The organism is Curtobacterium sp. MCBD17_026, from assembly GCF_003234895.2.
GTDB classification, from domain to species: domain Bacteria; phylum Actinomycetota; class Actinomycetes; order Actinomycetales; family Microbacteriaceae; genus Curtobacterium; species Curtobacterium flaccumfaciens.
The window spans coordinates 508,552-566,222 of the sequence record NZ_CP126281.1 but is presented as its reverse complement, the minus strand read 5'-3'; the positions used below and the strand labels follow the sequence as shown (position 1 = coordinate 566,222).

48 protein-coding genes (1 of these 48 running past the window's edge) are annotated in these 57,671 nt (G+C 70.3%); 18 read left to right on the top strand and 30 right to left on the bottom strand.

The features are described 5' to 3' along the window. Positions 1 to 361 precede the first annotated feature (361 nt). The 4 genes from DEI85_RS02715 to DEI85_RS02700 are packed head-to-tail and all read right to left on the bottom strand — an operon-like array spanning position 362 to position 5,485. Entirely contained in the window at positions 362 to 2,182 is a 1,821-nt protein-coding gene (locus DEI85_RS02715) for a DUF4012 domain-containing protein (RefSeq protein WP_111123703.1), read from the bottom strand. Between the two features lie 35 nt (positions 2,183 to 2,217). Further along, positions 2,218 to 3,189: a GDP-L-fucose synthase family protein gene (locus DEI85_RS02710; RefSeq protein WP_111123704.1), complete on the bottom strand. Its 972-nt coding sequence runs from the start codon at positions 3,187 to 3,189 to the stop codon at positions 2,218 to 2,220. Further along, on the bottom strand, positions 3,189 to 4,217 hold the full coding sequence (gmd, locus tag DEI85_RS02705) for a GDP-mannose 4,6-dehydratase (RefSeq protein WP_111123705.1): 1,029 nt from the start codon (positions 4,215 to 4,217) through the stop codon (positions 3,189 to 3,191). Before gmd ends, DEI85_RS02710 begins: the two co-directional genes overlap by 1 nt. Next, positions 4,214 to 5,485, bottom strand: a complete 1,272-nt coding sequence (locus DEI85_RS02700; RefSeq protein WP_111123706.1) for a glycosyltransferase family 4 protein — start codon at positions 5,483 to 5,485, stop codon at positions 4,214 to 4,216. The genes gmd and DEI85_RS02700 overlap by 4 nt, the downstream gene beginning before the upstream one ends. 163 nt (positions 5,486 to 5,648) lie before the next feature. Between DEI85_RS02700 and DEI85_RS02695 the strand changes: the two genes are divergently transcribed. The 3 genes from DEI85_RS02695 (at position 5,649) to DEI85_RS02685 (ending at position 8,423) form a co-directional block, all read left to right on the top strand. Further along, positions 5,649 to 6,200 (top strand): LbetaH domain-containing protein, encoded by a 552-nt coding sequence (locus DEI85_RS02695; RefSeq protein WP_349815120.1) that lies wholly within the window; start codon positions 5,649 to 5,651, stop codon positions 6,198 to 6,200. A gap of 67 nt (positions 6,201 to 6,267) precedes the next feature. Beyond that, on the top strand, positions 6,268 to 7,104 hold the full coding sequence (locus DEI85_RS02690) for an alpha-1,2-fucosyltransferase (protein WP_111123708.1): 837 nt from the start codon (positions 6,268 to 6,270) through the stop codon (positions 7,102 to 7,104). After that, positions 7,101 to 8,423, top strand: coding sequence for an oligosaccharide flippase family protein (locus tag DEI85_RS02685; protein ID WP_111123709.1), 1,323 nt, complete (start codon positions 7,101 to 7,103; stop codon positions 8,421 to 8,423). The genes DEI85_RS02690 and DEI85_RS02685 overlap by 4 nt, the downstream gene beginning before the upstream one ends. On the opposite strand, the gene DEI85_RS02680 is transcribed toward DEI85_RS02685, so the two are convergent. From DEI85_RS02680 to DEI85_RS02645, 8 genes are all read right to left on the bottom strand, one after another. After that, the gene (locus tag DEI85_RS02680; protein WP_181435497.1) at positions 8,400 to 9,254 is read right to left on the bottom strand and encodes a glycosyltransferase family 2 protein; all 855 of its coding nucleotides are present in this window, start codon (positions 9,252 to 9,254) and stop codon (positions 8,400 to 8,402) included. The genes DEI85_RS02685 and DEI85_RS02680 overlap by 24 nt on opposite strands. A 13-nt stretch (positions 9,255 to 9,267) precedes the next feature. Further along, the gene (locus DEI85_RS02675; protein WP_220036870.1) at positions 9,268 to 9,597 is read right to left on the bottom strand and encodes a serine O-acetyltransferase; all 330 of its coding nucleotides are present in this window, start codon (positions 9,595 to 9,597) and stop codon (positions 9,268 to 9,270) included. A gap of 191 nt (positions 9,598 to 9,788) precedes the next feature. Beyond that, entirely contained in the window at positions 9,789 to 10,475 is a 687-nt protein-coding gene (locus DEI85_RS02670) for a glycosyltransferase (protein ID WP_181435496.1), read from the bottom strand. Next, the gene (locus tag DEI85_RS02665; RefSeq protein ID WP_146244739.1) at positions 10,417 to 11,727 is read right to left on the bottom strand and encodes a putative colanic acid polymerase WcaD; all 1,311 of its coding nucleotides are present in this window, start codon (positions 11,725 to 11,727) and stop codon (positions 10,417 to 10,419) included. Before DEI85_RS02665 ends, DEI85_RS02670 begins: the two co-directional genes overlap by 59 nt. Beyond that, positions 11,724 to 12,908, bottom strand: a complete 1,185-nt coding sequence (locus tag DEI85_RS02660) for a glycosyltransferase (RefSeq protein ID WP_258376353.1) — start codon at positions 12,906 to 12,908, stop codon at positions 11,724 to 11,726. Before DEI85_RS02660 ends, DEI85_RS02665 begins: the two co-directional genes overlap by 4 nt. 106 nt (positions 12,909 to 13,014) lie before the next feature. After that, positions 13,015 to 14,511 (bottom strand): sugar transferase, encoded by a 1,497-nt coding sequence (locus tag DEI85_RS02655; protein ID WP_111123712.1) that lies wholly within the window; start codon positions 14,509 to 14,511, stop codon positions 13,015 to 13,017. Beyond that, a complete protein-coding gene (locus DEI85_RS02650; RefSeq protein ID WP_146238469.1) occupies positions 14,495 to 15,442 on the bottom strand; it encodes a beta propeller repeat protein in 948 nt (315 codons plus the stop codon). Before DEI85_RS02650 ends, DEI85_RS02655 begins: the two co-directional genes overlap by 17 nt. A 14-nt stretch (positions 15,443 to 15,456) precedes the next feature. Next, positions 15,457 to 16,899, bottom strand: coding sequence for a tyrosine-protein kinase domain-containing protein (locus tag DEI85_RS02645; protein WP_110858797.1), 1,443 nt, complete (start codon positions 16,897 to 16,899; stop codon positions 15,457 to 15,459). Positions 16,900 to 17,051: 152 nt separating this feature from the next. Here DEI85_RS02645 and DEI85_RS02640 point away from each other — a divergent pair, with 152 nt between their 5' ends. Beyond that, the gene (locus DEI85_RS02640; RefSeq protein ID WP_110858796.1) at positions 17,052 to 17,774 is read left to right on the top strand and encodes a CPBP family glutamic-type intramembrane protease; all 723 of its coding nucleotides are present in this window, start codon (positions 17,052 to 17,054) and stop codon (positions 17,772 to 17,774) included. Between the two features lie 80 nt (positions 17,775 to 17,854). Beyond that, a complete protein-coding gene (locus tag DEI85_RS02635; protein WP_110858795.1) occupies positions 17,855 to 19,138 on the top strand; it encodes a PP2C family protein-serine/threonine phosphatase in 1,284 nt (427 codons plus the stop codon). Positions 19,139 to 19,370: 232 nt separating this feature from the next. Here DEI85_RS02635 and DEI85_RS02630 read toward each other — a convergent pair whose 3' ends face one another. The 4 genes from DEI85_RS02630 to DEI85_RS02615 all read right to left on the bottom strand — a co-directional run bounded on the left by DEI85_RS02630 (position 19,371) and on the right by DEI85_RS02615 (position 23,114). Continuing rightward, complete coding sequence (locus tag DEI85_RS02630) at positions 19,371 to 20,009, bottom strand: TetR/AcrR family transcriptional regulator (RefSeq protein WP_110858794.1); 639 nt, start codon at positions 20,007 to 20,009, stop codon at positions 19,371 to 19,373. Positions 20,010 to 20,081: 72 nt separating this feature from the next. Then, a complete protein-coding gene (locus DEI85_RS02625; protein ID WP_110858793.1) occupies positions 20,082 to 20,753 on the bottom strand; it encodes a response regulator in 672 nt (223 codons plus the stop codon). Further along, positions 20,750 to 22,153: a sensor histidine kinase gene (locus DEI85_RS02620; protein WP_111123713.1), complete on the bottom strand. Its 1,404-nt coding sequence runs from the start codon at positions 22,151 to 22,153 to the stop codon at positions 20,750 to 20,752. Before DEI85_RS02620 ends, DEI85_RS02625 begins: the two co-directional genes overlap by 4 nt. Beyond that, the gene (locus tag DEI85_RS02615; protein WP_111090199.1) at positions 22,140 to 23,114 is read right to left on the bottom strand and encodes a CPBP family intramembrane glutamic endopeptidase; all 975 of its coding nucleotides are present in this window, start codon (positions 23,112 to 23,114) and stop codon (positions 22,140 to 22,142) included. Before DEI85_RS02615 ends, DEI85_RS02620 begins: the two co-directional genes overlap by 14 nt. Positions 23,115 to 23,305: 191 nt before the next feature. Between DEI85_RS02615 and DEI85_RS02610 the strand changes: the two genes are divergently transcribed. After that, on the top strand, positions 23,306 to 25,891 hold the full coding sequence (locus tag DEI85_RS02610; protein WP_220036869.1) for a metallophosphoesterase: 2,586 nt from the start codon (positions 23,306 to 23,308) through the stop codon (positions 25,889 to 25,891). A gap of 59 nt (positions 25,892 to 25,950) precedes the next feature. Here the strand turns inward: DEI85_RS02610 and DEI85_RS02605 are convergent, their stop codons facing one another. Both DEI85_RS02605 and DEI85_RS02600 read right to left on the bottom strand, forming a co-directional pair. Further along, positions 25,951 to 26,508 carry an arsenate reductase/protein-tyrosine-phosphatase family protein gene (locus DEI85_RS02605; RefSeq protein WP_258376355.1) on the bottom strand — a complete coding sequence of 186 codons (558 nt, stop codon included), beginning with the start codon at positions 26,506 to 26,508 and terminating at the stop codon, positions 25,951 to 25,953. 2 nt (positions 26,509 to 26,510) lie between these two features. Then, positions 26,511 to 27,845, bottom strand: coding sequence for an adenylosuccinate synthase (locus tag DEI85_RS02600; protein WP_110858789.1), 1,335 nt, complete (start codon positions 27,843 to 27,845; stop codon positions 26,511 to 26,513). A gap of 208 nt (positions 27,846 to 28,053) precedes the next feature. Between DEI85_RS02600 and DEI85_RS02595 the strand changes: the two genes are divergently transcribed. Continuing rightward, a complete protein-coding gene (locus DEI85_RS02595) occupies positions 28,054 to 28,227 on the top strand; it encodes an antitoxin (protein ID WP_110858788.1) in 174 nt (57 codons plus the stop codon). 104 nt (positions 28,228 to 28,331) lie between these two features. Here DEI85_RS02595 and DEI85_RS02590 read toward each other — a convergent pair whose 3' ends face one another. Together DEI85_RS02590 and DEI85_RS02585 are read right to left on the bottom strand one after the other, a co-directional pair. After that, entirely contained in the window at positions 28,332 to 28,496 is a 165-nt protein-coding gene (locus tag DEI85_RS02590; protein ID WP_155896763.1) for a hypothetical protein, read from the bottom strand. A gap of 143 nt (positions 28,497 to 28,639) precedes the next feature. After that, on the bottom strand, positions 28,640 to 32,281 hold the full coding sequence (locus DEI85_RS02585) for a S8 family serine peptidase (RefSeq protein ID WP_111123715.1): 3,642 nt from the start codon (positions 32,279 to 32,281) through the stop codon (positions 28,640 to 28,642). A 159-nt stretch (positions 32,282 to 32,440) separates the two neighbouring features. Here DEI85_RS02585 and DEI85_RS02580 point away from each other — a divergent pair, with 159 nt between their 5' ends. Genes DEI85_RS02580 through DEI85_RS02570 form a run of 3 tightly spaced genes read left to right on the top strand, consistent with a single transcriptional unit; the run spans position 32,441 to position 36,095 of the window. After that, positions 32,441 to 33,115 (top strand): TetR/AcrR family transcriptional regulator, encoded by a 675-nt coding sequence (locus DEI85_RS02580; RefSeq protein WP_110858786.1) that lies wholly within the window; start codon positions 32,441 to 32,443, stop codon positions 33,113 to 33,115. Beyond that, positions 33,112 to 33,864, top strand: coding sequence for a hypothetical protein (locus DEI85_RS02575; RefSeq protein WP_110858785.1), 753 nt, complete (start codon positions 33,112 to 33,114; stop codon positions 33,862 to 33,864). Before DEI85_RS02580 ends, DEI85_RS02575 begins: the two co-directional genes overlap by 4 nt. Next, the gene (locus tag DEI85_RS02570) at positions 33,861 to 36,095 is read left to right on the top strand and encodes a YhgE/Pip domain-containing protein (RefSeq protein ID WP_111090194.1); all 2,235 of its coding nucleotides are present in this window, start codon (positions 33,861 to 33,863) and stop codon (positions 36,093 to 36,095) included. The genes DEI85_RS02575 and DEI85_RS02570 overlap by 4 nt, the downstream gene beginning before the upstream one ends. A 75-nt stretch (positions 36,096 to 36,170) precedes the next feature. On the opposite strand, the gene DEI85_RS02565 is transcribed toward DEI85_RS02570, so the two are convergent. Continuing rightward, the gene (locus DEI85_RS02565; protein WP_181435495.1) at positions 36,171 to 36,974 is read right to left on the bottom strand and encodes an NAD-dependent epimerase/dehydratase family protein; all 804 of its coding nucleotides are present in this window, start codon (positions 36,972 to 36,974) and stop codon (positions 36,171 to 36,173) included. Positions 36,975 to 37,205: 231 nt separating this feature from the next. On the opposite strand from DEI85_RS02565, the gene DEI85_RS02560 reads away from it, so the two are divergent. Further along, complete coding sequence (locus tag DEI85_RS02560) at positions 37,206 to 38,195, top strand: LacI family DNA-binding transcriptional regulator (RefSeq protein WP_027464994.1); 990 nt, start codon at positions 37,206 to 37,208, stop codon at positions 38,193 to 38,195. A gap of 102 nt (positions 38,196 to 38,297) precedes the next feature. On the opposite strand, the gene DEI85_RS02555 is transcribed toward DEI85_RS02560, so the two are convergent. The 3 genes from DEI85_RS02555 to DEI85_RS02545 form a co-directional block, all read right to left on the bottom strand. Continuing rightward, positions 38,298 to 38,942 (bottom strand): TrmH family RNA methyltransferase, encoded by a 645-nt coding sequence (locus DEI85_RS02555; protein ID WP_111124352.1) that lies wholly within the window; start codon positions 38,940 to 38,942, stop codon positions 38,298 to 38,300. Positions 38,943 to 39,054: 112 nt separating this feature from the next. Further along, entirely contained in the window at positions 39,055 to 39,753 is a 699-nt protein-coding gene (locus DEI85_RS02550; RefSeq protein ID WP_111124351.1) for a TetR/AcrR family transcriptional regulator, read from the bottom strand. 181 nt (positions 39,754 to 39,934) lie between these two features. Then, complete coding sequence (locus DEI85_RS02545) at positions 39,935 to 43,387, bottom strand: SdrD B-like domain-containing protein (RefSeq protein WP_181436452.1); 3,453 nt, start codon at positions 43,385 to 43,387, stop codon at positions 39,935 to 39,937. Between the two features lie 180 nt (positions 43,388 to 43,567). Here DEI85_RS02545 and DEI85_RS02540 point away from each other — a divergent pair, with 180 nt between their 5' ends. Continuing rightward, entirely contained in the window at positions 43,568 to 44,365 is a 798-nt protein-coding gene (locus DEI85_RS02540) for an HAD-IIA family hydrolase (RefSeq protein ID WP_027464991.1), read from the top strand. Between the two features lie 46 nt (positions 44,366 to 44,411). Here DEI85_RS02540 and DEI85_RS02535 read toward each other — a convergent pair whose 3' ends face one another. Beyond that, the gene (locus tag DEI85_RS02535; RefSeq protein WP_181435493.1) at positions 44,412 to 45,329 is read right to left on the bottom strand and encodes a CPBP family intramembrane glutamic endopeptidase; all 918 of its coding nucleotides are present in this window, start codon (positions 45,327 to 45,329) and stop codon (positions 44,412 to 44,414) included. Between the two features lie 37 nt (positions 45,330 to 45,366). Between DEI85_RS02535 and DEI85_RS02530 the strand changes: the two genes are divergently transcribed. Beyond that, positions 45,367 to 46,056 (top strand): metal-dependent transcriptional regulator, encoded by a 690-nt coding sequence (locus DEI85_RS02530; RefSeq protein ID WP_111090188.1) that lies wholly within the window; start codon positions 45,367 to 45,369, stop codon positions 46,054 to 46,056. A gap of 430 nt (positions 46,057 to 46,486) precedes the next feature. On the opposite strand, the gene DEI85_RS02525 is transcribed toward DEI85_RS02530, so the two are convergent. The 3 genes from DEI85_RS02525 to pyrE all read right to left on the bottom strand — a co-directional run bounded on the left by DEI85_RS02525 (position 46,487) and on the right by pyrE (position 50,141). Next, positions 46,487 to 47,131, bottom strand: a complete 645-nt coding sequence (locus tag DEI85_RS02525; RefSeq protein ID WP_111090187.1) for a HEAT repeat domain-containing protein — start codon at positions 47,129 to 47,131, stop codon at positions 46,487 to 46,489. A 110-nt stretch (positions 47,132 to 47,241) separates the two neighbouring features. Next, positions 47,242 to 49,593 carry a septum formation family protein gene (locus tag DEI85_RS02520; RefSeq protein WP_111124348.1) on the bottom strand — a complete coding sequence of 784 codons (2,352 nt, stop codon included), beginning with the start codon at positions 49,591 to 49,593 and terminating at the stop codon, positions 47,242 to 47,244. Then, a complete protein-coding gene (gene pyrE / locus DEI85_RS02515; protein ID WP_027464850.1) occupies positions 49,590 to 50,141 on the bottom strand; it encodes an orotate phosphoribosyltransferase in 552 nt (183 codons plus the stop codon). The genes DEI85_RS02520 and pyrE overlap by 4 nt, the downstream gene beginning before the upstream one ends. 96 nt (positions 50,142 to 50,237) lie before the next feature. Here pyrE and DEI85_RS02510 point away from each other — a divergent pair, with 96 nt between their 5' ends. The 5 genes from DEI85_RS02510 (at position 50,238) to DEI85_RS02490 (ending at position 56,612) form a co-directional block, all read left to right on the top strand. Next, the gene (locus tag DEI85_RS02510) at positions 50,238 to 51,905 is read left to right on the top strand and encodes a hypothetical protein (protein ID WP_146249051.1); all 1,668 of its coding nucleotides are present in this window, start codon (positions 50,238 to 50,240) and stop codon (positions 51,903 to 51,905) included. 74 nt (positions 51,906 to 51,979) lie between these two features. Then, positions 51,980 to 53,317 carry a peptidoglycan DD-metalloendopeptidase family protein gene (locus DEI85_RS02505; RefSeq protein WP_110858773.1) on the top strand — a complete coding sequence of 446 codons (1,338 nt, stop codon included), beginning with the start codon at positions 51,980 to 51,982 and terminating at the stop codon, positions 53,315 to 53,317. Between the two features lie 139 nt (positions 53,318 to 53,456). Beyond that, on the top strand, positions 53,457 to 55,271 hold the full coding sequence (locus DEI85_RS02500) for an alpha/beta hydrolase (protein WP_111124346.1): 1,815 nt from the start codon (positions 53,457 to 53,459) through the stop codon (positions 55,269 to 55,271). After that, on the top strand, positions 55,268 to 55,948 hold the full coding sequence (locus DEI85_RS02495) for a hypothetical protein (RefSeq protein ID WP_111124345.1): 681 nt from the start codon (positions 55,268 to 55,270) through the stop codon (positions 55,946 to 55,948). The genes DEI85_RS02500 and DEI85_RS02495 overlap by 4 nt, the downstream gene beginning before the upstream one ends. A 76-nt stretch (positions 55,949 to 56,024) precedes the next feature. Then, on the top strand, positions 56,025 to 56,612 hold the full coding sequence (locus tag DEI85_RS02490; RefSeq protein ID WP_111124344.1) for a hypothetical protein: 588 nt from the start codon (positions 56,025 to 56,027) through the stop codon (positions 56,610 to 56,612). Positions 56,613 to 56,652: 40 nt separating this feature from the next. Here DEI85_RS02490 and DEI85_RS02485 read toward each other — a convergent pair whose 3' ends face one another. Then, the gene (locus DEI85_RS02485) at positions 56,653 to 57,444 is read right to left on the bottom strand and encodes a phosphotransferase (RefSeq protein ID WP_309147144.1); all 792 of its coding nucleotides are present in this window, start codon (positions 57,442 to 57,444) and stop codon (positions 56,653 to 56,655) included. 11 nt (positions 57,445 to 57,455) lie between these two features. Beyond that, on the bottom strand, positions 57,456 to 57,671 hold the 3' end of the coding sequence (locus tag DEI85_RS02480; protein WP_111124343.1) for a hypothetical protein. It continues 387 nt past the right edge of the window; the window shows 216 of its 603 coding nt (coding positions 388–603); its start codon lies beyond the right edge, outside the window — the gene reads right to left on this strand; it ends in the stop codon at positions 57,456 to 57,458.

Sequence of the window (57,671 nt, the reverse complement as noted above, 5' to 3'; positions counted from 1 at the left end):
ATCTGAAAATCCAGACCCTGACACCCAGAGCCCGCTGTTCGCCGATCGTTGACCCCAGCCACAGAGATGGCGGTTGTTATGGCGAAGTTGTCTCAATCTAGCGGAGTTTCACAGCTTGGTACCAGATCACGTGGATTTTGGTCATTGGTCGACGTGTGTTCATCCGCGTCAGCCCCGGGTCGCACGGCCTTACCATCGGTCAATCGAGGCTCCAGGCGACAGAAACCCCAGGTGAGAGGGGTCCTCATGGGAATTAGAACACGCTGTGCATCAGATCAAGGGCCTTTGGACCCGGACAGGTTGGCCTCCTGCCCCTCGGAGTGGGGGCACGCTCTCGGTTCGCTTTGCGGAGCTTCCGGTGTCAGCCAGCGGCGAGAGGCTGCTCACAGTCGAACGTAAGGGGCTTGGCCTCGGTCTGCCGGACGCCGGGAGTCGAGTTCGCCTGCACCGCTGCCTTCGCGTACTTCGCCTCGCCGAGGAAGGCAACGCGGTAGGTCAGGCTCTCGCCGGGGGCGAGCATGGTCTGCAGCTGGGCCACGGGGTGCCCACCGTCGGTTGCCGTCTGCACGGCCGTCGTCTTGCCGTCCTTCGTGGCACCGAGGAAGATCGCGTCCTCGGGTGCGTACGCGGCGAGCAGGGTCTTGATCTTCCCGGGCTCGACACCGAAGTCGCCGCCACCCGTCACGTACCGCGGCAGGCTCGTCGCGGCATCGGCAGGTGCTGTGTTCTTCAGGGTGATCTCGACGACCGACGTGGGGCGCCCGTCCTTCCGGCACACCGAGCTGCCGACGGAGACGCTCTTGTCGAGGTAGTAGTCCATCTTCGAGCCGGTGCCGTCGTTCAGGTAGACGGCGAACTGGCTCGAGTCGGCGGTCGCCGTCGGCAGCTCGCCGGCAACCGGCGTCCCGCTGATGCGGCGCTGCTCCGCCGTGTCGGCGCTCCAGAGACGCAGGCGGCTCTCGTCAGCGCTCTGGGTCAGCGCAGACACGAAGGCCTTCGTGTCGAACCCGCCCGACGCGACCTTGTCGAACACCGCGCTGGAGGCGGAGGCGAAGAACGCGTCCTGCACGACCGGGTCTGGGTACTTGGCGTACACATCGCTCAGCAGCATCTGGACCGCGTTGTCTGCGGTCAGGGTGTCGCCGGTCGGCAGCTGCACGGGGCCGGTCGCCCTGAGCACGTAGCTCAGCGTCACGGGGTCGATGGCGAGTACGCCGTCGACCTGCTGCGCGAACCGCTGCTTCCACATCTCCCGCGCGAGCTTCGCCGACACGTCGAAGCGCGGCGTGAGCGTGACGTCCTGCATGTACTCGCCGGTGATGTCTCCGTAGAGCCCACGCGTGTCGTCGGTCAGCGGCAGCACCGGCTTGTCGTACGGTCCGAAAGACGACCCGGACGCTTGGCTTCCCAAGTTGATCGCGCCGTCCTTCACCTGCAGGAGCGCCACTGCCCCGGGGATGCCCCCGCCCGCGCGCAACTCGGCGTTGTTCTGGAACAACAGCAGGTAGTTCCGATCCCCGTCGTGACCGAGCATCGCCGGCGCGAGCTGCACGATGCGGTTCGCTGCGACCGCCTGCTCGGACGCTGATGACAGCGCGTTCCGCAACTGTCCCACGGCGGTGGTGACCGGCGACAGTGTTCCGCTGGTGTCGATCCGCGCGGCGTCGCCGCGTGCCTGCTGAAGCGTCTTCGCGGCCTCGGCGACCGCTGGCTGCGCGTCCTCGATCGGCTCGAGGTCGATCTTGCCGTTCTTCGGCGCGAACGAGTCCGACCCGAGGCCTCCGATGACGCCGGCGACCGGACTGACCGCGTCGCTGGCCACGTCATCGACGATCACCGACACGTCCCGCACGGCCCGCAGGTTGGTCCCGAAGAACGGCACGGACTGTGCCGCGCCCCAGACCGGGTCACCGGTCAGTGCCCGAGCCGACGCTGCTTCGTCCTCAAGGTGACGCGCCGTCTTCTGGGCGGCGGCGGTATCACCACCGGTCAGCTGGGACCGGAGCGTGTCCACATCCCCGACGGCCCGCTCCAGGTGCCCCTTCGCGAGCATGCCGCGGACACCGACCCAGGCGACGGCGAGGATCAGCAGCAGGACAAGGGCGAGGACGACCCACAGGACGATCCGGGCCCTGGACCCCCGGCGTGCTGCAGTGCGTCGCGACTCGGGCGCGTCGGACATGAGGCGATCCTACGGTTCCGTGCGTCCGACACCCGTCACTGACGGACAGAATCCGCGTGTTCGCGGTACCAGTCGATGGTGCTGCGGAGCCCGTCCTCGAGGCCGATCTGTGCCGTCCATCCAGCGTCCGCCAGCTTCGACACGTCGAGCAGCTTCTGCGGGGTGCCGTCGGGCTTGGTGGTGTCCCAGACCGTCTCGCCCTCGAACCCGACGATCTTGCCGATCGTCTCCGCGATCTCCTTGATCGTGACGTCCGATCCAGTACCGACGTTGACCTGGTCAGGACCGTCGTAGTGCTCCATGAGGTGGAACACCGCTGCCGCCATGTCGTCGACGTGCAGGAACTCACGGCGGGGCGACCCGGTCCCCCAGTTCTCCACCGTCGGTGCACCGCTACGAGCGGCTTCGTCGTAACGGCGGATGAGCGCCGGTAGCACGTGGGACCCGGTCGGCGAGAAGTTGTCACCCGGGCCGTAGAGATTGGTCGGCATGGCCGAGATCCACGGACGGCCGAACTGCCGACGGACGGCCTGCACCTGGAGGATGCCGGCGATCTTGGCGATGGCGTACGCGTCGTTCGTCGGTTCGAGATGCCCCGTGAGCAGCGCGTCCTCGTGTATCGGCTGCTCGGCCATCTTCGGGTAGATGCAGGACGAGCCGAGGAACACGAGGCGTTCGACGCCGTGCTCCACCGCGGCATCCATCACGTTGACCTGGATCTGCAGGTTCTCGCTCAGGAAGTCGTGCGGATAGGTGTTGTTCGCCATGATCCCGCCGACCTTGGCAGCGGCGAGCACGACGTGCTTCGGCTGCTGGTCCGCGAAGAAGGCGAAGACTGCGCCGCGGTCCTTCAGGTCGAGCTCGGACGAGGTGCGCCCGACCACGTCCGTGAAACCCTCCGACTCGAGCTTGCGCCAGACCGCCGAGCCCACCAGACCACGGTGTCCCGCGACGTAGACGCGATCAGCCCGGTCGATCGGACCGGCGGTGAAGTCGGTCGTGGCCATCAGGAACCCCAGCTCTCGAGTCGGACGGTGTCGATCCACGGACGGCCCTCGTGCTCGAGCGCCGAGATGTCGGCGTCGACCATGATCCTCGCCAGCTCGGCGGTGTCGACGGTCGCCTCCCAACCGAGCTTCTCCTTGGCCTTTGAGGCGTCGCCGACGAGGGCGTCCACCTCGCTCGGTCGCAGGTACCGCTCGTCGAACCGAACGTGGTCCTCCCAGTTCAGCCCGGCGTGCGAGAAGGCGGTGGTGAGGAAGTCCTTGACCGTGAAGTCGCCACCGGTCGCCAGCACGAAGTCGTCCGGCTCGTCGACCTGCAGCATCCGCCACATGCCCTCGACGTACTCGGCGGCGTACCCCCAGTCCCGGACGGAGTCGAGGTTGCCGAGGTACACGTGGTCCTCGAGGCCGGCCTTGATCCGAGCGACCGCACGGGTGATCTTCCGGGTGACGAAGGTCTCACCGCGACGGGGGGACTCGTGGTTGAACAGGATCCCGTTCACCGCGAACATGCCATAGGCCTCGCGGTAGTTTCGAGTCACCCAGTAGCTGTAGACCTTCGCCGCACCGTACGGAGAACGCGGCCAGAACGGCGTCTCTTCGTTCTGCGGCGGCGGGGTGGCACCGAACATCTCGGAGGAGGACGCCTGGTAGAAGCGCGTGTGGATGCCGGATACCCGGACCGCCTCGAGCATGCGCATCGTGCCCACACCCGTGACGTCACCGGTGTGCTCCGGCTCGTCGAACGACACCCGGACGTGCGACTGGGCCGCGAGGTTGTAGACCTCGTCGGGCTTCAGCTCGCTGAGGAGGCTGACGAGCCGCGCACCGTCGCCAAGGTCCCCGTAGTGCAGGAACAACTTCGCCTGCGACTCGTGCGGGTCGACGTACAAGTGGTCGATCCGCGAGGTGTTGAACGTCGAAGCTCGTCGGATGATCCCGTGGACCTCGTACCCCTTGCGGAGGAGCAGCTCAGCGAGGTAGGACCCGTCCTGTCCGGTTATCCCGGTGATGAGTGCGCGCTTGGTCAATTGATCCCTGTCTTTTCGTCCGAGCTCGACGCGCGGAACCGTTCGGGCAGAAGTTCATGAAGAATACTTTGGAATCGGTCCAGTGCTGCGCCGGCCGTGAGGTGCTCTGCTCGGTACGCCCGAGCCGCTCGCCCGTAGCGCTGACGCGCTGGCTCATCCGCGGCCAGTGCCAGGACAGCGTCAACAAGCGCCGATGGCTCGCCTGCGGAGACCACAGGCCCGGCCTCAGCACTCAGGACCTCTGAGCGCGTGACGCTCCCCAGGTCTGTGGCCGCAAGCACCGGAACTCCGGTAGCGAAGTAGCTGGTCAACTTGCTGGGAACAGCCATTCCAGACACACCTGGCGCCTCGTTGACGAGGAGAACATCGGCAGCGTTCAGCGCCGCTGCGAACTCCCCATCGGGCAACGGAGCAAGAAACTGCAAGTTCCGGACATCGAAAGCAAGCTTTTCCAACTGCGCACGCTGATTGCCGTCGCCGAGGAGGACGAAACGAATCCGCAAGCCCCGCTTCCCAGCCAAACGCGCCGCTTCGACGACGTTCCCGAGCCCCTGCTTCACACCCATGTTGCCTGCGTGGAGGACAACCGTCTCGTCTGATGCCCAGCCGAGAGCTTCACGAGCACTGTTCCGGTCGGCGACCGCAGGAGGTTCGAAGTGAGTCCAGTTGCGCATCACGACCACGCGTGACTCGGGCACCCCGAGCTCCTCGATCACCGTTCGCTTGAACCGGTCATGGATGACGACGACCGTCGAGGATCGTCTGAGCACCCAGCGCTCGACAGCTGCCACGACTCGCACGCCGAGCCCAGAAGCGGTGCGGGTTTCGCGGAGGCCGAGCGAGTAGAGATCCTGCACCCAGGTCACGACGGGCATTCTTCGCCGGAGGACGCGAGCCCTCACGAGTGCGATCGCCGAGCTGAACAGGGCCGGCGAGACCAGGACGAGGACATCGTGTCTCGCCCAGCGCTGCGTCGCGGCACGCACTCCGAAGCTCACCTCGGATGCAAGACGGCTCAGCCCGCCTGACCGAGCGGGCAGTTTGTGGCGTACTCGGCGGACAGCACACCCCCCGACGGACGACGTGTCCGACCAAGGAGGAGGGGTGGCGCCGAACGACCACGCGGGGTAGTGCGGAAACGTCGTGATGACACTGACGTCGACGCCAGACGCCGACAAGGCACTCGCCAGTCCTCCGGTGTACGGAGCGATCCCGGCAGGCTCAGGCGGGAAGTTCAAACCCACTACGAGAACTGACCCCTGCCGCATGGGGCGACCATAACAGTTGCAAGGGCTTACAAGACGTGGACCTGAGAGACGGCCGTCCGTGTTCCGCGTTGTGGCAACTGCCCGGAGGAACCCACACCCGGTAGCATCGGCGCGACGCGTACTCGGGCGCGCAGAGAGGCGGGCAATGGTATCGGACGCGAGAGTGCCCGTCATTGCACTCAAGTCGGCTCCCGGTGAACGAAGTTCATGGGACCGGAGCAACCTCACGGTCTACCTGTGGGCTGTCGCGGAGCTGCTCTTCGTCACCAATCCCTGGCAGATCAGCTCGTCCATCCGGGCCCGGGTCCTGCGGCTGTTCGGAGCAGAAATCGGGACCGGTGTCATCATGCGCCCTCGGATGCGGGTCCGTTTTCCGTGGAAGCTCCACATCGAAAACGACTGCTGGATCGGTGAAGGCGTCTGGTTCCACAACCAGGATGACATCCGGATCGGGAACGACGTCGTGATCTCTCAGGAGACCTTCCTCACTACGGGTAGTCACGCACATCGGGTTGACATGGCGCTGATCACCCGCCCGATCGAGATTGGTGCCGGCACCTGGATCACCGCGCGCTGCATGGTCCTCGGCGGCACCAAGTTGGGTGAATCATGCCTTGCGAAGCCAATGTCGGTCGTCTCCGGAACGCATCCGGCGAACAGCGTTCTCGAAGGAAACCCTGCCCGCGTGACAGGCGTGCGGTTCTCAAACCTGTGAGTGCTCCGGTGCCGGCCAGAACGGCATTCGAGGAAACTGGCTCAACCGAACGAAGGGGAACGAGCGCTTGGCGACTCGACTGAAGGACGCGTCTGTCCTCTGGGCGCAGGGGGGCCTCGGCAATCAACTCTTTCAGTTGAACGCCGGGTTGACGTTGTCCGATACGCCCGCGAACCTGCTGGTCTCGACGAGCAGCTACGGCCGCGACCGACTTCGACAGTTCGAGCTCGTAGCGTTGCTCTCGGCGTCGGCAATGACCACTCCCACCGAGGACTTCCGACTCGGACAGCCGTACAACTGGCGCGGCCGACAGCGATCGAAATCCCGCGACCGTTCGATGGTGAACATCTTCAGTGACTCTGAGACGCACCCGTCCGCCTTCCGACGAGGAACCTTCAACATTGGGTTCTTTCAGGACGAAGCATCACTGGCGCTACCCACGAACGCGACCACAGCTCTGGTCGCTGAGTACCGGCGGAAGACGTCCATCGCAATGTCCGCAGAAGGCCGCCCAGTTCTGCACGTTCGGCGTGGGGATTACACGTCTTCTCCGGCGGCCCAACGCACCTTCGGCATGCTGTCCCGCCTCTACTACGAAGCCGCATGCAGCAGGCTCGGCATACGCATCGACGAGTGCGTCATCTACACCGACGACCCAGCGGCAGTGCAGCGTGAGTTCGACGTCCCTCGCAGCGAGATCGTCGGACCCGAGGACATCGAGTCGCCGCTCGACACGCTCGTGGCTATGTCGCGGGCGAGCGCCTTGGTCATTCCGAACAGCACCTTCTCCTGGTGGGCCGCGGAGCTGGCGTCCGGCGTACCCGTCGCCGCTCCGAGCACCTGGTTCTTCGACCGTCCGGGGAACCTGAGACGCGCTGGTTGGGTTGCTGTGCCGAACGCATGAGTCGATTCGGCAAGTCGCTGTCGTTGGGGTGGCTCCCCGCGAGCCAAGCGCTCTCGTTGATCGCGTCGTTGGCAGCCTTCGCAGTTCTTTCGCGCGAACTCGGTCCGGCCAGCTACGCGCAATTCGCCGTGTTCGTGTTCGTGTACACCATGGCGGCCTTGGCCACGGATTTCTCGGCGATGGGCTTCCTGCTCGTTCATGGTGTTTCGTGGTCGCTTCGACGATCAGCCTGGTCAAGTTCGCTTGTCAGCGCCGCAGCCGGTGGTGTCGTGCTGTCCGGAGCGCTGTTCCTCTTGTCCTTCATGGACCTGCCGGCCGGTCCTCCCCGCGCCCTGGACGTCTTCATCCTCGTGTCAGGCCTCGTCGCACAGTCACTGATCCAGCCGATTCGAGGGCAGCTGATGGTCTTCCGCAGGTACCCGACGATCGCCGTGACCGATGTGGGAGCCACCCTCGTCGGGTTCGGCTCCGCGATCTTCCTCGCCACCCAGATGCACTCGGTCACGGTCCTCTGCGTGCAACTCGCGCTGACCTCGGTGGCTCGGCTGGTGTTGACGCTCGCACTCTCGCTTCTCGTCGGACGAAAGGGTTCAAGGGACGCCGACGAACCCGCCGTTGCCGGAACCGTCATCGAAGCCCCTAACCCGTTCCGCTACGGACTCAAGGTCCTCCCGCTGAACGTCGCTTCCTACGCAAGCCGCGCGATCGATTCAGGCACGTTGCCGCTGATCCTCCCCGTCGGAGCGGCGGCGGCGTACGCCCGTTCGTACCAGTTGATCGTCACCCCCGTGACCCAGGTCCAGCTTTCCCTCGGGGGAGCGATCGTCGAGCGGATGGCTCGCCGAGCCGCGCAACCCGGCGACGACGGCACGTTCGACAAGCGCGTCTGGAAAGCGCTCCACCTCGTGACCTTCGTAGCAGCGATCGTGTTGTCGTTGGGTGCACCGGTGCTCGAAGCGATCTTCTTCGGTCCGGGGTGGGTGCACGTTGCGCTCATGATCTCTTCGATGGCACTACTCCTGCCCTCGCTCACACTGAGTTCCTTCATGTCGTGGAAACTGCAGATCAAGGCAGAGCTACGGCACTCGCTCCTGAACCTCGGGGTACTCCTCCTCGTCCCGATGCTCGCCATCGTCCTCGGGCTGCTCTACAGCACGAACGGCGCGCTGATCGGGTTAGCCCTGGGCGCTCTCATCCAAGGACTCGCCCTGGCTACACTCCACCGGTCGCTGCTTCCTGTCGCGCTCAAGTACGCCATCATGCAGATCGTCGTGGAATGGGCTGTTCTGGCTGCCCTACTGGTCGTCCGATTCCTGTGATGGAACGCCGCCGGATGCGCGAAGAGGAAGACTCCATCGCGACCGCAGCAGGCGCCGCAAATGCGTACGATCTCGGCTGCTCTCCACCTGCTCAACGCTCCGCTGGAGCTCTGATCGAAGCTCTTGAGTGCTCGTGTTGCGCGCGTCGATGCCGAGGACAGCAGCAGCGAGAGCGTTGTACGACTCGATGAGTGCCTCGTTTTCCCGCACCTGCTGCTCGTAGCCCGGTTGGGACGTCGCTTGGTTCGGGTGGTGTCGATATGCGACAGTCGGGAACGACGTCAGCGAAATACGCGCACCAGAGGCAGCCAAGCGCATCCACAGTTCGTAGTCCTCCGCGTGCCCCGGCCGATAGGTCCCGACCCCTCCCAGAGACACGCGTCGAGCAATCATCGTCGACTGCGGAACGGGGTTCAGCACGAGCAGCGCGACGGGCATGGCACCTGGTGACAATGGGGCCGGTCTTGGTATGTGGACACGCGCCCCTTGCGCGAAGCGGGCAATCGGAGCGAAAAGGAGGTCGGACTTCGACATGGAACGTCGGTAGCCGACGAAGCGGTGGGGCAGGCAGATGTCGTCCGCGTCCATGGCCGCGACGAACTCGCTGTCTGATCGAGCGATGAGCTGGTTGCGTGCTTCGCCAGCACCGACGTTCAACGGACCTTCGATGAGCGAGACCCGACTCGTTCGATCGGCGAAGCGCTGTACGAGCCGCCGCGTTCCATCGGTGCTTGCGTCGTCGTAGACCAGGATCTCTGCGTCCGTGGGCATCGCCACGAGCGTCGACCGAAGGGCCGCAGAGATCGTGCTCTCCGCGTTCCAGGCAGGCATGATCACTGTCAATCTAGGCATCGCGACGTCCGGTCGGCTTCGCAGGCGCACCGATGACCGTCGTCCCAGGCGCGACATCATCGATGACGACAGCCATCGCCGCGAGCGTGGCACCGGAGCCGACCCGGATCGGTCCGAACACTTGCGCGTAGGCGCCGAAGGTCACGTTGTCCTCGATGATCGGTACTCCACCACCTTCGCGACGTTCTCCGATCGTCACGCCGTGCCGGAGCACGCAGTCAGCCCCGATCTGCGCTTGTGGGTGGATGATGATCCCGCCGAAGTGGTGGATCATCAATCTCGGCCCGATCTCCACGGTTCGCGGGATGTCGATGCCGGTCACGAGTCGGACTGCGTTGTACAAAGGGAAGTACAGGGCGTGCAAGATCCTTCCTCGAATTCCCCTCACGTGCAGCGTGTACCGGCCGAACCGGTAGACGCGGAGTGCCCAGTAACCGGGCTGGAGAAGCCACGGATGCCCCCCGAAAAGAGCAGCCTCTTCCCGCCTTGCGCTGGCGCTGCCGTAGAACGACATCATTGTCCTCTCGAGAGCATGGACCGATACCTGCGTGCGGCACGGTGACGAAGGCCGCTCAGGAACGACACGGCCGGATGCACGGCGAGAGTGTCCCGCTGGACCCGACGTGCTTCGGCGCCGATGAGTTTCCCGTGCTGGGTCGACGTACCGTCGAGGTGGAATCGCGCGACCGCGACATGCTCGACGACGAACGGAACACCCGAGGCGTAGAGCCTGGCCGTGAAGTCGTAATCTGCAGCGACCCGAAAGCTCTCGTCGTAGCGAACACTGACTTGTGCGCGAGGATAGAAGATCGCTTGATGCGAAGTCGGTAACGCGTGCCAGAGCGAGCGGGGCGATCGCGTGGCGCGGGTGTGTTCGCGCTCGCCGGAGGCGAGGACGAAGTCCGCGAGGACCACCGAGCCCGCGTGTGCCCCGAGGATGACGGACAGCTGCGACCAGCGAACAAGGCACTCGTCACCGCCGTTCAAGAACCATAGGTGGTCGCCGTTCGCGACGGCCATGCCCTTGTTCATCGCGTCGTAGATGCCAGTGTCCGGCTCTGAGATGAGGCGTACTGAGTCGCCGAGGTCTTCGGCCCGTTGCGCTGTTCCCGCCGACATCCCGCCATCGACGATGATGAGCTCACAAGCTCGGCCCGACTCCTTGAGCAGGCCCTCGAGCGAAGCCGCGGTCCGCTTCAATCCCTCGTCGTCCTTGTACGTAACGGTGATTATCGACAGCTTCGGAGGCAAGTGCAGAACCGCTCTCTCCTGGGATCAAGGATCGGCTTTGTTGCCGGGTGGCGAAGATCACCCACAGGGTGAAGACGTACTCCGGCAACATGATGCCACCAGAGAACAACAGGCTTCCGACGACCCAGACCGGGATGGTGGCCTGCTCGATCGATCCCGTGTGGAGCCCACGGCCGAGGGCGACGAGCGCCCAGAGTGCCAGCGCAATGGACGCGGTCAAGCCGAGCCAGCCGAAGTAGAACACGATCACGTAGAAGCCGTTGTCGAGCGAGTCGCCAGCAGCCGCTCCGTTGAGGATGCCGTAGTCCGCCACGGTGTTTCGCAGCGATCCGTACGGGTGTCCGAGCGGGAAGTGCACGAGCGTGTCACCGAGGATCCGGAGTGGCCCGATCAAGCGGTAGTAGGCGCTCGATCCCGCGGTGAAGGTCGAATCCAATCTGCCGGCTAGGTACGGCAGCGCGATCACTGTCAAAGCCACCAGAACGCCCAGAGCGACGAGCTTGAGCCGACTCTTCCCGACGAAGATGACAACCAGGGCTACGACACCGAAGAGGATCAGCCCTGTCGCGGACCTGACGGCGAGGAGCCCTGCGCCGGCGAGCACCCAAACTGGCAGCTTCCGATACCCCTGAGCAAGGAGCGCGACGGCGAGGGATCCGATCACGAACGCGGCGTATGACGGCTCGAGATAGAAGCCCGCTGCCCGCGGAATTGGGTTGAACTCGAGGTGGGGGTCGTACTGGTAGAGGTACTGGTGCTCTCCGAAGGGGTTGAACCACTGAACGGAACCTCGTGCGCCCGTTGCGACTTGCAGAAGGCAGAGTCCGACGACGACGATCAGCGCGATGAAGGCACCTCGCAGCATGGCTGGTACCGCTTCAGCTCGGACTGTGCCGCGCTTGCATTGGGAAAGGATGACCGCCGCAAACACGAAGAGGGCCAACGTCTGGAAGAAGGAAAGCGAACCTTCACGGGTGGACGGAGCTGCTATCTGAACCAACGCGTTCGGCACGACCGCGATCCCGAGCGCGACGATGGCGTTGCTGATCGGCACCCTCGTACTGACGGCGATCACGAGCGTTATCCCGAGGAAGAGACCCAGCGTTATCGGGTAGTCGCCAACCTGGGCCACCTGGAAGTGCTCGAAGATCACGAAGGCTGCGGTCAACAGGCTCACGAACGCCCGGTACCCGTTGTTCATGCGCCGAGCACGCTTTGGTAGAGACCGAGATAGTCGTCGATCATCCGGTCAGGTGAGAAGCGTGTGACCTCTGTGGGTGCGATGGCGCCGAGCGGGACAGCCGACCCGATTGCCTCCGCCCACCGGGCTCGTTCACCCACGATCCTCACGTTCTGCGACCAGCCGAACTCGCGCGCGGCCCTGGAATCAGCTGCGACGACGGACATGCCAGCCGTCAGCGCTTCGACGATCGTCAGCGGGTAGTAGTCGACGGCCGACGAGAACACGAGATGCGAGTGTTCACGCATCAAGCGGTACATCTCCGAACGTTCCGTGATCGCTCCAAGCATCAGTGCGTTCGCGATCGGCGACGGCGCGTTATCTCCCACGATCGTCAGCCGGCCCGGGGCGATGCGAGCAATCTCCTCCAGGAGGCCCCAATCGACCTTGGCGCGGTCACGGAGGTCTCGGCACATGAACAGGAATCGCGCTTGGCCATCGACCTGCTCCCCGGGGCTCTGCTCCTGCGCCAGCGACCAGAACTGCGGATCCACAGAGTTCGTGATCGTGCTCACGTCGGAGAACCCGCCCGCCTCCATTTCATCCGCAAGCCAGGATGCGCAGGCCACGATCTTCAGCGGGACGGTGGCACGAACCTCATCTATGGCCTCACGGCGTGCAACGAACATTGACGCCGCACGATCGATCTTGGCTGGCGGGTAGGCTGACAGGAACGGGCATGGGTCACAGCCGCCTTCCCAGCCCGTGCAAGTCCCGGGTTGCGCACACCGGCCGGTCATGGCCCATTGATCGTGCATCGTCCACACGATGGGTTTCCCCTCGTTCGCAATCAGCGCGAGCAGGTCCAAGGGCGGCATCATGTAGCTGTGGATGGCGTGAAGATGCACCACGTCGCTCTTGCGTACTTCGCGCAGCAAAGATGCTCGCTGCGAGCGAGGCGGATTGATCACCTCGGTCCCGACGAGCTGGTGGGCGGCGAGGTTCAGCGCGGCCCGCGGCGCCGAGGCGAGTCGAATGGCTTCGTACTCAGCTTCGAGAGGCGAAGAGCCTCCGCCCTTCGCGTACCCGTAGGCGAATCTGGCGCCGATTCCCCTCGCGCGCAGCCCGTCGTGGAGGGTGCGTGCCACCCCTGCCGCACCGCCCTCGCTGAGGCGGACGTTGATCTGGAGCACCTCGGTCACGTCGACGGGCCTTTCTCCGGTGCGGGACCGTCGCTGCTCTCGGGACGTCGTTCCGCAGTTGCCGAAGCGGGCACCGCGGAGCGGGAAGACACGGGAAGAGACGCCATCAGTACGCTCCCTGCGATTGCCAGACGGCTTTGGCAGTCCGCCAGAGGACCACGAGATCGCCCGTGATCGACCAGTTCTCCACGTAGTACAGATCCAGCCGCACGGAATCCTCCCACGACAGGTCGGATCGACCGCTCACCTGCCAGAGCCCGGTCATGCCCGGCTTCACCAGGAACCGACGGTGGACGTGGGTGTCGTAGCGGGCGACCTCGCGCGAGAGCGGCGGCCGGGGTCCGACGAGCGACATGCTGCCGGCCAGGACGTTGAACAGCTGCGGCACTTCGTCGAGGCTGTAGCGGCGCATGAACCCGCCGACCCGGGTGACCCGGGGGTCGTTCCGCATCTTGAACAGGACGTCGTTGCCCTCGGCCCGGTCGAGTGCGCTGAGCTCCTGCAGGCGTTCCTCGGCGTCGACGACCATCGAGCGGAACTTGATCATCCGGAAGGTGCTGCCGTTCAGGCCGACGCGCTCCTGCCGGAAGAAGACCGGACCGGTCGAGGTGGTCTTCACCAGCACGGCCAGCACGAGGAGCAGCGGCGACAGGACGACGACGAGCAGCCCTGCACCGATCAGGTCGAAGGCGCGCTTCGTGTAGAGCTTGCGCCCCGAGTACGTCGGTGTCTCGACGTGGATGAGCGGCAGGCCCTGCACCGGCCGGGTGTGGATGCGGGGGCCACCGATGTCGGTCAGGCTCGGTGCGACCACCAGGTGCTGTCGGCCCGGCTCGAGCGACCAGCTGAGTTGCCGGACGCGCTCCGGCGGCAGGTCGTCGGAACTCGTGATCACGACGGTGTCGGCACCGGTCTCGCGCAGCGCGGACCCGACGTCGTCCAAGCCGCCGTGGCTCTGGATGGTCGAACCGGCCAGCAGACCGCGGTGGTTCGTCGACACCACGGCGCCGACCACGCGGTAGCCGGCTTCGGGGGAACGCGCGAGTTCGCGGCCGATGTGCAGCACGCTGGCCGGTGACCCGACCAGCAGCACCGTCGCGGAGTAGGCGCCCCGCTGACGCTGGGCCACGAGCCACTGGCGCCACATCCACCGGGACAGCAGGAGGACGAGGATCCCGATCGGGAACGCGATGAGCACGTAGCCGCGCGCAAGGTCGACGTGCAGCAGGAACGCTGCGATGGCGAGCAGGCCGAACACGCGGACGCTGGAGTCCGCGACCAGGCGGTACTCGGTGCTGCCGACGCCGATCACCCGGGCACCGCGGGTGTCGTACAGGGCGAGTGCGCTCATCCACACGACGATCACCACGATGGAGATCGCGGAGTAGCTCAGTCGCAGGTCGGCGGTGTTGGTCGCCAGGTTCGACTCGAGTCCGAGCCAGGCGATCTGCACGCCGAAGACGACCCAGATCAGGGCCAGCAGGTCGGTGAAGAGCACGCGGCGCGAGTACGTGCGGCTCCACTCGTCGGTGGCTCCGATGGCGCGCGGTGCGCGGAGCGCGTCCGCCGTCACGAGGACGACCCGGTCACCACGTCGCCCCACCGTCCGACGACACCCGGACGGTCGTGCCGTCCCACAGCCACACGTCCTGGCCGGCACGGTCGATGGTGACGGTGTCGTCGGTGTCCGCGCCGTCGGCGCAACCGACCGGCGTGACGGGGGTGCTCGGCGTCACCCCGGCGGCGGGCATCGTCACGAGCTGCACGCCGTCGCACGACGCGACCCCCACGCGGGCCAGTGTGTAGTCGCTGCCGTCGACGGCGATCGAGCGCACGCCGCCCATCGGCACGTCGACCCAGGCTCCCTCACCGGTGCGCCACTCGAGTTGGCCGTCGCAGATGACGACCGCGGTCTGCTGCCCCTGGAACGCCTCGATCGGGTCGGTGCACGGCGCCTGGACGGTCCCCTTCGAGAGCACCACGCCGTCGGCACTGATGCCGGCGCCAGCGGCGCCGGGCGCCCCGGCTTCCCACGTCACGCCGGCGTCGGTGCTGGTCCGCGCCGTCGTGGTGCAGTCGTCGCCGACACCCGCCAGGATCGAGAGCTCCGCACCGGAGGCCCGGATCGCCATGAGCGATCGCACATCCGTCCCGAGTCCCACCGGAACCCACGTCGCCCCGCCGTCCACGGAGTGTTCCAGAACCGGCCGCGGGCCGCCGCACGACCCACCGGACGCACGCCACGCCTCCTGGCCGTCGACCGCTGCCAACAGACGGCGACCCTGCTGCTCGGTTGACGCGGCGTCCGCGTCGGCAGACGCACTCGGCCGCGGTGTCTCGCGCCGGTCGGGCGTCCCCGTGAAGGTGGGGATGGGACCCGCGGGTCCGTTCTCCTCGGGCGCCGTGCGACCGAGGGCGAGCGCGACGAGCACCACGTCGATGACGACCAGCGCCGCCACCACGACGGCCACCAGGATGAGCGTGGTCCGAGGCAGTGCCCGGCCGAGGCTTCGGGTCCCCCGGCGAGTCTTCATGTGAGTGTCCCCGTTCAGCGTCCGGCGCGGCGGAGCACGCTCAGCTTCTTGCCGACCCGCTTGGGCGGGTTGACCGTCGCGGCGGCGTCCTCGTCCTGGCCGTAGCCGTACCCGTAGCCGTACCGGCCGTAGCCGTAGGCGCCGGGGCCCTTGAGCGGCATCTTGGTGATGACGAAGCCGGAGACCGGAGCGCCGACGTTCTCGAGGGTCGCGACGGCAGCGGCGAGCTGGCCCTTCAGCGTCTGCCCCGAGGCGACCGCGACGATCGCGCCGGAGGCCTTCTTCGCCAGGATCGCCGCGTCGGTGACGGGCAGCAGCGGCGGAGCGTCGAAGAGGACGTAGTCGAACTGCTGCTCGAGCCGTTCGATCAGGTCCTGCATGGCGCGCGACCCGAGCAGCTCTGACGGGTTCGGCGGGATCGGGCCGGCGGGCAGGACGACGAGCTTGCCACGACCCCAGGGGTGAGCGACGTCCTCCAGGTCAGCGCGGCCGATGAGCACGTCCGTCAGGCCGGCGTTGCCCTCGACGTCCATGTACTCGGCGACGCGGGGGCGGCGCAGGTCGGCGTCGATCAGGATCACGCGGAACCCGGCACTGTCCAGGGCGATCGCCAGGTTCGCGACGGTGGTGCTCTTGCCCTCGGACTGCATCGACGACGTCATGACGAAGGTGCGAGCACCGCTGCCGATGTCGAGGAACTGCAGGTTGGTGCGGAGCGTGCGGAACGACTCGGCTCGGGGACTGCGCGGGTCGACCTGCACGATGAGCGGGCGCTCGGCGGCCTTGGCGTCGTAGGCGATCCCGCCGACGACGGGCTTGTCGCTGATCTTCTCGACGTCGAGTTCGGTACGGACCCGGTTGTCGAGGGTCTCGCGCAGCACGGCGATCCCGATGCCCAGAGCGAGCCCGACGAGCAGCCCGAGCGCGACGTTGACGGGCACGTTCGGGCTGACCGGGACGCTCGGCACGTCGGCCTGCTTCACGCGGGTGAGCTTGACCGTGCTCTTGCCACTCGCGTCGGTGGCCTCGATGTCCTGCACGACGTTGGTCAGGCTCTGCGAGGTCGCGTTCGCGATGTCGGCAGCCTGCACCGGGTCGGTGCCCTCCACCGAGATGGAGATGAGGGTGGTGCTCGTCGGCGCCGTCGCCGACACCATCGTCGCGAGCTGGTCCGCGTTCATGTCGAGCCCGAGCGACGAGATGACCGGCAGCAGCACGATCGGCGTCGACACCAGGTTCGAGTACGTCAGCACCCGCTGCTGGGTGAAGGTGTTGCCCTGGGCCAGGTCGCTCGCACTGCCGGACGTCTCCGTGGAGACGAAGACCTGCGCCGATGCCGAGTAGACCGGCTTCTTCAGCAGGGAGAACCCTGCGGCTGCGGCCACTCCCACCAGGGCGAGTACGACGATCAGCACCCATCCCTTGCGGAGCACCGTGATGTAGTCGCGGAGTTCCACGCCTTTGCCTTCCCCGATCCCAACCGTCCCCGTGGTCCCGACACAGGCACGCCGGGGTACTCCCAGCGCACGGCATACAAATAGTGCCACAGGAACGAGCACTGCTCGGGGGAAGTCGCCATCCGGCGCGCAGTGTCCTCTACGGTGGCCCCATGCGCTCCGAGTCGGCCAAGACCACCACCGAGCCCAGCGTGCGGCGACAGCGGGACCTCATCGTCATCCTCGTCGCACTCGGCGTCGCCGTGATCCTGACCCGGATCGTCGGACAGGTCACCCGGACTGGGGGCATCCCCTCGCCGGTCCTGCAGGTGCTCGCCGCGGACGCCGCCGTGTGGCTGCCGCTCGTCGTCGCGGCCGCCGTGGTGCTCCGTCGGACCCCGCGTTCGGCGATGGTGTCCCGCCTGCGGCTCGACCTCGGGATCGTGGTCTTCGCGATCGGCATCGTGATCGTGTGCCGCGCGGTGGATGTTTTCCTGTCGATCGCGTTCACGGGGTCGACCGGGCTGGTCCCGGCACCGACGCTCGGCACGCCCGACGTCGGGCTGCTGCTCGTGTCGGCGATCGGCATCGTCGTCGTCAGCCCCGTGCTCGAAGAAGTGGTGTTCCGCGGGCTGTTCCAGCGCCGGCTCGCCGCCGAGCTCACGCCACGCACCCGGTTCCTCGCGGTGCTGGTCACGGCGTTCCTGTTCGCGCTGCTCCACCTGCTGCTCGGTGCGGGTGGCACGTCGCTCGGCGGGTTCCAGGTGTTCGTGACGACGTTCCTGCTCGGCCTGCTCACCGGCACGCTCGTCGCGATGACCGACCGCATCGGCGGCGCGATCCTGGCGCACGTGCTGTTCAACGCCGTCGCGGTCGTCGCCACCTGGCCGCGCTGAGCGTCCGGGGCTGCTTTCCCAGACGAGGGCGGGACCGTCACCGGGCAGCGACGACCCCGTTCCACTAGCCTGCACTGAGCATGATTCGCCCAACCAGCATCGTCGACAACCCGCTCGTCCGTCAGGCTCCGATCAGCGGCCTGTTGGCGCTGTCGGCGTTCCTCAGCGTCGTGATGCCGTCGCTGGTGATCACCGAGCACGACCTGTTCGTCGCGAGCGTCGTCGGCATGGTCGTCGCGACCCTGCTGAGCGCGATCCCCACGCTCGTGCGCCGCGCGGCCTGGGTGGTGCCGATCCTGCTGACCGTCGACTTCCTGACGATCGCACTGCTGCGCACCGGGACGGGGGCGGGTGCCTCGGTGTTCACGGCGCTCGTGGTGCTGCCGGTGATCTGGTGGGCGTCGCTCGAGGGGCGTCGGACCGTGGTGTTCGCGGTCCTCGGTCTGCTGGTCGTGATGCTCGCCCCGTACGTACTGACCCCGACCGACCCGCCCGGCCCGAGCGAACTCGTCCGCGTCGGTGCCGTCGTGATCGTGTTCGGCACGGTCGCCGTCGTCGTGCACGAACTCTCCCGTCGTTCGCGCCTGAACCTGCGGTCGGCCGAGGCCCGCGAGGGCAAGGTCCGCGCCGAGATCGACCGGGCAGCAGCGGTCCAGCGGTCACTGCTCCCGACGACGACCGGCCGCATCACCGACGACGTCGTCGTCGCCGGTGCCTGCCTGCCGGCCCGGAGCGTCGGCGGTGACTTCTTCGACTGGTACCCGACCAACAGCGGAGTGGCGGTGAGCCTCGGTGACGTGATGGGCAAGGGCGTCGGTGCCGGCCTGATCGCCGCGGCGGTCCGGTCGACACTCCGGAGTGCTCGGACGGTCGACGATCCGGCCGAGGCGCTGAAGCGGGCCTCCGACGGCCTGACCGCCGAGGGCGTCGGACCGGACCTCGCCTTCACCACGTTGTTCCACGCCCGGATCTCCGACGACGGCACCCTCCGGTGGTCCGACGCCGGGCACGGGCTGAGCTTCGTGCTGCGCGCCGACGGGCACGTCGACCGGCTCCGGTCCGGGGACATGCCGCTGGGGCTCGGCATCCGCGAGGAGTGGGCGACGACCGAGGGCACCCTCGAACCCGGTGACCTGCTCGTCTCGTTCAGTGACGGCGTGCTCGACCTGTACGACGACCTGGACCAGACGATCGAGTCCGTCGCCGAGATCGCCCGCGCCGGCCGCGACCCGCACGCGGTCGTGCTCGCGCTGTCGGCCCGCGCCGACGAGGTCCCGCACGACGACGACGTGACTGTGATCGCGATCCGCCGGCAGCCGGTCGAGGTCGACACGGAGCGACCGCTCGCGATGCGCGCCGACTGACGGCGCGGAACGAGCCACCGCCGACTGACTGCGCGGAACGAGCGCACGCCCACCGACGGCACGGAACGAGCGCCCGCGGCCGACGGCGCGGAACGAGCGCCGCCTGCCGAGATTGGTACGCGTCGCCGCTCGAACCCGAATCGTGCGGCGACGCGTGCAGACGGTGAGCGTCTGCCCTCGGACGCCCTAGCGTCCTCGGTCTGTGGGGGCGGCCCGACGGGCCACCGGAGGGTCAACCGACCCGGTCGAGGTCCCAGAGGGGCGGCACGTACGCGCGGGACCAGCCCTCGCGCAGGCGCGTCACGGCGCGGTCGAAGGCCTCGAGCAGGTCCATCTCCGGCCGCACCATGGACTGCAGCTGCAGCCCCTCGTAGGTCGCGAGCAGCTGCTCCGATCCGCGGGCCGGCTCCATCGTGCCCGGCTCACGGCCGAGCAGGACGTCACGCTCCAGGGCGTGCTGCACGAAGGCGTGGAACCGTCGCCACCGGGCGTGCAGCATCGGCGCGAGCGGGTGCTCGGGCGACGCCGCGATGTTCAGCGTCGCCGTCAGGAACCGCATGAGCGACGGGTCGGCCACGTTCGCGGTGACGATCGCACGCAGGAACCGGATGGTGCCGTGCTGTTCGGCCAGGGGCATGAGCGGCACGGTGCGCTCCTCGTTCCACCGGTCGATGGTGGCGAGCAGCAGACCGTCCCAGCTCGGGAACGTGCGGTCGACGACGTCGGTGTCCACACCGGCCGCAGCCGCGACGACCTCGGGGGTCACCTCGTGCAGCGGACGGGAACGCAACGCCGTGATCATCCCGTGGATGACCTCGCCCCGCAGGGAGGGGTCGTCGGAGGTGGTCACCGGCGGCGCTTCGATGTGCATGCATACACTCCAGCAAAGTCCCGTGACCGTGCACAGTCCCCCGAACGGGAACGCGCGTTCCCCGGACAGGCCCTACGGCTGGTCCGGCACCGTCACGATCCGGTTCTGGTACGCCCACACCACGGCCTGCAGCCGCGACCGCACCCCGAGCTTCGGCAGCATCCGCGCCAGGTGCGACTTGACGGTCGACACCTCGAGCACGAGCGCAGCGGCGATCTCCTCGTTCGACATCCCCTGCGCCAGCAGCAGGAGCACCTCGCGCTCGCGGGCGGTCAGCACGCCGTCGGCCCGGTCGCCGGAGACCGGCTGCAGGCTCCGCCGTGACACGAACTCCCGCAGCACCCGCCGGGTCAGGGCCTGGTCGAGCGTGCCGTTGCCGGCGGCGACCTGCCGTACGGCGTCGATGATCGTGTCCGGCTCGGCGTCCTTCAGCAGGAAGCCGGAGGCACCGGCCTCGAGCGCCCCGAACACGTAGTCGTCCAGGTCGAACGTCGTCAGCATGAGCGCGGGGATCGCCGGATCGGCGTCCGGTGCGCAGAAGATCCGGGCGAGTTCGATGCCGTTCATCACCGGCATCCGGATGTCCAGGCAGGCGACGTCGGGTCGCGTCTCGCGCGCCAGCGCGAGCGCCTCGCCGCCGTCGGCGGCCACGCCGACCACCTCGATGTCCGGCTCCGCGCCGAGGAGCGCGGACACCCCGGCGCGGACCAGGGGCTGGTCGTCCGCGACCAGCACGCGGATCACGCGACCACCCCGGTGCCGTCGGCGGCCTGCGCGGGTGCGGTAGGTGCCTCCCGGCCGAGCGCCAGCTCCACCAGCCATCCACCGGTCGCGGTCGGGCCGGTCTGGAGGCGCGCCCCGACCAGGTCCGCCCGCTCGCGCATCCCCCGCAGACCGTTGCCGCCCGAGGGAGAGGTCCCCGCTGCCGGGACGGTGGCGGGTGCGTTCTCCACCCGGATCACCACCCGGGTCGCGTCACGGTCGTCGATGGTGACGGTGCACGGGGCGGACGGGGCGTGCAGGGCGGCGTTCGCCAGCGCCTCCTGGACGGTGCGGTAGGCCGCGAGCTGCGCGAGCGGGCCGACGCCGTCGGCCAGCGGGCGGTCACCCGGCAGCACGTCGAGGCGGACGTCGCTGCGGAACCGGGCACGTTCGGCCAGGTCGACGATGCCGGCGACCGTCTCGACGGCGCGCTCCGCCGGGGTGTCGTCGCGGAGCAGGCCGACCAGGCGGCGGAGGTCCTCGAGCACGGCGGTGCTCTGCTCGCGGACCTGGCGGGCACCCTCGTGGGCACGCTCCGGGTCCGCGTCGATCTGCCGGTCGATGACGGCGGCCATCAGCGCGATGCCGGACAGGTGGTGGGCGGCGATGTCGTGGAGCTCACGGGCCATCGCGGCACGTTCGCGGGACACCGCGGCGTCGACCAGGGCGTCCTGCTCGCGGTTCACGGCACTGGCCTCGGCGGTGCGGGCGACGCGGACCTCGCGGCGGGACTGCACCAGCAGGGTGACCAGCAGGGGCAGGCCGACCGCGCCGATCGCCTGCAGCGCGCCCTGTCCGAGCGACCCCGCCAGGCCCGTCGAGAAATCACCGCGGAACGCGCCACCGGCGACGGCGGACAGCACCGCGCTGCCGGCGGCGACGAGCGCCCCGGCGACCAGGAGCGTCGGCCACAGGCGGTCCAGCGGGACACGGAGCGCGGCGAGGACGACGGCGACGACCACGGGCAGCGCGGTGAGGCCGAACAGGTCGGACGACTGCGGAGCGAGCGCCGCGACCACCACCGGCAGGGCGGCGATCACGATCAGCACGGTGCGCGGTGCCCGACGGGCGGCGAGCAGGGCGGCCGACTGGACCAGCAGGCCGAGGGCCAGGACGCTCCACGCCAGGGTGAACGGTGCGGGCGCCCGCAGCGCCAGGGCGGCACCGTCGGGCTCGAGGGCGTCCAGGGGCGGCAGGCCGAGCAGCAGGCCGAGGGCGACGACGGCCGTGCCGAGGGCGACGAAGGCGTCGGCACGGCGGGCGCGCTGCGCGGGCTGGGCCGGTTGCGCGGGCTGGGCCGGTTGCGCGCGCTGCGCTGTCGGCTCGGGCTGCGCTGCCGGCTCGGCCGGTGCGCGCAGCGCGTCGTGCTCAGCGGGTGCCATCGTTGGATCCTACGAGGCGGGCGCGGGTGGGGACCGGTGCGTCGAGGGGCAGGGCGCGTCGGGCGGGGTCGTAGCCCAGGCGGCCACGGGTCGCGACGAGGAGCACCACGGCGGCGATCGTCGACATGATGGTCAGGCCGATCATCAGCGTGCCGGCGGTCATGCTCGGGTACATCTCGGGGAAGAGCGTCGAGATCGTGTTGTTCACGCCGACGTGCAGCAGCAGGGCCAGGGGCAGGCTCTCGCGGGTCTTGTTGAAGACCTGGATCATCACGACGTTGAAGGTGATGGTGAACAGGGCGAACACGACGGGCTCGCTCCAGTGCGCGTTCGGCCAGCCGCCCCAGTCGCTGAAGTACAGCGGCATGTGCCAGAGCGCCCAGATCGGGCCGAGGATCGCGGCCGCTCCGAGGCCCCCGAAGCGGTGCTGCAGGCGGGGCAGGGCGAAGTCGCGCCAGCCGGGCTCCTCGCTCAGGCCGGTCGAGAACAGCTGGATGACCAGGCCGGGGACGAGCATGGCGAAGGCGAGGGCCGAGGGTGCCCGCACGTCACCACCGGCGAACGGCAGCGCGGACACGACGATCAGGGCCGGCACGACGACGAGCGCCAGCGCGTACCAGTACCAGGCGACCCGCCAGCGGAACAGCCGTCCGACCCAGCGGCGGAGCCCCGCGCGACCGTCGGCGACCGCCGTGACGATGAACGCGCTGCCCAACGGGCCGAGGAGTGCCCCGGGCAGGACGCCCGTGAACTGCGCGCTGCCCAGGACCTCGGGGAAGTGGATGTCCCACACGCCCATGCCGTGCGGCGACAGGATGTACGGCACCCACGCGAGCCAGCTCAGGCCGAGTGCCATGGTGAAGAAGGACACGAGCGGGTGCCGGGCGATGAGGCCGCGGACACCCCCTCGGTCGCGGGCTGCGGTGCCGGCGGTGGGCCGGACTTCGGTGGTGTTCGTCATGCACACGACGCTAGGAACCTGCGCGCTCGGGGACGACCGGCTTCGGGATGCACCTGCGCGAGTTCCATCGAAGGATGCAAGCGCCGTTCGGGCCGTCCGTCCGTCGTTGCAGGGGTGGTGGTCGCCTGCCGCTCACGCTGTGGTCACACTCAGGAAACCACCGCGACAGACGTCGCCACCAGCATCGTCGCGTGACCGCACACCGCTCTCGCCATCGATCCCCCGCCCTGGCCGCCACCGCCCTCGCCCTCGCCGCCGCCGTCGGCGTCCCCGTCCTGACCGCCGCGCCGGCTCCGGCCGCGGCGGCTCCCGTCCCCGCCGAGGACCTCGCGTCCCGCTTCACCCTCGCGGTGCTGCCGGACACGCAGTTCTACTCGCGCTACTCGGCGTCGCAGTTCCTCCCCCGCTACGGCGACGACCCGTTCCACGTGCAGACGGAGTGGCTCGCCGAGCACGCCGACGAGCTGCGCATCCCGTTCACCACGCACGTCGGCGACGTCGTCGACCAGGTCGGCCAGGCCGGCGAGTGGCAGGCGGCCGACCGGGCGATGTCGGTGCTCGACGACGCCGGGCTGCCGTACAGCATCACGACGGGCAACCACGACGTCCGGAACTCCGCCGACACCGTGTTCGACACCTCGTACGACCTCGCCGCCGAGCCGTACCTGCAGACCTTCCCGGCGTCCCGAGCCACCGGTCAGCCGACCGTCGAGTCCGGCACCGACCACACCGGGCTGAGCCAGTTCCACGTGTTCGAGGCCGAGGGACAGCGGTTCCTCTCGCTCGCGTTGCCGTGGCGTGCCTCGGACGAGACCCTCGCGTGGGCGAACCAGGTGATCGCGGCCCACCCGACCCTGCCGACGATCCTGACCTCGCACGAGGTCATCAACATCGCCACCGACGGCCTCACCGCGGTCGACACGGCCTACGGCGAGCGTCTGTGGAAGAACGTCATCGCCCCGAACGACCAGGTCTTCCTGACCCTCAACGGGCACTTCCACGGCTCCACCTGGAAGAGCCGCACGAACACGGCGGGGCACGCGGTGACGCAGGTCCTGATCGATCACCAGATGGACTACGAGGGCGGCAACGGCTACCTCGGCCTGATGGAGTTCGACCTGACGAACGGCACCCTCGCGATGCAGACCGCGTCGCCGTGGGTGACCTGGAAGCCGTCCTCGACCCTGACGTCCTACGACCAGCCGCTGCTCGACGCCGCCAACCAGCGGTACACCGTGCCGGTGGACTTCCGTGCACGCTTCGCCGGGTTCGCACCGGACTTCCGCGCCGGATCCGCCGACGAGCCGCCGCTCATCGACCGGGCCCGCCAGATGCTGCTCGACGGGTTCGAGGGCGCTCCGCCGGTGACGACCGAGCTGCCCGGCGGCCGTGCCGACCACACCGAGGTCGACGGCACGCTGGCCTGGTGGCGTCCCGGTGCGCAGGAGCCCGGCACCCTCGCGCCCGGTGCGACCGTGGACGACGTCGTCGGTGACGCCGACCTCACCCGCATGACCCACGCCGAGTCCGGCTCCCCGACCGCGCAGGACACCGACGTCACGATCGTCGACGAAGCGCACCCGCTCTCCTCCGACGGCGCCGGGCTCTGCTTCGCGAACGCCGACAAGGCCGCGAAGCGCTTCAGCGCACTGACCTCGCCCGGCGACACGACGGTCGACCGTGCGACGTTCCCGGACGGCTACACGATCGAGACGTTCCTCGAGGTCGACCCGTCCTGGACCGACGGCGCGAACGCGTGGTCGAAGGCGATCGTCCGGAGTGGCAACCGCTCCCAGATCGGCGTCCCGCAGACCCGCTGGGACTGGACCGCGTCCCCGGCCGCACTCGGCATCTCGAACCTCAAGGAGTTCCAGTGGACCGAGATCACCGCGGACGCCGCGAAGGGTGACCGCACCGCGTGGTCCGGCGAGATCATCCCCGGCCGCTGGCTGCACGTCGCCCTCGTGAACGACGCCGACGCCCACACCACCACGATGTACATCGACGGTGCCCCGGTTCTCCGCAACGCCACCGACACCGGTGGGCAAACCGTGCAGGACGGCATGCCGTGGCTGTTCGGCAGCGACTGGGTCGACGACGCCGCCACGAACGGCTGGAACGGCTGCATCGGTGAGACCCGCGTGGTCGACCACCCGATCGGAGCCGAATCCTGGCTGACCGCCCGCGCCGACCTCGACGCGCTCACCGTCGACGAGCCCGGCACCCAGGCCGTACCGACCGCGATCACCGGTGACGGGCACCCCGGTGCCACCGTCACGCTCTCCGGCGCGGTGACCGGCACCACCGAGGTCCGGTCCGACGGTGGTTGGACGGTCGAGCTGGCCGGCGACGACTCCCGTCGCGCCGCCGCCGTGCGCGCGGTCGAGACCAGCTCGGCCGAGGCGGTCCAGTCGATCGGCACCCGGAGCGGGACGGCGGTCGCGTTCGCGGTCGCGGTGCCAGCCGAGGCCGAACCGGAGGATCCGGACGCACCCGCACCGGGCACCCCCGGCGACGAGACGCCCGGCGCGGGCGACGGCGGCACGGGCGACGGCGCTGCGGACGCTCCCGCCGTCCCGGTCGGCGACGTCCCCGGAGCCGGTGACCGCCCGGTCGCCGACGGCGAACTCGCCTTCACCGGCGCACACGGGCTCGGGCTCCTCGGGGTCACGGCGCTGCTGCTGCTCGTGACCGGCGCAGCGGTGCTGCTGCGGCGCCGCCTGGGCGGTCTGCCCCGCGTGACCGGCCCCGCAACGGACGCCGGCACCGGTCGGTAGCACGACAACGACGCCAGGCCCGGTGCCAGCTGGCACCTGGCCTGGCGTCCGTCAGGGGGTCAGACCACCGCGCGCAACGCGTCCGCGATGCCGGTCAGGGCCACGTCGAGCTCGTCGGCGACGCGCTGGTGGGTCGCCGTCGAGCGACGGTAGGGGTCGTCGACGTCGTCGTCGGCCGGGTCGGCGGGCGGCGGGACGGTGCCGCGCAGGCGGGCGACGCGCTCCACGAGCTGTTGCGGGGTCGACACGTCGGCCAGGTCACCGGGCTCGAGGCCGGCGAGCACCCGCGCGAACTGCTTGATCGTGAACGTCCGCTTGGACGCCCGGGGTGCCAGGGAGACGGCGGCTGCGCGGTGCGATCGCTCGGCGGTCAGCACCAGGTCGGCACGCTCGACGATCTCGGCCGTCAGGTACCGCGACCGGTGGGCCGTCGGCTCGCCGCCGAGTCGCACGGACTGCTCGGCCGCGGCGGCGTCCATCGGGGCGCCGTCGTCGGCGATGGTGCCGGCCGACTCGACCACGAACGCCGGGGCGTCCGGGCCGAGCCGTGCCGTCAGGACCTGCGCGCCGAGCGGGGACCGGCAGATGTTGCCGCTGCAGACGAACAGGATCCGCATCGTCACGCTGCGTCGGTGCGTTCGCCGGCGCGCTCGTCGGCACGTTCGTCAGCACCGAGCAGGTCGTGCCGAACGACGATGGCGTCACGGCCGGGACCGACACCGATCGCGGAGATCCGTGCGCCGGACATCGCCTCGATCGCCAGGACGTAGTCCTGTGCGTTCTTCGGCAGGTCGTCGAAGGTGCGGGCTCCGGTGATGTCCTCGGTCCAGCCGGGGAACTCCTGGTACACCGGCTTCGCGTGGTGGAAGTCGGACTGGTTGACCGGGACCTCGTCGACGCGGACGCCGTCGACCTCGTACGCGACGCACACCGGGATCGTCTCGAGCCCGGTCAGGACGTCGAGCTTGGTGAGCACGAAGTCGGTCACACCGTTGATGCGTGCCGTGTAGCGGGCGATCGGGGCGTCGTACCAGCCACAGCGGCGCGGGCGGCCGGTGGTGGTGCCGAACTCGAAGCCGTTGGCCCGCAGGAACTCGCCCGACTCGTCGAACAGCTCGGTCGGGAACGGACCGGCGCCGACGCGGGTCGTGTACGCCTTGACGATGCCGATGATCCGCTCGAGCTTGCCCGGGCCGATGCCCGAACCGGTCGCAGCGCCGCCGGCGGTCGCGGACGACGAGGTGACGAACGGGTAGGTGCCGTGGTCGACGTCGAGCATCGTGGCCTGGCCGGCTTCGAACAGGACGGTCTCGCCGCGCTCCAGGGCACGGTGGATCTCGAGGGCGGTGTCGGCGACCATCGGGCGCAGGCGCTCGGCGAACGAGAGCAGCGACTCGACGACTTCTTCCGGGTCGATCGCGCGACGGTTGAAGACCTTGACCAGCAGGTGGTTCTTCTGGTCGAGCGCGGCCTCGACCTTCTGGCGCAGGATGTTCTCGTCGAAGATGTCCTGGATCCGGATGCCGACGCGGTTGATCTTGTCGGCGTAGGTCGGGCCGATGCCGCGACCGGTGGTGCCGATCTGGCGCTTGCCCAGGAACCGCTCGGTCACCTTGTCGACGGTGCGGTGGTAGTGCGTGATGACGTGGGCGTTGGCCGACACGAGCAGCTTCGAGACGTCGACGCCGCGGGCGCGCAGGGCGTCGAGCTCCTGGAACAGCACCTCGAGGTCGACGACGACGCCGTTCCCGATGATGGGGGTCACACCGGGCGTCAGGATGCCGGAGGGCAGCAGGTGCAGGGCGTACTTCTCGCCGCCGACGACGACGGTGTGGCCGGCGTTGTTGCCGCCGTTGAACTTCACGACGTAGTCGATGCGGGAGCCGAGGAGGTCGGTGGCCTTCCCCTTGCCCTCGTCGCCCCACTGGGCGCCAATGATGACTGCTGCGGGCATCTGGTTCTCCTCACGTTGGCGGAGGACCGCACACGGCCGTCCGGGCCGGTGGTCCACCCGAGTCTATCGGCTGGTCGCCTGCGCGTCACCCGCTGTGACGCCCTGTGGACGGCACGCTGCTTGTCCACATCCAGCGCACCTGGGTGTCCGTCCGGATCGGTCGGAGCACGGTCGGACCCGTCCAGATCCACCAGGGAAGGAGCACGACATGAGCGGCATCGGAGACAAGGCGAAGGACTTCGCCGACAGCGACAAGGGCGAGAAGGCCACGGACACCGGCCTCGACAAGGCGGGTGACGCGGCCGACAAGGCGACCGGCGGCGGGCACGGCGACCAGATCGGCAAGGCCGAGGACGCGGCCGACGGCAAGATCGGCAAGTGACGTCCGAGACGTCACCGGCAGACAGACGGGAGGCGCGGTGCCAGCTGGCACCGCGCCTCCCGTCTGTCGGTCGGTGCGTCCCGGATCGCCCGGCCGACCCCGGATCAGCTCCGGAAGAAGTCCTGGTACGACGGGTCACCGACGGGCTGGGAGTGCCCGGGCTCGGCCAGGCGCTGCTCGATCATGGCCTGGATGACGTCCGGCGGAGTGAGTCCACGACGGCGCCACTCGACCGGGTTGGACCGGAGCTGGTTCAGCGTGTTCTGCATGGGAGCAACACTGGCACCACGTAACTAGTTTGTCTAACTACCTGTCCCGTACACGCACCGACGAGTCGAGACCCCTGCACGAACAGGAGGTGCCGGGCCCGATCCGGGCCCGGCACCTCCTGGTCACCGTGTCGAACGGCGGATCAGCGCGCCACCTTCACGGTCGGCTTCGACGTCGCCGTGCCGTCCTGGTAGCCCGTCGCCTTCGCGACGACCGTCACCGACATCCGGTGACCCGCGTCCGCGGAGCCGAGCGTGTACGACGAACCCGTGGCGTTCGTCACGGCCTTGCCGTCCCGCAGCCACCGGTACGAGTAGGTGACGCCCGTGCCGTTCCACTTGCCGTGGCCCGCCTTGAGCTTCGACCCGACCTTCGGCGTGCCGGCGATCGACACCCCGCTGCCCTTCTGGAGCTGCAGGGTCGGGGCCACCCAGGTCGCGGCGACACTCTGCGCCTGGCTGCCGACCGCGTTGCCGAGGTGGAGCAGCAGGACCCGGGCACTCGCGACACCGGGCGACCGCGTGACCTGGAGCGAGCCCCGGTCGGCGAAGACGACACCCGTCGACAAGCCCTGCGCGAAGGCCAGGGGCGGCTTCGCCGGGTTGAACGCCACCGTGGCGGTCTCGTCCACGATCGACGAGCCGCTCGTGGCCGCAGCCGGCGCGTAGGCCGACTCGGTCAGGACCGAGTACGTGAACGTCGACGTCGCACCGATCAGCGCGGCATCCACCGTCAGCACCTTCACCGTGCTGTCGAAGGTGTTGACGTCCTGCCCGGGCGCACCGCCGTTGAGGGGCTGCGCGTCGACGGTCTTGCCGGTCGCGAGGTCGACCGTCGTGGCGAGGGTGGCGTCGATGGTGGCCGACTTCGCGTCGTAGACCAGGTAGTCCGGCTCACCGTCGCGGTCCGTGTCGATCAGCACCTCGACGTTGGTCACGGCGCCCGGGTTGGCGTCGGGTCCCGCGGTCTGGATGCCGAACGCCAGCGTGCCGGACGCCTTGTCGAAGCTCGCCCCGTAGGCCCGGACGTCCGCGGCACGGAGCGACTGCGACGCCGAACCCTCCGCGAACGTCTCCTGGGGGTCCGTCCCGCCGAGCACGAACGGCGCGACCGCCGCGTGGTACCCCGTCGTCGCCGTCCCCTGGTCGACCACCCGGCCACGCAGCGGCAGGTCGGCGGTCTTCTGGGAGCCGGTGTACGTGATGCCCGCGCCGCGGACCGCACTCACGGGCTTCGGCGCGACGTACGTGCCGACCCGCAGCGGATCGGTCGTGGTGTCGGTCGGGGTGAAGGTGACGAGTCCGGTGGCCGCCGCGACGAACTCGCGCTGGTACCCCTTCTGGACCGACTCCTGGGTGGGGTCGATGACCCGGCGGAGGGCCGTCGGGTCGGCGATCGTGAACGTCAGGTCCACGACGGCACCCCGGCCCGGCTGGACCGTGACGCGCTTGGTGCTGAGCGAGAACGCCACACCCGGCTGGGACACCCGCGGCTGGTAGGCCACGTCGTAGGTGTGCGCGGTCGAGCTGGTGTTCTCGACGAGCAGGGACCGGGTCTCGGTGGTCTTCGCGGCGACCTCGACGACACCGAACGAGGCGGTGACGAGCTGGCCGTTCTCGACGCTGCGGACCGTGGTGTCCGCCGTGACGGCCTGCAGCGCGTCGACGCGGCCGGTGCCCTGACGGAGCAGGGTCGCGGTGCCGTCACCGTCCTCGACGTCGTGCGTCGCCGTGTTCATCAGCGCCGCCTTCACCTGCGGGGCGGACCAGGTCGGGTGCGACTGGAACGTCAGCGCCGCGATGCCCGCGACGTCCGGCGTGGCCATCGAGGTGCCGCTCATCGACATGCGGCCGTCACCGGTGCCGTTGGCCGCCGAGATCACGTTGACCCCGGGGCCGGCGATGTCCGGCTTGACGATGTCGGCGAACGACCCGTGCACGCCACGGCTGGTGAACGACGCGAGCGTGTTCACGGCGTCCGCCTCGAAGGCGATCTCGAAGCCCTTGAGCTCGTCCGCGAAGCGGACGTGCAGGGTCCCCGCCTTGGCGGTGGCCTGGAGGCTCGCCACGCTCTTCGCGGTCAGCTCGGCACCCGGGATGGTCGCGTTGCCACCGATGCCGGATTCGAACGTGTCGAGCGTGCCCGCCAGCAGGACGCCGGCGCCGCCGGCGGCCTCGACGTTGTCGAAGCGGACAGCGGAACCGCACTCGAGCGCGGCGTCGGTCCACTTCAGCCAGACGACCTTGCCCGCGATCTCCGCGGCGTCAGCGGGGCTGAACGCTGCGCAGCCGTCGATGTTCGTGGTCGGGACGACGACGTCGCCCTCGACGGGCAGGGTGCCCGTGAAGTTGGACGAGTACTGCGAACGGTAGGTCTTCGCGACGTCGGCCGGCGCGGTGACCTGGACGCCGTCGTAGAGCGACTGGCCCGTGGCGCTCGCGGCGACGGTGAGCGCACCCTCGGCGTTGCCCGGCGAACCACCGATGTCAGTGAAGTCGTCGGCGTTGCCCGAGGCGATCACGGGGAGCACGCCGCGAGCGGTCAGTGCGTCGATCTTGGCGTTGTCGGGGTCGTCCGGCGCGCCGTAGTCGGAGCCGAGCGACAGGTTCAGGACGTTGATGTCCTTGCCCTCGGTGAGCGCCTGGCCCACCCAGTCGAGCGCGGCACCGGTGACGTCGGTCGAGCCGCCGTTGTCACCGAAGACCTTCAGGGCGTACAGGCCGGCCTCGGGCGCGGTGCCCGGACCGATCCACATGTCCTGCACCTGCTGCGTGGTGAGCTTGGTGTAGTCACCGTCGAACCGCTGCTTGTCGGCGGTCAGGCCGTAGCCGGCGATCGAGCCGGACACGTGCGTGCCGTGGTCGCCGCCCTTGCCGTCGATCGGGTTGTCGTCGGGAGCCGGCACCGGGTCGTAGGCGTCCGGGTCCGTCGGGTCGGCGTTGTAGGTCGCACCGGCGAAGTCGTACCCGCCGAGGAACTTCGACGCGTCGTACAGGCTCGCGTCCGGGGCGCCGCCGCTCGCGTTCGCCAGGGCCTGCTGGTACGCCTCGGTGGTGCCGGGGCCGCCGAAGTCGGCCTGCGTGTAGTCGAGCCCGGTGTCCAGGACGGCGACGTTGACGTCCTGGCCGGTGTGGCCGGTCTGCTGCCAGGCGTCGAGCGAACGCGTGTAGACGTCGCTCGCGGCGTTCTTCGGCGCGACGCCGTCAGCACCGGGCTGGACCAGGCCGGGGTCGACGCCCGAGGGAGCGGCGTCGGCGTCCTCGTTGACCGTCGGCTCGACGATCTTCTTCGGCGTGAGCGGGATGATGCTCTCGACGTCGGACCGCTCCGCGATCTGCCGGAACGCGTCGACGTCGGCGACGACCGCGACTCCGGGGACGGTGTACTCGGTCGAGTAGAGCTCGGTCGCCTCGGCGTCGGCTCGCTCGACGGCCGACCGCACCGCGGCGACGGTCGACTGGATCGCCTCGACGCGGTTCTTGGCTGCGGAGGACTGGGTCCGCGACTTCGTCAGGTCCCCGCCCTTCGCCTTGGCGTCCACTTCGAGGGCACCCTGGCCGGTCGTGCGCACGAACGCGGCGACGGTCTTCGTCGGCTTGGCGTCACGGAGCGGGGCGGAGAGCTTGAGGTCGGCCACCGAGATCCCGGCCGGAGCTGCGGAGGCCGCACCCCCGACTGCGAGACCGCCACACGCGAGGGCCGCGACGGCGATGCCGGCGGTCAGGACGCGGGTGAAGCGACGGGGTGTTGGGTTCGGGTCGGGAATCGGTGTTGCACGGTTCAAAGAGGGCACTCCAGGCTCAGTCCGTGGTTCGCATGAGATTCCTGTGAAGCTATGCGTTCGTTCTCAGGCAGGACAGTCCGCTCTTTGGGGGACCCCCCTCGTCCGGGGGACGGATCCTGTTAAGTTGCACACCTGTGTGCACGTTATTACGATGGGTCCGTGACCACCACCGAGCAGCCCTCCCGCGCGCCCCGCCGCGACGCCGCGGAGAACCGGGCAGCCCTCCTCGACGCGGCGAAGACCTGCCTGCAGCAGGACCCTGATGCCTCGATCGAGACGATCGCCGCGTCGGCCGGCCTGTCGCGCCGTGCGGTGTACGGACACTTCCCCTCGCGCGACGACCTGGTGCGCGAGGTCGTGACCGCCGGCGCCGCCCGGATCGCCGCCGCCATGCCCACCACCTCGGACCTGCAGGAGCTCCCGCCGGCCGCACGCCTCGCCGCCATCGCCGTGACGCTCTGGACCGAGGTGTCGCACGTCCGCTCGATGGCCCGGGTCGCCGTGCGCAGCCCCTTCGCCGAACCCGTCGCCGAGGTGTTCGCCCCGCTGCGCTCACAGGTGCGCCAGGCGTGCGCGCTCGGGATCGCCGACGGCGCCATGCGGAACGACGTCGACCCCGAGACCCTCGGCCGTCTGGTCGAGGGCGCGTGCATCGCCGTCCTCGACGAGGCCACCCGTTCCGGCACGAGCGACGAGGACGGCCGGCGCATGGTGGTGGTGTCGGCGCTGGGCACGGCCGGCATCGACTGGCGCACCGCGCTGCTCTCCGAACCCGCCGCTCCTGCTCCTGCTCCTGCTCCCGCTCCCGCTCTCGTCCGGAAGGACCACGCATGACGCTCGAACTCGACCACGTCGGCATCGGCGAGGAGCCCGGCGCGCCCCTGCCCGTCGTCTCCGCCGTCGCCGCCCCCGGACGCCCGGGGGTCCTCGCCGTCGAGACCGAGCAGGCACCCGTGCTCGCGTCACTCGTCGCCGGTGGCCGCATGCAGCCCGACACCGGGCGGCTGCTGCTCGACGGCCACGAGGACCCGGCAGCCGTCCGGCGCTCGTTCGCCCTCGTCGACACCCCCGGGGTCGCCGAGCCCTTCCCCGTCATGACCCTCAAGCAGATCGTGCGCGAGGAGCTCGCGTTCGCCGGGCAGCGGCCGAACCGCGAGCACGTCGACACCGTGCTCGACGAGCTCGGACTGCGGGACTACGTCGACACCGCCGTGCAGCGGGTGCCGACCGCCGTGCGTGTCCGGCTGCTCGTCGAACTCGCCCTGCTCCGCGACGGTGTGACCGGCATCGTGATCACCTCGCCCGAGCGGCACGGCGGCGCCGTCGAGGACTGGTTCCAGGTGGTCCGCGACGTCACACGACGGGGCGTGACCGTGGTCCTCGTGACCTCGAAGGCCGCCGCCGCGACCGTCGAGCACCTGCTCGACACGATCGACACGCACGACGACGTCGCGACGCTCGTGACGCCCCAGACCGAGGACCCCGAGGACGTGGCCCGAACCGACGGAACCGAGCCGGGCCTCCCGGCCGCTCCTTCCGTCACCGAAGCATCCGCAACCGTCCCGACGGAGGCACAGAAGTGACCACCACCTCGCTCGTCCGCGCAGAACTCGCGCGGCTCACCGCGACCCCGCTCGCACGCCTGGCGTTCATCGCGCTGATGATCGTGCCGCTGCTGTACGGCGGCGCCTACCTGTGGGCGAACCGCGACCCCTACGCGAAGCTCGACCAGATCCCCGCCGCGATCGTGAACCTCGACGCCGGCGCCACGCTGGACGGCGAGCACGTCGACTACGGCAAGGACGTCACGAAGGAGGCCATCGACGGCGCCGACTTCAAGTGGACGAAGACCAGCGCCGCCGATGCCCGCTCCGGCGTCCGGAACGGCACCTACGACTTCGTCGTCACCATCCCGCACGACTTCTCCGAGCACCTGGTGTCCGCGCAGTCCGACGACCCGACGCAGGCGAAGCTCGTCATGACGACGGCCGACACGAACTCGTACCTGGCCTCCACCATCGCCGAGCAGGCGGGCAAGACCATGCGCACCGCCGTCGCCGAGCGCGTCGGCAAGCAGGCGGCGAAGACCCTGCTCGTCGGGCTCGCCGACGTGCGGGACAGCCTCGGCGACGCCGTCGACGGGGCCGATGAACTCGCTTCCGGAACCGCCAAGGCGGACTCGGGTGCGCACGAGCTCGCCGACGGCACCGGCAAGCTGTCCTCCGGTGCGGCGGAGCTCGCCTCCGGCACGGCCGACCTGCCGTCGCAGACCCAGCAGCTGAACAGCGGGGCGCAGCAGGTGGCGTCGGGGGCGTCGACCCTGGCGTCCGGGCTGGCCAGCGCGCAGCAGCAGACGGCGGCGCTGCCGTCGCAGACGCAGCAGTTGAACGCGGGGGCGCAGCAGCTGCAGACCGGGCTGCACCAGCTCCGTGACCAGACGGCCTCGCTGCCGTCGGACTCGCAGAAGCTCGCCAGTGGAGCCTCGCAGGTCGCCACCGGGAACGCCACGCTGGCCAACGAGGCAACGCCGTTCATCGAGGGTGTCCAGCAGCTCTCGGCGCAGTCGCCGCAACTCGTCGCGTCGCTGAAGCCGGTCGTGCAGGCGTCCACGGTGCTCACCCCGGAGCAGAAGACCACGCTGCTCGCCGGACTCGACGACCTGCAGGCCGGCAGCGCCGACCTCGGCACCGGTGCCGGCGAACTGTCGGGCAACCTGCAGAAGCTCAAGACCGGCAGCGCGCAGGTGTCCGCCGGGGCATCGCAGCTCGCCGAGCAGGCTCCGGCGCTGACGAGTGGCATCCAGCAGCTCTCCGACGGCTCCGACACGCTCGCCGCCGGCACCGGCAAGCTCGCGGCGAAGGCTCCGGAGCTGTCGTCCGGCATCGCCACCGCGGCGACGGGCGCATCCACGCTCTCGTCCGGAGCGTCGAAGGTGGCCGACGGGACGTCGACGCTGGCCGCTGCGGCTCCGACCCTGTCGTCCGGTGCGTCGCAGCTCGCGTCCGGGGCGAAGACCGCGGACCAGGGCGCTTCGTCGCTCGCATCGGGGCTCGACGAGCTCAAGACCGGCTCGTCGAAGCTCGCGTCGTCGCTCGACGAGGGCCGCACGAAGATCCCGGCGTCGAACGCCTCGGAGCGTGAGTCGCAGGCCTCGGTCATCTCCGACCCGGTCAAGGTCGGGGACGACAACGTCGCCGCCGCGTCGAACTACGGCGCCGGCCTCGCGCCGTTCTTCATCTCGCTCGCGGCCTGGATCGGCATGTACGCGCTGTTCCTCATCCTGAAGCCGATCTCGAAGCGTGCGATCACGGCCGTCCGGAAGCCCCTCGCGGTGGTGTTCGGCGGCTGGCTGACCCCGGCGCTCCTCGGCCTGGTGCAGATGGTGGCGCTGTTCTTCATCGTGCGCTTCGCCCTCGACCTGAACGTGGTGCACGTCGGCGGCACGATCGGCATCATGGTGCTGGCCTCGGCGACCTTCGCGGCGATCATCATGGCGCTCAACGTGCTGCTCGGGTCCGTGGGGCAGTTCCTCGGCCTGGTGCTGATGCTCGTGCAGCTCGTCACCGCCGGTGGCACGTTCCCGTGGCAGACGCTGCCGGGACCGTTGGCGGCGCTGCACTTCGCGCTGCCGATGACGTACTCGGTCGACGCGATCCGGCAGACGATGTACGGCGGGAACCTCGGCGCCGCGTGGTCCGATGCGGGCGTGCTGCTCTGCTGGCTGCTCGGGGCGCTCCTGGTGTCCTTCGTGGTCACGGCGCGGCAGACCCGTTCCCGCACGCTGCGCGACCTGCGCCCGAGCCTGATCGGGTAGCGGAGCGCGCCGGGCGCGGGCGCGCTTCGTGAGCGGAAGAGGTCGGGTGACATCAGGTCACCCGACCTCTTCTGCTCACGAAGCGCGTTCGCCGAGCGGCTGGTGCACCATCCCGCCGCCGAGGGTGCTCAGGTCGTCCGTCGGCAGGGCTGCACGGGCGTCGGCGTCGAGCACGGCGGACGCGTCGTCGAGGGGGTGGAAACCGATGCGCTCCCCGGCGGACAGGTCAGCCGGCGACCCGGTGTTCCGCGACAGTGCCCAGACCACGTGGTGCCCGGGGTCGCGGAGCGCCACGGTCGCGAGCACCAGGCGTGTCAGGTCGTCGGGCGAGGTCCACATGAGCAGCCCCCGGGTCGTCGGCGGCAGCGCACCGAACGCACCGATCCGCGCGGACACGATCGACATCTCGTACCGGTCGGCGAACAGGCTGCCGAGCAGTTCCATCGCCGCCTTCGTCACGCCGTAGTACGTGTCCGGACGGGGCAGCCGGTCTCCGGGCACACTCCCCGGCTGGTCGAGGGGTTCGGGCACCAGCCCCACTGCGTGGATCGAGCTCGCCTGCACCACCCGGAGCACCCCGGCGGCGGCCGCCCGTTCGAGCACGTTCTTCGTGCCGGTCAGGTTCGCCGCGATCAGGTCCTCCCAGGCGGCCTCGGTCGGGATGCCCGCCAGGTGCACCACGGTGTCGACCCCGGCGAGCGCATCGTCCACCGCCGCCGGGTCGTTCACCGAACCGGGCACGAACCGTTCCCCGGCGACGATCGGATCGTGGGGCCGCTGTTCGTCGAGCAGCACGAGGTCGTGTCCCGCGGACCGCAGTCGAGGACGCAGGGCGCTCCCGATCCGACCCGCGGCTCCGGTGATGAGCAGCGTCGCCATACAGCGGACGCTACCCCCGGCGCGCGAGCAGCGACCCCAGCTGCCCGCGCGGCGAACGCGACTTCTGTGCACAACGCGCCCCGGGCCTCCCGTGTGGAGGACCGGCCACGCGTCGATCGTGAGCAGAAACGGTCGAGTCGCCGCTCCGCACCCGACCATTTCTGCTCACGAAGCGAACCGGCGCGCGCCCGCTACGATCGACGCACGAGCCAACGGAGGTCGAAGCGCATCATGGGAGACGGCAAGCCCGCGACCATCTACGACGTCGCTGCACGCGCCGGTGTCTCGAAGTCCCTCGTCTCCCTCGTGCTGCAGCGCTCCCCCCGGGTCAGCGACCAGCGCCGGGCCGCCGTGCTCAAGGCCATCCAGGAGCTCGACTACCGCCCCTCCACCGCGGCCGTCTCCCTCGCCGGCACGCGCAGCCGCACGATCGGCGTGGTGCTCGACGACTTCCGCAACCAGTGGTTCGTGGACCTGCTCACCGGCCTGCGCGAGAGCCTGCAGGACCAGGGACACCGGCTCGTGGTCGCCGACCGGTTCCTCAACACGGGGCTCGATGCCTCTCCGGTCGAGGGGTTCCTCTCGATGCGCGTCGAGGGCATCGTGATCGCCGGCGAGCCCACCACCGACCTCGCGATCCCCGCCTCGATGCCGCTCGTGATCGCCGGCGGCCGCGTCGCGATCCCCCGTGCCGACACCGTGGCGAACGACGACCACGCCGGAGGCGGCATCGCGGCGCAGCACCTGCTCGACCTCGGCCACACCCGCCTCGGGTTCGTCGGTGCGAGCTCGGCGGCCTCGGCCGAGCGCCAGGCCGGGTTCGCGCAGGCTGCGGCGGCACGCGCGTCCGTCGTCACGACGGTGCTGCCGGGCGAACCCACCGAAGAGGCCGGTTCCCGCGCCCTCGGCATGCTCCTCGACGAGCACCCGGACGTCACCGCCGTCTTCGCGGCGAACGACGTGATGGCCCTCGGTGCCCTGTCCGAGCTCGCCGAACGCGGGTTGCGCGTCCCCGAGGACGTCTCCGTCATCGGTTACGACGACACCCCGGTGGCCGCGATGCGGTACGTCGGCCTGACGAGCATCGACGACCGCAGTGTCGAGATCGGCCGCGGCGCCGGCGAGCGCCTGCTGGCCCGCATCGCCGATCCGCGGATCGCCGCCACGGAACTCCTCGTCGAACCCCGCCTGGTCGCGCGCCGCACCACCGCCGCGCGCTGACGCGGCACCCCGGACCCCGGCCTGGAGGCCCGACCCGCCTCCGCCCCGCCCGCCCGGTGCGCGGAACGGCCGGGTCCACGGCCCCCACCCGGCCGTTCCGGCTCAGGGAGCGTCCGGCAACCGGGCGTGCTGGACGACCCAGCTGTGCATGACGATCGCCGCGGCGGCCGAGGCGTTGATGCTCCGCGTCGACCCGAACTGCGTGATCTCCAGGTGTGCGTCGGCACCGGCGACCGCCTGCTCGGTCAGCCCGGGGCCCTCCTGCCCGAACAGGAACACGCAGCGCTCCGGGATCGTCGCGGTCTCGATGCGCTCGGCGCCGGCGGTGTTGTCGATGGCGACGACGGGACGCTGCTCCTCGGCCATCGCGGCGAGGAACGCCTCGACGTCGGGGTGGTAGCGGACGTGCTGGTACCGGTCGGTGACCATCGCCCCGCGCTTGTTCCACCGGCGTCGCCCGATGATGTGCACGGTGCCGGCCAGGAACGCGTTGGCGCTCCGTACGATCGAGCCGATGTTCAGGTCGTGCTGCCAGTTCTCGATCGCCACGTCGAACGTGTGCCGGCGGGTGTCGAGCTCGGCGACGATCGCGTCCATCGACCAGTAGCGGTAGCGGTCGAGCACGTTCCGGGAGTCCCCCGCGGCCAGGAGCTCCGGGTCGAGCCTCGGGTCGTCGGGCCAGGGTTCCGGGTGCGGCCCCACCCCGTTGGTCGTCAGCTCGTGCGACGGTTCGGGCGCAGTGGTCACCCGACCAGCGTACGGCCGGGCGCGGGGAACCAGGTTCCGGTCACAGCACCGCCGACCTGCGCGGTTCCGTGTCCGGAACCAGGTTCCCACCGCCGGTTCAGGCGCCGCGGGCTCAGGCGGTACGGGTCCCGCGGTCGATGCGCGTCTCGATGCCGGCGATCAGGATGTCGAGGCCGAGTGCGAACCGGTCGTCGTAGGAGTGCTCGCCGAGGATCTCGCCCACCAGCCGGTGCCGCTCGGGGCGTCCGGCCTCGGAGTCCCCGCGTCCGACCTGCACCCCGGCGTGCCCGACCACGAAGTCGTAGACGACGAAGAAGGTGTACATCGCCTCGGCCGGCGGGAGTCCGGCGTCCCGCAGGGCACCGACGACCTTCGCCACGACGGCGTCGGACTCGGTCGAGGCGAGCGGGGCGCGCTGGCTGTGCGACTCGAGCACGAGCGGGTGGGTGCGCATCAGGTCGCGGAACGTCGTGGCGAAGGTGCGGACGACGGCGTGCCACTCGTCCGGCCAGACGAAGGTGGCGGTGAACTCGTCGACGGTGCGGCGGACGAGTTCGGCGTGCAGGTCGTCCAGGCCGCCGATGGTCCGGTGCACGGTCATCGGGGCGACCCCGAGCCGCACCCCGAGGGCCCGGAAGGACAGGCGGTCCAGGCCGTCCTCGTTCGCGATGGTCGTGGCGGCGTCGACCACCTGCTCGCGGGACAGCACGTTCGGGCGGCCTCGGCGTCGGCGCGGGGTCACCTCGAGCTCCGTCTCCGACACCGGGTTGGGTCGGGGCGCGGCGGACGGGGTTCCGGGTTCGACGAGCACGAGGGGGCCTCCTTGATTCGGTACGTGTCCCGAAAAGCGTAGGGCAAAAGCCGAGCGCAGTTCGGTGTCTCGACCATCTCGGGTCTGCCAGCAGCGCGCAAGAGCCGCTCCGGGCCTCCCGGCCCTTTCTGAGCGGACCGCCAGTGGGGCCGCGACGACCGCCTCGCCGCGGCCCCACGGTTCAGCGCTGGCTCGATCCGCGGGTGCGACGCCTGCGCGCGACGAGGAGGCCGCCCAGGGCCAGGAGCAGCACCGCCGTCACCGCCGCCGGTCCGAGTCCGTCAGCTCCGGTGAACGCCAGTCCGCCGCGTGCCGGATCGCGGGATCCTTCGCCGGTACCCGCCGACGCCTCCGCGTCGTCGTGAGTGCCGGGTGTTCCCGAAGACCCGGCGCTCCCGGCGTTCCCGGGATGTCCGGGCGCTTCCGGACCACCGGGCGTCACCGGCGGTCCGGTCGGTGTCTCCGCTGCGGGCAGGAGCCCCGCGTCGACGGTGCGGTCCTGTTCGATGTGCTCGAGCTGGCCCTCGTCGGAACGGATCGCGGCGAGTTCGACGGCGCCGGCCGCGCCGGAGGCGTCGGCGTCGGAGTCGATCGCGCGGTCGTCGCCGACGAGCTCCTTCGTGAACTCCCGACCGTCCGGAGCCGTCCAGTGCACGGTGTAGCTGCCGGGGCGCAGGTCGTCGAAGGTGTACTCGCCGTCGCCGTTCGTGGTGGTGGTCCGGCGCACGGCGTCGCCGCGGTCGTCCGAGCCGGTGAGGCGGACCGAGACGTCCGCGATGCCGGCTTCGTCGTCGTCCTGCAGACCGTCGCCGTTCTCGTCGGACCACACGAAGTCCCCGATCGAACCGGAGACGACGGTGACCGTCGCCGGGTTGGACTGGACCGGGAGAGCGAGGTTCGAGGCGCGGAGGCCGAACCGGTTCGTGTACGTGTCACCGTCGCGCTGGCCCGCCGTCGCGACCACGACCCGGTGCGTGACGGTCTCGCCCACTGCCACGGGGGCGGTCCGCAGGATGCGCGCAGCCGTGACGTCCGCGAGCCCGGCCGGGCATCCCTCGGCGCCGAACGCCGACGCCGAGCACCAGGTGGTGGCGCCACCGCCCTGGTTCGACGGGTCAGCGGCGTCGAGCACGACGTCGCGCGGGTCGCGGGTCGTGTAGCGGACGCGCTCACCGGCGGCGGCGGCGACCGCGATGGGCTCGGCGAGTCCGACCGTGCCGTGGAAGGTGGAGTTGCGGGTGTCGCCCCGGTACGGAAGGACGTCGATGACGTCCAGGCCGTCGATCGGGGTGGTGTCGATGTTCGTGTACCCGAGGTCCCACTCCAGCTGGTCCCCCGAGACGACGACCGGTTCGACGGCGGTCTTCTCGATGCCGACCCCGCCGGTGGCGACGACCTGGACGGCGCGCTGGGCGTTGCGGAAGGCCTGCGGCGACCTGTCCGTCGGCGAGGCGATGTCCGTCACGTTGGTGATCGCGCCCGCCGGGGCGAGCTTCGAGACCGCGGCGGTGTACGTGATCGGATCGATCGCCTCGTTCGGACGGACCACTGTCGTCCAAGTGAGACGCTGGACGTCGTTGCCGTCGTCGTCCTTCGTGGTGTCGATCTCCGGCACCTCGGAGGCACTGCCGGCGACGTAGGTCACGTGGTTCGGCAGCACGTCGCGCACCGTCACGGAGGCCTCCTTCCCCGTGGTGTTGCCGTTCGTGAGTGACGGGTACAGGGCGTAGTCGATGGTGTCGCCGGCGACGGTGAAGGTGGTCGAGTCGGGGGTGTCGTCCGCGTCGTGGCCGGGGTCGACGATCTTCTTCTGGATCCGGGCGAGGTTCTCGGTGAGGATGACGCTGTCGGACAGGGGACCGGCACCGAGGTCCGCGTCGGACCAGACGTCGTGCGCCCAGCGTTCTGAGCGGTCGCCGAACCACGCGTGACCGAAGTCGTGGGCCCGTGTGCCGTCGGCGGCGTCCTGGGTGGTGACGTAGCTGTAGAGCGTGCCGTCACTGCCACCGGGGACGTCACCGGTCGCGCGGACCGCTCCGACTGCATCGATGCCACCGGGGACGTCTTCCGGCCGGTCGTACCAGGGGCCGTCCTCGTCGTCACAGGTCGCCTTCTGGCTCGCGGACGGTGAGGTCATGTCGTACGCGGCGTACTGCACCTTCGCGCTGCGCATGCCGCTGGTCCACGCCGCGACCCTGCCGTCGCCGACGCGGGTTATGTGCTGCGTGTCGCGGTCGAAGGTGTCGCAGAGGACGGCGCCGTCGAACGACGCCAGCCCCTTGTTGGAGGCGGTGACGTCGCTCCGGAGCAGCGTGCCCGGGGTGGCCCACGGGTCGCCGTCGCGAGCAGAGCCCCGCTCGACGGCGCGCCCGTCGCCGATGACCCGGAGGAGCCGCTTCTGCGCGGAGCCGTCGGCGTACTCGAGGACGTTGCGCTCGGCGGAGTTGTCCCCCGTGGGTTCCGTGCCGCCGGGGAAGTTCGGCGCTCCGCTGACGGACGTGGTCTGCAGCGGCGTGAACGTGTTGACCGACTCCACCGAGGTCCCGGTCGGAGGGTTGGGCATCCAGAGGCTGATGTAGCCGCTCACGAAGTAGGGCTTGGCGCCGCCGGCGATCGGCCCGTTCGTGAGGCTCTTCGAGGGGACGTGGTCGGGGTCGGTGACCGTCCCGGTGATGGTGACGTCCACGCCCTGACCGGGGGCCGCCTGTTCGCACGAGAACTCCCCGGAGTCCGTGACCGCTTGCTCACCGCCGCCGCTGCCGCCGGGCAGGCCTCCCATCCGCGAGTCGCCCATGTCGTTGGGGCCGCAGACGGGGTTGCCACCGTTCCACAGGACCGCATCGGAGGGCACGGCACCGAGGATCTGGGAGAGGTCGTCCGTGAACGTCATCGGCCCGGTGCTCTTCTCGAACCCGAGGAGGCCCTGTCCGGGCACGAGCGGCTGCCAGTCCACGGCGATCGGGTAGATCAGCTGCAGCCCTTTCGTCGTTCCGTCCGGACCGGTGACGTCGGTCCGGAGCGACGACGCGTGGACGTTCTTGCTCAGGTTGTAGCGCGCGGCTGCGGAGACCGTGACGGCCTCGGCGACCGCGGTGGCGGTTCCGTTCTCGGCCTCGTCCGCCGTCGCGGTCACTGGGACGGCGATCGTGTCGCCGTTCTCCAGGTCGGCGGAGACGTCGAGGACGATCGGCACGGAGACCGTCCGGCCTTCTCGGAGCGTGCCGATGTTGCAGGTCAACACGGCGCCCGAGACCGCCGAGCCGGGGCCGACGCAGATGGTCGGGACCCCTGCCCACGACGTGCCGGCGGGGGCGGTCACGCTGAAGCGTTCGTTCGTGCTGGTGCCGTCGTTCGAGTTGAGGGAGACGCGGTACGTGATCGCGTCCATCGTGCGGACGATGCCGTTCTCCTCACTTGCGTCACCACCAGCGCCGTCCGTCGGGGTGAAGGGGCCGTTGCCGTCCTTCGTGACGTCGATCGCGACGTCGACCGTGCTCCGCGTCGCGGCGGATGCGGTGCCGCCGGGTGCTTCCGGCTCGCTCGCCGCCGGGGCGGTCGGCAGGGCAAGGCCGAGGACGACGCCAGCGGTGGCCAGCGTCGACACGGCGATGCGCGCTGTACTTCGGGATCGCATGGGTCTCCTTGTTCTCGCGAGGCTGATGTCCCGCAGATCGTCGGAGCGAGGACCGCCCCGACGAGCAGCGTACGCACGCATCGCATTCCACATCGATCATTCATGTTCTGCATATCGCGGATCGTGTTCACCGAGCACGGAGACGGCGGGCTCGACCGCCTGCGCAGTAGGGTGAGGGCCATGGCGACCCGAGACGACGTCGAGTGCTGGCTGACCGACATGGACGGCGTGCTCGTCCACGAGAACCAGGCACTGCCCGGCGCCCCGGAGCTCATCCAGCAGTGGCTCGACGACGGCACCGAGTTCCTCGTGCTGACGAACAACTCGATCTTCACGCCGCGCGACCTCAGCGCCCGGCTCCGGGGCTCGGGCCTGCACGTGCCCGAGGAGCGGATCTGGACGAGTGCGCTCGCGACGGCCGACTTCTGCAAGTCGCAGATGCCCGGCGGCTCGGCGTTCGTCATCGGCGAGGCCGGCATGACGACCGCCCTGCACGAGGCCGGGTTCATCATGACCGAGACCGCTCCCGACTACGTCGTCGTCGGTGAGACCCGCAACTACTCGTTCGAGGCGATCACCAAGGCCGTCCGGCTCATCCGCGCCGGCGCCCGGTTCATCGTGACGAACCCCGACGCCACCGGCCCGAGCGCCGAGGGGGTCCTGCCGGCAACCGGCGCCATCGCGGCGATGATCGAGAAGGCCACCGGCAAGCAGCCCTACGTGGTGGGCAAGCCGAACCCGATGATGTTCCGCTCCGCGATGAACCGGATCGGTGCGCACTCCGAGAACACCGGCATGATCGGCGACCGCATGGACACCGACGTGCAGGCCGGCATCGAAGCAGGGCTGCACACCGTGCTCGTGATGACGGGCATCAGCGACCAGGCGGAGATCGACCGGTACCCGTTCCGCCCGAGCGAGGTCATCTCCGGCGTGCACGAGCTCGTGCGCACCGAGCCCTTCGAAGTCGAGCTCTAGCCGGTCACACGCGACCGCGCGCGTCGGCCGCGGCCGCTATCGCGTGTCAGCCGCGGCTGGACGCGACCGCGGCACCCGCCGCAGCCGGTTCGCGGGACGTCCCACGGGCCTCCAGGGCGAAGGCCGCCATCGGCGGCACCGACAGCCACCGCTTCGCGAGCCGACGGGGCCGGTCGTCGTACCAGGCGATGACCCCGCCTGCCACGATGCCGAACGCGAGCACCCCGAACGAGAACAGCCCGATCAGACCGAGCAGGGTCAGCTTCCCGACGTCGCCCGGGTCCGCTGTCGCCGAGAACCCGATCGACCCGAAGTCCCAGAAGGCGTGCAGCAGCACCGGGGCGAGCAGCGACCCGGTCAGCCGACGCGCGACGTACAGCGTCGACCCGAACGACGCCGCGAACACCACCTGGACCAGAGTCGGCCCGATGCCGGCACCGGCGAGCGCGTTGAGCAGGTGCAGCAGCCCGAACAGCGCGCACGACAGGGCCCACACGCCCATCTCCGGCAGGCGCCGCCGTAGCCCCACGAGCAGGGTGCCGCGGGCCATCAGCTCCTCGAACACCCCGACGAACAGCACCCCGACGGCGAGCAGCAGGAAGTAGTGCGCGGGCAGCGCCGTCCAGTCGATGAGGGGCAGTCGGACGACGCACACCACCAGCACGAGGATCGGCGCGACCATCGTCCACCGCACTCGCGTCCGGACCGGGTCGACCGTGGCGATCCGCCACCAGCCGAGCGCCGTGACGAACAGGGCGAGTGCCGCGACGGCGATGCCCTCGGGGATGACGAGGGCGTGCACGACGCTGTCGACCGTCTGCCCGAGGGTCGCGTAGTCGTCGCTCGGCCGTGACCGCCAGGCGCTGATCGCCGCGAACACCACGATCGGCGCGAGCCCGAGCAGCAGCGACGGGGGCACCGGCCAGCGACGGCGAGGGGCTCGGACGGGGGCGGTGGTGGTCATCTGCTGGTTGTACCAGGCGGGACGTACGATTGGCGGTATGCGCCTGCCCTCCCTGTCCACCATGGCAGAGGACTACGTCAAGCTCATCTGGAAGGCCAGCGAGCGCGGCGGACCCGGCTTGGCGACGCGGGACATCGCGGCGTCCCTGAAGGTGTCGGCGTCGACGGTGTCGGGCAACCTCAAGAAGCTCGACCGCGACGGCCTGATCGAGCACACCCCGTACTACGGCGTCGTGCTCACCCCGCTCGGGCAGCAGGTCGCGGTGGCGATGGTCCGGCGGCACCGGCTGATCGAGACGTTCCTGGTGGAGCGGCTCGGCTACTCGTGGGACGAGGTCCACACCGAGGCCGAGGCCCTGGAGCACGCCGTGTCGGAGCAGTTCCTCGACCGGGTCGACGCCGACCTCGGCCACCCGACGCACGACCCCCACGGCGACCCGATCCCCGGCGCGGACGGCATCGTGCCGGACTCCCCCGGCACCCTCCTCGGCGCGATCGAGCCGGGAGCCTGCGGCACCGTCGACCGTGTCTCGGACGACGACCCCTCGCTGCTGCGGTACTTCGACGAGCTCGGGGTGGGGCTGGGCACGCACCTTCGGGTCGAGCGGGTGCGGGACTACGCCGGCGTCATCGCGGTGTCGCGGCGGTCGACCGACGGCTCGGAGTCCCTCGTCGACCTGCCTGCCGCGGCGGCGTCGTCCATCTGGCTCGCGCCCGACGGCGACTGACCGCGCTGCGCGCGTGGCGGCGGACGGCACGCACGCGTTGGCCGGCCGGTCGAGACACCCCGCTCACATCCGCCGAGCGGTCAAGAACTGTCGTCTGGGAGCCTCGCAGGCGACGGTTCGTGACCACTCGGCGCCCAGCGCACGGGGGGTCGTGACCGCACCGCGGGCCGCGAACGCGCGTGGCGTCGGACGGGAGGCCCGGCGCACCGCCGCCACGCGCCTCCCGTCCGGCGCCCTCACCGGTCACGACACCCCGCTCACCTCTGCCGACCGGTCACGCTCCGTCGCCCGGAAGCCCCGCAGCCGACGGTTCGCGCCCACTCGGCACCCGGCGCACGGGGTTCGTAACCGCGCGACGCGGCCGCCCCACGACCGCGACGGTGACGCTTCGCGACCACCCGGCGCTCCCGGCCAGGCGCGCCCGCCGGCCCTAGCCCTTGACGGAGCGCGTCCGGCCGAGGGCGACCTCGCGCCGGGCCCGTTCGAGGGCGAGTGCGGATGCGGCGTCCGGGTCGTGCAGCAGTCGTTCGGTCTCGCGCACGTGCTCCCGGACGACGTCGGTCCCCCGGTCGGCGGCCGTGACGAGGAGGGGTCCGACGGCGTCCTCGCCGAGTCCCACCAGGGCACGCGACAGGCTGAGCCGACGCTCGCGGTCGCCGATGCCGAGCTGCACCGCGAGGATCCGCGCGAGCGACGCCCGCTCGTCGTCCGGCACCAGTGCGACGGCCGTCCGCCAGGCCGCGCGGAGCACCTCGTCGTCGTGGTCCTCGAGCAGTGGGCGCACCGCGGGCCACGCGTGCGGGTCACCGATCTTCGACAGGGTGTGGAGCGCCTGGCTGCGGGCCTGCGGCTCGGGGCGCTCGAGCTCGGGCAGCACGCGGGCCACGACATCCTCGGCGGGGTGCCGGGTGAGTGCCCACGTCAGCATGTCGCGGACGAAGAAGTCCGGCTCGACGGCGCACTGCGCGACGAGCACCTCGAGGTCCGCGGGGTCCGGGGTGGTCCCCGCGGCCATCACGGCCTGCAGCCGGGCGGAGGATCGCGGGTCGGCGAGCGCATCGGTGAGCGTGGTCATCCCTCCATCGAACACCTGACGCCGCGCGCGCCCTTGCCATGCGCGTGCATGTTCCGACACACCACCCGTCGATCACGGGGTGGATCGTCGCAAGAAGGGTGCGGGCGCGCCTACGCCCCCGGCGCCAGCGACCCGGTCAGCGGCTGCCCCGACGACCGCGTCACGAAGCACGAGATGAACCGGTCACCCTGGTCCCACGTCGCCTGGTCCGGCGCGTAGGAACCCTGCACCTGCACGTCGCCCACGGCGGCGGCGGCCGAGGCGTTCAGCGCCGCGTCGGACTGGCACTGGTCGGCGGCCCGGGTCGCAAGGGCCTCGGTACCCGGGTAGGTGTCACCCTCGACCGCGAGTCGTGCGGTCAGCTGCCCGATGTGCGGCGTCGCGCAGTCCACCACCGTGAAGGTCTGCGACCACGCGTTCGTGAACGGCGACAGGCACTCCCCGCCGGCCAGGTCGGTCCACGGGTGCTCGCCGGGCAACGCCGGCGTCGTGGCGAACTGCAGGGTTGCGGCCGGTGCTGCGGGGTCACTCGGCTGCGAGGCAGACGCCGACGGCGCAGCGCTCGGTGTCGCCGGCGCCGACGAGGCAGCCACCGGCGACTTCGTCGGCACGGCCTGGTCGGCGATGTTGTTGCCGAGGATCCACTTCGACAGCAGGAACACCAGCACGATGAGCACGAGGATCAGCGCGATCGACCCGTAGATCAGCAGCTGCTTGCCGCGCTTGCCCTCGTTCCGCAGCCGCGCGAAACCCTCGTTGATGAAGTTGTCGCGTTCGCCGGACCGCCGGTCCGGACCGCCGGCAGGCCGTCCGGCAGCAGCGGACGCGGGGGCAGCAGCTGGAGCGGCAGCAGCCGCGGGCACGGCCGCCGCCGCCGCCGCCGCCGGCATCATCCGCGTCCCGGTGTCCTCGGGGTCGTAGCCGGTGCCGCCGAGCTGCCCGACCGCCTCGGTGCCGAACAGGTCCTTGATGGCGCTCGTGTCGCTGGTCTCGCGGCCGTCCCACTCGGACTGGTCCAGGTCGTCCGGCGCCGCGGCGGGCAGGGACTCCGGCTGCGGACCGGTGTCGTTCCCACGCAACCCCAGAACGGCGTCGAGGTCCTGCCCCACCGACGGCGGCAGGTGCGCCGGGTACTCCTGTGCTCCGGTGGGTTCGACGAGCGGCGGTACGGCGGTCGGCGGCACGGTCGCGTCGGGCTCGGACCACCAGGGCGTCCCGGCAGCCGGCATCGCGGTGGTCGGGGCATCGGCCTGGAGGCCCTCGGTCGCGTCCGGCACGTCGTCCCCGGCGGGCTGACGGGGTGCGTCCACGGCCTCGGTCGCCTCCGACGGAGCACCAGCGGCAGCACCAGCGGCAGCGGCAGCACCAGCACCAGCACCAGCGGCAGCCGCATCGGGGACGGCAGCCGGAGCAGCCGTGTCCGACACGGGCGCGGCCGGCACCGCCGGGGGCACCGCCGACGGCACGGGGACCGCCGGTGGCACCGGGTAGGTCCGCGGCGCCTGCGGCAGCCCGGAGGCCGGGGTGTCGACCTCGCCGGCGACGACCTCGTCCTCGTCGTCCAGCTCGTCGGCGAGCGACCAGGATCCGGCGGACAGCGCGGTGGTGTCGAACGAGTCGGTGGTCAGCGTCGCCGGGACCTCGCCGGGCTCGTCGTCACCGATCGCCCAGTCGAACGGCCGGTCGTGCGCGCCGGTCTGCGTGGGGACCGGCCCGGTGCTGGTGATGCGCAGCAGGTCGGTGAAGGTCGGCGGTTCCTCGGTCGGGGGCAGCACGTTCTCGACGCCGAGGGGCTGCGGTGCAGCGGGAGCCACGGGCTCCGGGTGGTTCCCGGTCGCGCGGCCGAGCCAGTCGACGTCGGCGCGACCCTCGCCGAACGGGTCGACGCGGCGACGCTCGTCCTCGATGGCCTTCGACGCGGCGGCACGTTCGTCCCGGTGCGTCTGTGCCGTCGGCAGCACGATCGACGACGGGTGCGGCGCGGTGGAGTCCGGCGGGGTGTCGGCGGCGGCGGGGATCCGGTCGTGCAGTGTGGAGCGTTCGTGCTCGACGACGGCGTCGGGGTTCTCGGAGGGTGCGAGCAGCTCGGGCGGCATCGAGATGGCCTGGGTCGCGCCGTCGTCGAGCGCCGGAGCAGCAGGCTCAGGCGCGGCAGGAGCAGCAGGAGCAGGAGCAGGAGCAGGAGCAGGAGTCTCAGCAGCCTCCGCCTCGCCATCGGCCACGAACGGCTCCGGCAGCGGCGCGCCCGTCTCGCGGGCGGTGCGCTCGGCCTCGCGGCGCTCCCGTCGCGACGGCCAGTCCTCCTCGCCGCGCGGAGCACCGAAGATGTCCGCAGCGCTGCGGAGACCGTGGAACGGAGCGTCCGAGCCGGACGCGCGCCGAGCCTCCAGGCCGTCGTCCCCATCTGCCGGGCCGACGGTGCCGTCGGGTTCGCGCGCGTCGTCCGGACGCTCCTCGGTCACGCGGTCAGCCCCAGATCAGCCAACCCGATGGCCGCGAAGTACGGGTAGCCGGCCGCCTCGATCGTCTCCTTGGCACCGGTGTCCCGGTCGACGACGACCGCGACGGCGGCGACGATCGCGCCCTCGCGCTCGAGCGCCTCGGCCGCCTTGAGCGGCGAGCCGCCGGTGGTGGAGGTGTCCTCGAGCACGACGACGCGCTTGCCCTTGAGGTCCGGTCCCTCGACCTGCTTACCGCGGCCGTGGTCCTTCGGCTCCTTGCGGACGACGAAGGCGTCGTAGGTCAGCCCCTGGGCGGCGGCCTGGTGCAGGACGGCGCTGGCGATGGGGTCGGCGCCCATGGTGAGGCCCCCGACGGCGGAGACGTCCGGCACCTGCTGCACGAGCTCGGTCATGACCTGGCCGATCAGCGGCGCGACGCGGTGGTCCAGGCTGACCTTCCGCAGGTCGATGTAGTACGTCGCCTTCTTCCCGCTGGTCAGGGTGAAGTCGCCGTGGAACACCGCTTCGGAGGAGATGTACTGGATCAACTGTTCGCGCGCGTCGGTCACAGCCCACAAGGGTAGTCGGTCGGGCCCGCAACGCGCTCCCCCAGCCTGTGGGCCGCGGGGTGCCGGCACCGAGGCGGCCTCGGTACGCTCCGGGGCATGTCCCGAGCACCGCGTCGCCCCGCCGTGGAGCCGGCTCCGTCCGGCGGCCGCCGGCCCGGCGAGGTGGCCGTCACGATCGGACGGGAGGCCCTGGGCGGCCTGGTCGCGCTGGCCCTGGCCGTCATCGCCCTGCGCCACGTCATCGCGACGGAGCGGGTCGCGTTGCTCTGGTACGACGGCGACTCGGTGTTGCTGCCGCTCGTCCAGCGCTCCCTGCAGGCCGGCCAGCCGTTCGAGTGGGCCATGTCGCCCGCGCTGTTCTTCTTCCCCGAGCTGCCCGTGTACCTGTCCTGCTCGCTGGTGACCGCCACACCGCAGCAGGCCCTGGCACTGAACGGGGTGCTCGTGCTCCTCGCCGTCTACGCCCTGGTGCGGGCGGCAGCGAACGAGCTGATGCCGTCCGCCGGGCGCCCCGCCCGGATCGCGGTGTCGGCCGGGGCGCTCGGTCTGGTCACGCTGCTCGTGCTCACCGAGTCGTCGGCGACGGCCACCTCGCTCGAGCTGGCATCCCTGCTGCTCACGACGACCTACTACTACGGCGCCGTGCTGGCGATGCTCGGCACCGCGGTGCTCGTGCTGCGGGCGGTGCGCCTCGGCCGGGCGTCGGTGCCCCTGCTCGTGGTGCTCGGACTCGTCGCGGCGTGCACGACCGCGTCGAACCCGCTGTACGTACCCTGGTCCGCCGCTCCCGTCGTCGTCACCCTCGGGCTCCTGGTGCTGGCGCGCCGGGTGCCGTGGCGTCCGGCCGCGCTGCTCGCCGGTGCCGTCACGGTCGGATCGGTCGTCGGGTACCTGGTGCGGATCCCGCTGCGGCCGTTCGTCTCCCTCGACCCGGCGACGTACGTGCAGCCGTCCCGGGCCGGGGAGACCCTGCGGTTCTTCGCGGCGCTGACCGACGACCGGGCGGGCACGGCTCCGGGCGACCTCGGGCTCCTGCTGCTGTTCGCCGGGGTGCTCGTCACCGTCGGGGGCACGGTCTGGGCCTGGCGGGTCCGCACCGCACGCACCGTGCTGGTCGCGACACTGCTGCCCCTGGTGACCGTCGTCGCTGTGTCCGTCGGGGTCGTCGTCGCCGGGTCCGAGACCCCGCGCTACCTGCAGCCGATCGTGACCGCACCGCTGCTCGCGCTCGTCGCCGTGGCCGAGCTCACCCGCACCGCGGTCCGCCGCACCCGCGTGCACCGCCCGCACCGCGGGGTCCGGGCGGGGGTGGCGGTCGCGATGGCCGCCGTGCTCGCGACCGGGATCGCCGTGGCCCCCGGGACCGCCCACGCCGTGGCGACCGCGCGGTACCCGGCGGCGGCGTGCCTGGACCGCTGGGCCGACGGCCGCCAGGTCACCGGCGTCGGGCAGTTCTGGACGGTCCGGCCCCTCGCCACCTACGCGTCGATGAACGTCGGGCTGCTGCAGGTCCGGGACACCTTCGAGACCTACCCCTGGCTCGTCGACCTCGGGGCCTACCGCGACGCCGACCCGAGCTTCGTGGTGGTCGGGTCGCACGACCTCTGGACCACCGCGGTCGAGGACTCCCTCGGGCCGCCGGCGACGATCACCCACTGTACCGGGTTCGACGTCTACGACTACGCCGGCACCGCCGGGCAGGCGATCCTGCGGCGCGACGTCGTCGGGAGCGCCGCCGTCATCCGACGCGACCGCGGCTTCTGATCCACCGCTGAAGTTGTCCACAGCGGCGCGTTGCCGTCCGATGCTCGCTGTACGGATGTATAGGCTCGTCCTCGATGTCTCGCCCCACCAGCCCCCGCGCCCACCGTGTCCCCGTGCGCCTGCGCCTCGCCGTCACCGGCCTGGCGCTCGCGGGCCTCGTCGGCACGGTCATCGCCGATGCTCCGGCTGCCCAGGCGGTGACCTACCCCACGTGGGACGAAGTGGAGTCCGCCCGTGGCAAGGAATCCGCGAAGCAGGGGCAGATCACCGAGATCAAGGGCATCATCAGCGACCTGAACGCCAAGGTCGCGGCGGCCGAGGCCAAGGCCAAGAAGCTCGGGCAGGTCTTCTTCGACGCCCAGGCCGACGCACAGGAAGCCGCTGAGAAGGAACAGCAGCTCCGCGCCGACGCCGAGGAACACGCGAAGGTCGCCGAGCAGAGCGCCGCGCAGGCCGGTCAGTTCGCCGCGCAGATGTCCCGCTCCGGCGGTGCGGACGTCACCACCTCCGTCCTCACGCAGGGCGCCGATGCCCGCGATCTCCTCTACGACCTCGGTGCCCTGAGCAAGCTCTCCGAGCAGGCCGAACGAGTGCAGGCCGCCGCGAGCATCGACGCGGGTGTCGCCCGCTCGCTCGAAGCCCAGGCCGACCGTGCCGCAGAAGAGCTCAAGGGTCTGGCAGCCAAGGCCGAGGCACGCATGCAGGAAGCCCAGGCGGCGTCCGACACCGTGCAGGCCGCCTACGACGAACAGCAGTCCAACAAGGCCCGACTCGACGCCCAGCTCGCGACCCTGACCTCCGGCCGCGTCCGGACGGAGGCCGAGTTCGCGCAGGGCGAGAAGGTGCGGAAGGCCGCCGAGGCCAAGGCCGCGCGCGAAGCCCTGGCCCGGGCAGCGGCTGCCGCTCGTGCCGACTCCGCGAACTCCGGCGGCGGCGCTCCCGCCGGCGGGTCGACCGGCAGCAGTGGTTCGGGCGGCGGCGGCGCCGTCGGGTCCGGTTCCGGTACCGGCTGGGTCCGGCCCGCGAGCGGGTACGTCATCAGCCCGTACGGCTACCGCGTGCACCCGATCCACGGCACCGTCATCAAGCACGACGGCGTCGACCTGGCCAGCGGCTGCTCCACCCCGATCGTCGCCGCCTCCGCCGGCACCGTCGACTACGTCGGCTGGTACGGCGGGTACGGCAACTACGTCCGGATCAGCCACGGCAACGGCGTGCAGACCGCCTACGGGCACATCGTCAACGGTGGCTTCCGGGTCGCCCAGGGCCAGCGAGTCGCGGCGGGGCAGCTCATCGCGCTCGTCGGGTCGACCGGCCAGTCCACCGGGTGCCACAGCCACATCGAGGTGCACCTCAACGGCGCCACCACCGACCCGGTGCCCTTCATGGGTGCACGCGGGGTCGCCTTCTAACCAGCTCGTTCACCAGACCGCCGTCCACTCCCAGTGGGCGGCGGTTCGGTGTTCCCCACAGTCGTACGCTCCTCATTTCATACTGCACCGCTGAAATGCTACGTTTCTCCCATCGACCAGTTCGGATGGTGGGGGGACGATGGGGATCGAGTTCGACGACGCAGCGGCGTCGCGGTTGGTCGACTGCACGGCCGAGGTGGCACTCTCACTGCGTGCCAGCGCCGGGCCGCGGCGGAACAACGCCGAGGCCGCACTGCACGACTTCGACGGTGCGTACGCGCGGCTGTTCGAAACAGCTCGGGTGACGGAGTCGACCGACCGCATCCGGCTCGTGACGGCGCTCGAAGCGATGGCCGACCAGCTGCGGATCGCCCAGCGGCAGGCGGACGAGGAACGGCAGCGCCTGGCCGACCTCGCTGCGTGGCGGCAGCGCGAAGCTGATCGTGACCTGGTGCGCGCCGGTGGCGGGCTCCCGTCGCAACCCGTGCTCGACTGGAGCAGCTCGGTGTTCGACCCTGAACCATCGGGCACGCCGCAGCGACCTTCTCCGGTGTCCGCGGTGTTCAGCGCGTGCTCGCGGCAGCGCACCGGTGGCCGGTCCGGAGGACGGAGCGGGGCAGATCCAGCTCGGCTGCGGAAGTTCGCTGCCGTGGCCCGGGTGCAGGACTCCTCGACGGAGCAAGACCTCGTGCGGGTTCGCAACGCGTGGACCGTGTTCCGCAATCGTTGCAGCTGGGTCCCGGTCGACGGGGCGTCGTTGCCAGGTGGCTTCGCCGACTACCTTGCCGAGAACGCCGACGACGCGTCGTGGATCGATCGGATCGCGGGCGCGTTCAGCGCCGCGGGCGGCGGTTCCCTCGCGAACGCTGCGCTCGACGTCGCCGGTACCTCCAAACTGCTACCCGGGCTGCAGCGGCTGCTCGATCCGTCCCTGACCACGGCTGAGGTCGCAGCGGCCTGGGCCGCGCTCGGCTTCACCGACGCCGACATCCGGGCGTTGCCCCTGACCACGCAGCTGCAGTTCGCAGGACTTGACGGCGTCCCGGCAGCGCAGCGCGACATCGCGTCCAGGGCCGTCCTCTCGGCCGCGGTACGAGACCCAGAGCGGCTGTACCGGCTGATGGGGCTGCCGTACACCTACGGTGCGGTCAGTCTCGACGAGTTCCGGGAGCAGGTCTTCGGCCTCCGCGACGGGCTCAAGCGTGCCGATCGCTTGGCGGCAGATGTCCGAGCCCCTTCGAGCGCCGTCGCACAGCTCGTCGGGTTCGGCGTCTCGAGCGGGTCTCTCGTCGCCGCCGTCGCGCTCGGCGATCTGGACACGGCGTCCAACGTGACTGTCAACGTGCCCGGCGCGATGACCACCCTCGACAGCATGGATGAGAAGGTCCGCGCCGCCAACGGTCTTCTGGGCACCGCGTGGAAGCATCGACGAGCAGAGTCGTTCGCGGTCGTGTCGTGGATCGGCTACCGCGCCCCGGGTGTCATCGAGGTCCCGGGTCAGGACCGCGCGCACGCGGGCGGAGCGAACCTCGCGTCGTTCCTCGACGGGATCCACGACAGCCGGGGCAGCGCGCCGCAGTCCCTGACCGTCCTCGGGCACTCCTACGGGTCCACCACCGCGGCCGAAGCGCTCGCGCAGACTCGGTACCGGGTCGACGCGCTCGTCACGTACGGCTCCGTCGGGTTCACCGACACCACGACTCCCGAGCACCTCAACGTGGACCATGTGTACGCGACCGAGGGCTCCGCTGACCGCACAGCGATCCTCGGCCGGATCGGACGCACCGATCCACGCGACCTTCCGGACGTCGACACGTTCGGCGCTGACGAGTCCCCTGGCGGCAGCGCCGTCACCGGGCACGACATGTTCCCGGACAGCGGCGTCGGCTACCTGTCCCGAGCTGCCACCGCACAACAGACCATCGCGAAGATCATCGCGACGGGGAAGCCATGATGAAGACCATGCGACCGATGCTCCGTGCCATCACGACTGCTGCCCTGACGCTCGGGCTGCCGTCGGGGTGCGCGGGAGGAGGAACCCAGATGCCCACCGATGCAGCAGGCGTCACCCAGCACGACGTCGCCGAGATGTCCCTGCACCAAGAGTTCGACGCCTACCGCGACCACTACGAGCACATGCAGCGGCTCCTGCGGAACGCGCAACTCCAGGTCCACGAGGGCGAATGGGAATGGGACAGCGGCGACGTCGTCCCGCAGATCGGCGGCGACGGCGTAGCCCCGTTACGAGGTTCGGACACGAAGAACAGCTACGACATGCGGAGCGGGCGGCTCTGGTCCCCGCCTGGCGCCACCGGCCAACAGCGGGACCTGCAACCGATGATCGACTACTTCACCGAGCAGGGGTGGGACAACGAGCAACGCACAGCCGCCGGTGACCACGAGGCCTGGGCCACCACCGGCGACGGCTGGCAGATCGTCTACTCGGCACAGACGAACGGCCGGTACACGCTCGAGGTCTACAGTGAACCCCTTTGGACCAACGACGCACGCGCTCTCTCGACGGCCATCTACGGACGCTCGACCGTCAAGTTCCCTGATCGGTCCCTCCCCGGCGTCTACCCAGACTTCCCACGGTGGGACGACCCCATCGTCAACAAGCCGAAGATCTGAACCGATGCTCCGGACCATCACGACGACAGCCCTGACCCTGGGACTACTGACCGGGTGCGCACCAGGAGGAGACCAGATGCCCACCGACGCAGCCGGCCTGACCCAGGACGACGTCGCGGAGATGTCACTCCACCAGGAGTACGACGCCTACCGCGACCACTACGAACACATGCAGCGGCTCCTGAAAGCCGCGCAACTCCAGGTCCACGACGGCGAATGGGAGTGGGGTGGCGGCGACCGTGTTCCATTGATCGGCGGTGACGGCGTCGCAGCTCTGCCCGGGTCCGACACGAAGAACAGCTACGACATGAGCACCACCCGGCTCTGGTCCCCGCCCGGCACCCTTGACCAGGAACGCGACCTGCAGCCGATGATCGACTGGTTCACCGACCAGGGCTGGACCATCGAACGCCGCACCATCACCGGCGACCAGGAGGTCTGGGCCACCACCGGCGACGGCTGGCAGATCCAGTACGCCGCGCAGGAGAACGGCGACAACCCCATCACCGTCTACAGCGAACTCTTCTGGACCAACGACGCCAGCGCCCTCTCGGAAGCAGTCGGAGGACGGAACGATGCGGCCTACCCCGATCATTCGCTCCCGGGCGTCTTCCCGCCGTTCCCCGCATGGGACGACCCCATCGTCAGCCCACCCAAGATCTGACCCGACCCGACCCGAACCGGCAGAGGGAGACCGAGCCCCATCAGCTCGGAACACTCCCGACGTCGTCCACGTCGATGTTCCACAGCGCCCGGTACCAGGCGGTGCGCTCCAGGTCGTCCGGCAGCCCGTACGCCCGGTGGAACAGCGGCTCCCACCCGGGTCCGTAGTTCCAGCCGAGGGCCATCGTCGCCACCGCGATGTCGGCCCAGCGGTCCGCGACGCCCATCGCGTCCAGGTCGACGTGCCCGCTCCACCGCCGGTCCGCACCGATCAACGTGTTCGGCGTGCACGGGTCACCGTGACAGACGACGATGCGGTCGGCCGGCGGCTCCGGACCGAGCGCGCTCGGTCCGCGGTCGGCGTCGGCGACGGCTGCACGCGCGCGATCGAGCCGGTCCGCGGTCGCCCACGTGAACGGGCAGTCGTCGACGGGCAACGTGTCGTGCAGCGCGCGCAGGCCCTCGCCCACCGCGACCACAGCGGTCCGGGGTTCGTCGTGCCAGCGCGGGTCGACAGCGCTCCACCCGGGCACGGCACGGGTGTGCAGCCAGACGCCGTCGTCGTCGGTGCCGTGGCCGAGCACCTCCGGCACCCGGGCGTACCGGGATGCCCAGGTCAGCCGTCCCGCCTCACCGCTGATCCACGTCGCGTACGCGTGCGGCAGCACCTTCACGAACTCCTCGGCGTGCGCGTCCGGTCCGACACGGAACGTCGTCCCACCGATCTGGTTGCGCCAGACGAGCGCGACCTCACGCCCTCGCGCGACGTCGGTGACGATGCGCGGCACCGGGACCGTCTCGCCCGGCCGGGGCAGTCCACCGATCGAGCGCACCACGGCGACGCTCAGTGCACGCGGTCCGGGCGGGAGGACCCCGACCCACCACGGGCGATCTCGAGCAGCACGGGCAGGCGTTCGCCGAGCAGGGCGTCCAGGTCGGCGACGACGGCCTCGACCCGTTCGGTGATCTCGCGCGGCGCGGCACCCCGGCGCGGACGGACCCGCACCCGGATCGCCCGACCGCCACGGACCCGGTAGACGTCGACGGCGAGCGAATCGAC

Bases quoted from the DNA above. Each gene is read 5' to 3' on its own strand.
- DEI85_RS02715 (WP_111123703.1), bottom strand. From the start codon at position 2,182: ATGTCCGACGCGCCCGAGTCGCGACGCACTGCAGCACGCCGGGGGTCC.
- DEI85_RS02710 (WP_111123704.1), bottom strand. From the start codon at position 3,189: ATGGCCACGACCGACTTCACCGCCGGTCCGATCGACCGGGCTGATCGC.
- DEI85_RS02700 (WP_111123706.1), bottom strand. From the start codon at position 5,485: ATGCGGCAGGGGTCAGTTCTCGTAGTGGGTTTGAACTTCCCGCCTGAG.
- DEI85_RS02685 (WP_111123709.1), top strand. From the start codon at position 7,101: ATGAGTCGATTCGGCAAGTCGCTGTCGTTGGGGTGGCTCCCCGCGAGC.
- DEI85_RS02680 (WP_181435497.1), bottom strand. From the start codon at position 9,254: ATGCCTGCCTGGAACGCGGAGAGCACGATCTCTGCGGCCCTTCGGTCG.
- DEI85_RS02665 (WP_146244739.1), bottom strand. From the start codon at position 11,727: ATGAACAACGGGTACCGGGCGTTCGTGAGCCTGTTGACCGCAGCCTTC.
- DEI85_RS02650 (WP_146238469.1), bottom strand. From the start codon at position 15,442: ATGAAGACTCGCCGGGGGACCCGAAGCCTCGGCCGGGCACTGCCTCGG.
- DEI85_RS02640 (WP_110858796.1), top strand. From the start codon at position 17,052: ATGCGCTCCGAGTCGGCCAAGACCACCACCGAGCCCAGCGTGCGGCGA.
- DEI85_RS02635 (WP_110858795.1), top strand. From the start codon at position 17,855: ATGATTCGCCCAACCAGCATCGTCGACAACCCGCTCGTCCGTCAGGCT.
- DEI85_RS02630 (WP_110858794.1), bottom strand. From the start codon at position 20,009: ATGCACATCGAAGCGCCGCCGGTGACCACCTCCGACGACCCCTCCCTG.
- DEI85_RS02620 (WP_111123713.1), bottom strand. From the start codon at position 22,153: ATGGCACCCGCTGAGCACGACGCGCTGCGCGCACCGGCCGAGCCGGCA.
- DEI85_RS02615 (WP_111090199.1), bottom strand. From the start codon at position 23,114: ATGACGAACACCACCGAAGTCCGGCCCACCGCCGGCACCGCAGCCCGC.
- DEI85_RS02605 (WP_258376355.1), bottom strand. From the start codon at position 26,508: ATGCGGATCCTGTTCGTCTGCAGCGGCAACATCTGCCGGTCCCCGCTC.
- DEI85_RS02600 (WP_110858789.1), bottom strand. From the start codon at position 27,845: ATGCCCGCAGCAGTCATCATTGGCGCCCAGTGGGGCGACGAGGGCAAG.
- DEI85_RS02595 (WP_110858788.1), top strand. From the start codon at position 28,054: ATGAGCGGCATCGGAGACAAGGCGAAGGACTTCGCCGACAGCGACAAG.
- DEI85_RS02590 (WP_155896763.1), bottom strand. From the start codon at position 28,496: ATGCAGAACACGCTGAACCAGCTCCGGTCCAACCCGGTCGAGTGGCGC.
- DEI85_RS02575 (WP_110858785.1), top strand. From the start codon at position 33,112: ATGACGCTCGAACTCGACCACGTCGGCATCGGCGAGGAGCCCGGCGCG.
- DEI85_RS02565 (WP_181435495.1), bottom strand. From the start codon at position 36,974: ATGGCGACGCTGCTCATCACCGGAGCCGCGGGTCGGATCGGGAGCGCC.
- DEI85_RS02560 (WP_027464994.1), top strand. From the start codon at position 37,206: ATGGGAGACGGCAAGCCCGCGACCATCTACGACGTCGCTGCACGCGCC.
- DEI85_RS02545 (WP_181436452.1), bottom strand. From the start codon at position 43,387: ATGCGATCCCGAAGTACAGCGCGCATCGCCGTGTCGACGCTGGCCACC.
- DEI85_RS02540 (WP_027464991.1), top strand. From the start codon at position 43,568: ATGGCGACCCGAGACGACGTCGAGTGCTGGCTGACCGACATGGACGGC.
- DEI85_RS02535 (WP_181435493.1), bottom strand. From the start codon at position 45,329: ATGACCACCACCGCCCCCGTCCGAGCCCCTCGCCGTCGCTGGCCGGTG.
- DEI85_RS02530 (WP_111090188.1), top strand. From the start codon at position 45,367: ATGCGCCTGCCCTCCCTGTCCACCATGGCAGAGGACTACGTCAAGCTC.
- DEI85_RS02525 (WP_111090187.1), bottom strand. From the start codon at position 47,131: ATGACCACGCTCACCGATGCGCTCGCCGACCCGCGATCCTCCGCCCGG.
- DEI85_RS02510 (WP_146249051.1), top strand. From the start codon at position 50,238: ATGTCCCGAGCACCGCGTCGCCCCGCCGTGGAGCCGGCTCCGTCCGGC.
- DEI85_RS02505 (WP_110858773.1), top strand. From the start codon at position 51,980: ATGTCTCGCCCCACCAGCCCCCGCGCCCACCGTGTCCCCGTGCGCCTG.
- DEI85_RS02500 (WP_111124346.1), top strand. From the start codon at position 53,457: ATGGGGATCGAGTTCGACGACGCAGCGGCGTCGCGGTTGGTCGACTGC.
- DEI85_RS02495 (WP_111124345.1), top strand. From the start codon at position 55,268: ATGATGAAGACCATGCGACCGATGCTCCGTGCCATCACGACTGCTGCC.
- DEI85_RS02490 (WP_111124344.1), top strand. From the start codon at position 56,025: ATGCCCACCGACGCAGCCGGCCTGACCCAGGACGACGTCGCGGAGATG.